A 56,614-nucleotide genomic window follows, 5' to 3' on the forward strand; every position below is an offset into this window, starting at 1 on the left:
TTGCCCGCCGCCCCCCCCCCCCCCGCGGGGGGGGGGGGCGCGGCGCTTTTCCGTGTTCGGGACGCCGACCGCCGACCGCGTGATCGGCTTCTCGATCGTCGGCATCGGGGACATCACCGGCGAACCGCCGGGACAACTTTTGGCCAAAGCATCTATGGTGTGGCGCATGTCACGCCCCCGGCGAGGGAATCGCTGGGGGCATGACACATGACGCCACACCAAGCGGGCTGTCGGACGAGGAACGGCTTGCCCAGCTCGGCTACACCCAGGTCCTCGCCCGCCGCATGTCGGCGTTCTCGAACTACGCCGTGTCGTTCACGATCATCTCGGTGCTCTCGGGCTGTCTGACCTTGTATCTCTTCGGGATGAACACCGGCGGACCCGCCGTGATCACCTGGGGCTGGGTCGCCGTCGGCCTGATGACGCTGTTCGTGGGCCTGTCCATGGCCGAGATCTGCTCGGCCTATCCGACCTCGGCCGGGCTCTACTTCTGGGCGCACCGGCTGGCTCCGCCGAGGAGCGCGGCGGCCTGGGCCTGGTTCACCGGATGGTTCAACGTCCTCGGGCAGGTCGCCGTGACCGCCGGCATCGACTTCGGCGCGGCGTCGTTCCTGGGCGCGTATCTGAATCTGCAGTTCGACTTCGAGGTGACGCCGGGGCGGACGATGCTGCTGTTCGCCGCGATCCTGCTGCTGCACGGGCTGCTCAACACCTTCGGCGTACGGATCGTCGGCATCCTCAACAACATCAGCGTGTGGTGGCACGTGGTGGGCGTCCTGGTCATCGTCGGCGCGCTCGCCTTCGTACCGGACCACCACCAGTCGGCGTCGTTCGTGTTCACCAAGTTCGTGAACAACACCGGATGGGGCAGCGGGCTGTACGTCGTCCTCCTCGGGCTGCTGATGGCGCAGTACACCTTCACCGGGTACGACGCCTCCGCGCACATGACGGAGGAGACGCACGACGCGTCCACGGCCGGGCCGAAGGGGATCGTACGGTCGATCTGGACATCGTGGGTCGCCGGGTTCGTGCTGCTGCTCGGCTTCACCTTCGCGATCCAGTCGTACGACAAGGAGCTGGCCTCGCCGACGGGCGCCCCGCCCGCCCAGATCCTGCTCGACGCGCTGGGCGCGACCGCGGGCAAGCTCCTGCTGCTCGTCGTGATCGGGGCCCAGCTGTTCTGCGGAATGGCTTCCGTCACGGCCAACAGCCGCATGATCTACGCCTTTTCGCGCGACGGCGCGCTGCCGTTCTCGCATGTGTGGCACACGGTGAGCCCGCGCACCCGGACGCCGGTGGCGGCGGTGTGGCTGGCCGTGCTGGCGGCACTGGCGCTGGGCCTGCCGTACCTGATCAACTACACGGCCTACGCGGCGGTGACCTCGATCGCCGTCATCGGGCTCTACGTCGCCTATGTGATCCCGACGCTGCTGCGGGTGTTGAAGGGGGATGCGTTCGAGCGCGGGCCCTGGCACCTGGGCCGGTGGTCGCAGGTGATCGGTGTGGTGTCGGTGGCCTGGGTAGGTGTCATCACGATCCTGTTCATGCTGCCGCAGGTCTCACCGGTGACCTGGGAGACGTTCAACTACGCTCCGGTCGCGGTCCTGGCGGTGCTGGGCTTCGCGGCGACATGGTGGCTGGCGTCGGCCCGCCACTGGTTCCTGAACCCGGCCCACGCGCGCACGCTGGCCCGGGAGGCGGCACGGTCGGGCGCGGCGGAGCCGGTGGATCCGTAGGCCCGGGAGGGGCTGGACGGACGGCGGGACCTTCCGCGTGCGGCCGGTCGGCGGTGGGTCCATCCGCAGGATCTCGGCCGTTGGTGTGGCCAGGACTCCGATACTCGATCGGAGTCCCCGCCTCCTCGGGCTATGCTCGGGGAGGCAACATCGCCTGGGCCCTTAGCTCAATTGGCAGAGCAGTGGACTTTTAATCCATTGGTTGTGGGTTCGAGTCCCACAGGGCCTACGGCTGGTAGGCGGGGGATATGGCCCCTGACCTGCTACGCAGCGTCCGAGCCGGCGTCAGTTGGCTCGGACGCTGCTTCGTTTCCGGGCTCCTGCGTGAGCGATGCGTGAGCGGGAAGAGCGGCCACCTGCGGCGGTTTTGTGTGAGACCGCCCTCAGCGGATACCCGGCGGGCGTGAGGTACGGCAGTGTGCCCCACGAGTGGGCCGTCTGCCCCGGATGTCTCCATGAGCCTCGGCAGGCGGTGCGCTCCTTACGGGCCTTACGGGTGAGCCCGTCCGGTGCTGCGGGTCGAGTCGGCCGGCGGCGTACGGTGGAGATACCGAGGGCATCACGCACTCCGGCCGTCCTGCCGGGTCGTCCTCGGCGAGAGACGAACCCCGGGCCGTCCGAGCGGCGGTGCGGAGACGGGTCGGCAATCATGCCCGCCGCGATCACAACAACTCCGCACCCTTCCCTGGTCGTTGCGTTTCCCTGCCGAAGGGCGGGGTGATGGCCGTGCAGCGCCTGGACATCCACCGGCGTGACCGGGGGGAGCGGGCCCTCGTCACGCTCGTCGGCGACATCTGGCCGGCCTCGGCGCCCCTGCTGCGGGCCGCGCTGGAGCAGTGCCTGCGCGACGGCATGACCGCCATCGACGTCGATCTCACCACGGTCGGCTCCTGTGACGCCAAGGGCCTGGACGTCTTCCTGGCGGCGTCACGGCATGCCGGCCGCGTGCACGCCTGCCTGCACCTGCACCATCCGTGCGCGCAGATCACCCGGCTCCTCGCCTTCACCGGCTCCGCGCCCCTGCTCCGCGATCTGCTGGACACGTCCGCGGCGGGTCCGTCGGCCGGCGGGACGCAGACGTCCGGCGACCGCGCCGGTGCGCCGGTCGTCAAGGACGGGATCCGCCTGCGCAGGCTGACTCGCCGGCAGGTGGAGGGGATGAGCGAGGACATCGCCGACCTGGCCGTGGCCGGCCCCTTCATGCGGGACGACTTCCTGCGGCGGCTTGCCGTCAGCGCCCGACGGCCTGGCTTCGCGCTGCTGGTGGCCGAGACGACGGTGTTGGTGGGGTGCGTCTTCGGGTTTCCGGTGAGTCCCGTCAGCCGGTCCGAACAGGGGTTGCAGGAGAGCGTCCAACGGCTCACCGGCTGTGCCCGGTTCCTGCTCCTCACTCAGGTCGTGGCGCACCAGCACCCACAGCGCCGCGACATCGGCCGCCGTCTGCAACAGCGTCTGCTGGCCGATGAGCGCACCGAGCTCGGAGTGGCCCTGCTGAATCCGGCCGACCGGGCCGGACAAGCCGCCTACGACTCGTGGGGCTGGCGGAACCACGGGGAGATGGTCGGGCTGCCCGGTCGGGGCGCTCCTTGCGTGTTGACCCTGTTCCGGGGAAGCGGACCGTCGCTTCCAGCCTCGGGCCGCCCGTCCAGGCCGGGCGTAGCCTTGAAGACACCGAGAGCATGTCGGGCGCATGATCAGGACAGCGCCGTTCCCGGCGAGTGGCGAACGAGGGCAGCTCCAGGCCGCCCGGACGGGATCGCACGATGGACTCCCCCACACCGCCCGCAGGAGACCGGCCGCCGAGTGACGCGCACACGTACAGGATGCCGCTGGCCCGGCTGAGGCTCACGCCGGAGGCCAGCCATGGCCCGCTGGACGGAGCGTGGTGGCCGCGTTGCGACGCCCTGGAACTGGAGCTGCCCGCGCTCGTGGGCTCGCTCGACCCCGGCCGTGGCACGGTCACCCGCGTCACGGTCGGCGCTGCGGCCTGGCCTGACGCGCCACTGACCGTGTCGGCGCCGGACCACGTGATCGAGGTCGTCCTGAGCGACGCCACCGCCGAGGAGCATGCCATCACCCTGGACTGCGGCACCCTGGGGCGCTGGGAGCTGCTGGTCGTCCCGCCCGACGAGCCGGCCGGAACCGCCGAACGCCTGCTGACCGCCGCCGCCGATCCGTGGAATCCGCTGTCGGCTCAGCGCACCTTGGCACATGTCGAGGACGGCTTCGGCCGGGAGGGCGCAGGGGAACAGCACGGCCCATGATGGAGTGATGGGACGGGTAGTCCTTTCGCCGGCCGACCCCGCCGCCGGTGTCCATGTGGATCACAGCGGGTGAGCGGGATGACGGCCGAACCGGGCACGGACCGCTCCGAGAGCTTCGGGGAAGCGCTTCTGGGGGCGGTTCTCGACCGGGCGCACGAGCTCCCGCCCCACCTCATCGGACCGCTGGTCGCCGACGTGGTGGAGCGGCTCGGCGGCCGCCGTCCGCAGGTGCTGCTCCAGGACTACGGCCAGTTGCTGCTCGTACCTCTGCGCGGTGAGGGCCTCACGGGCGGGGATCCGCAGGACATCGACGCTTCCGTCGCGGGCCGGTGCTTTCTCGACGCCCAGCCCGTCGAGGTGCCCGAGGCCGACGGCGTACGGGTCCACCTGCCGCTGCTGGACGGCGGCGACCAGGTGGGCGTCATGGCCGTGACGCTGGACCGGGTCGATGACGACGACCGGCGGCTGCTGGCCAGGCTCTCCGGCCTAGTTGCCGACCTGCTGGTGACCAAGCACGGCTACTCCGACCTGTTCTTCTCCACCCGCCGCGGTGAGCCGATGAGCGTCGCCGCCGAGATCCAGTGGTCCCTGCTGCCGCCTCTGGCCATGGTCATGCCGCGGGTCGCCGTGGCCGGGATCCTGGAGCCCGCCTACGACGTGGCGGGGGACAGCTTCGACTACGCGCTCAACGGTGACATCCTCCACGTGGCCATGATCGACGCGATGGGGCACGGCCTGGGCGCGGCCACCATGGCCACCGTGGCCATCGGCGCCTACCGTCACGCCCGCCGCCTCGGCACCGGCCTGTCGGAGATCTACGCCGCCATGGACGTCGCCGTGGTACACCAGTTCGGCCCGGACCACTTCGTCACCGCCCAGATGATGCGGCTGGACACGGCCACGGGGCGGATGCACTGGGTCAATGCGGGACACCCGCCACCGATACTCGTGCGCGATCACCGCGTCGCGCGTCGGCTGGTCGCCCCCACGACCCTCCCGGTCGGCCTGGGCGGGCCGGCGCCGGAGGTCAGTGAGCTGGACCTGGAGCGTGGAGACCGCGTCCTCTGCTTCACGGACGGACTGATCGAGGAACACGCCGTGGGTGAGGAGCAGTTCGGTGAGGACCAGCTGATCGACTGCGTGAACCGGCTGGAGAGGACCGGTCGCGGGGTCCGGGCGGTGGCGCGCTCCCTGTCGCACACCCTCAAGCGAGCACGGGGCGGACACACGACGGACGACGCGACGCTGCTCCTGGTGGAGTGGCGCGGCTGACCGCACCACCGGCAACGACGAAGGTCAGCCGGACGGCCTCTGCCCGCTTCCCGTGTCGATGAGGATCTGCCCCGCCTCGCTGACGTTGCCGGCCAGGGCAGCCTGTGCCATCGCAGCGCGGGCGGCCTCGGGAGGCGTGTCCGGTGGGACCACCAGCAGCGAGAAGAGGTCACCCTCGCCCCGGGTGATCAGGACCGTGTCGTCACCCACCGGGAAGGAGTCCACGTGTACCACGTGGTCGCCGACGACGATCCGGGTCGGGAGCCCCTCCCAGGCCGTGGCATCCAGCCCGACGCGGGTCAGGGGGCCCAGGTGCTCGGTGAGGGCGCTCAGCAGCGCGGGCAGCTCGGCACCGATGTCGCGCGACCGCGGCCACCACGCCCCGTCGAGGACGCCTTCGCGCGATGCCGTCGTCTCCAGCCGGAGCAGTGCACTCCCCGGCCGCACGGCATGGTGCACACCGCTCGGCAGGTGCCTGGAACCAGGGGATGTGTCGGAGCCGGTCATGGAGGACCACCTGTCCGGGATCCGGTGCGAACACGGGATCCGCCTCGCTTCTGACCACGCTACTCCCCATCACCGCGAGCATCGGCGTCGCCGGGAATCGCCGGGACGCCCGCATACAGCGAGGGGAAGCCGCATGAGGGGCTGCGCGGCGGGGCACCCGGGCGGCGGAGGCTGTGAGCGAGGCCGCAAGGCCCACTGCCTGTCGGCATCAGCAGCCTCGGATACCAGCCTGGGAGCGCCAGAGATGACGACACTCCGTGAACGCAAGACCTACCGCAAGGCCGTCCTCCGGCAACTCTACGGAGCCATGGAACGCAACCGACCTGAGGTCAGCGGGGCGGCACTGCGCGAGGCGCTCCGGCTGCCCGACGACGACCTGTCCGCAGCCTGCGCCTACCTGGCCGACGAGGGCCTGATCACCGTCGAGTGGACGTCGCACAAGACGCCCGCCACCGTCTCACTGTCCCATGAGGGCATCCGTTACATGGAGGAGGAAGAGGAGTGGGGTGATCCCAGGCCGAGTGAGTGACGCGGCTCCACGCCCGGTCGCTGCTTTTCGGGCCGGGACTTCAATCCCCGTGTGACGCCTGGGCGGATGTGCCGGTGGCCTGCGGATCGAACGCTGCCGGGGCGGACGGTTCGGCGGCTGCCGGACGGGACCGCGGGATCAGCCTCGCTGCCTTCTCAGCGATTTCGCGGTCGAGCTCCGGGAGCAGGCTCGTGTACGTGTCCGAGGTCAGCGTGATGGTGGAGTGCCGGAGGGTCTCCTTCACCGTGTGGATGTCGCCGCCGCCTCCGTGCGTGAGCGTCGCGGCCACGTGGCGCAGGTCCCGCAGGGTGATGGGGGGCAGGTCGGTCGTGGCGAGGATACGGCGGAAGGTCTCCGACACCGTCTCGGGGTGGAGCCAGGAGCCGTCCTCCTTCGTGAAGACCTTGCCCGTGTCCTGCCAGGCGCCGCCCCAGTCCGCACGCTCCTTGTCCTGGCGGGCCTTGTGGTGGCGCAGCACGGCGATGTTCATGCTGTCGAGCGCGATCGTGTTCGCGCTGCCGTCTGTCTTAGGCTCGGACTCGTAGGGTTCCCAGCCGTCGACCACGATCTCCTTGGCCGGAGTGATGAGGCCGGCGCCGAGATCGATCTCGTGCCAGTCCTGGCCGACCGCCTCGCCGCGACGGAGGCCGCGGGTGCCCATCAGGTGGAAGATCGCGTACAGCCGGTCACCCTCGGCGGCGTCCAGGAAGGCGCCGAACTGCTGCGGGGTCCAGACCATGACCGCGCCGGGGATCTCGCCCGTCTCGCGCCAGCGTCGGACCCGCTCCTCGGTCCAGAGGAGGGGCTTGGGGCGCCTGCCGGACTCCAGCTCGACGTGGGAGGCCGCGTTGAAGGTGATGAGCTGCTGGGCGATCGCGGAATTCAGCGCCGCGCGCAGGGTGCGGCGGATCGCCTGCCGGGTGGCCGGGCCGGTGATCTTTCGGAACGGCTTCATCTCCGCCAGCTTGGCCCGCTCGGCCGCGAGCAGCTTTCGCTCGGCCCCTACGGGTCGCCCGGGTTTGCTCGGCTTGCAGCGGGCGATCTGCTCGCGGCGGGCCTCGTTCTCGGCCGCGATCACCTCGTTCTCGTCGGCGATCGCGTCGAACATCTCCACCAGGTGGCCGACGTTGAGCCGGTCGAGGCGCACGTGGCCGATGCGCGGCTTCAGGTGGACGCGGATGTGGGAGGCGTAACCGTTCAGCGTGGTCTTGCGGCGCTTCTTCGCGGCGAACCACTGGTCGAGCCACTCGCCGACGGTGAGGCTGCCACGGAGGGCCAGGCCCGCACGCAGACGGCGTTGGGTCTCCTCGATGGCCGGCAGTGGGGCCTTCTCGGCCGCGACCTCCGCCAGCATGGCGGCGAGGCGCTGGAGGCTGTCGGGGTCGTCCTTGTCCGCGAGGGCCAGCAGGGAGCGGACGTGGTCGAGTTCCGACTGGGCGTCCTTGAGGGACTCGTAGCCGGCGCGGCTGAAGGAGCGACGGGTGCCGTCCTCGCGGGGCGGCAGTTCCTGGCGTATGGAGTAGTAACCGTGCTTGCGGCCCTTGCGCTTGGGGCACGAGGCGCCGAGTTCCTTGCCGGTCTTCGGGTCGCGGCAGGAGCAACGGCGGTAGGTGGAGCCCTTCAAAGGCGTTCCTCCGGGGTGGTTTCGGTATCGGGTTCGGGCGGGTCGACATCGCCCAGTGCGGGTGGCAGATCAGGTGGGGTGGCCCCCTCCTCGCGGAGGTCGCGGCGGAGGTAGCGGAGCCTGTACTTGGCCGAGACGGCCTGATCGGCGTACTTGGCCTGCTGGCGCTCGGCTTCTTCCTTCTCGGCGCGGCTGGTGGCCGTCTTGGCCGCGAACCGGGCCTGTTCTTCCTCTTCGAGCGCGGCGAGAGCGGTGCGGACGAGACTGGCGTGAAGCTCGAAGTCGGGGACCAGGCCCGCGTCGTAGCCGGGTACGTCCTCTTCCCCGGTGAAGCGCCGTAGGGCGTCCCAGGTGGGCACGAGGTGCTGGAAGGGGAGTTCCTGGGTCTTTTCGACGTAGCCGACCGGGAAGATCAGGCAGACCGGGTACGTCTCCAGGGCGGCGGCCAGGACCATGACGTCCGCGAGGGGGAGGTTGGCCCGGCGGCCGGACTCCATGTTGGCGATCACGTTGCGCGGGATGGGATGTCCGAGCTGTTCGCACCGGTCCGCCAGGTCCTGTGCGCTCCACCCCATCTCCTTCCTTCTGCGCCGGACTTCGCCGGCGACGTTGGCCTTGATCCGGTCCGCCCACTCGGGGACGTCGTCCTCGTCACTTCCATCATCGAAGCCGCGTTGTGTCATAAAGACACATTAGCTTGGCCATCCTGGTTGGTAGACGCCTGGAGCCGGACGTGATGACTGCGTTCGCCGAGGGCTGCATGGAAAGGGGCGCACTGCATGCGCGACGACGCGATGGCCGGAGACTCGAAGGGCTCGAAGGGGATGAGTCGGGAGGAGGTACTCGCCCTCCCGGTGGCGGTTGACCTGGACACGAGCAATCGAGCGCTGGGGCTCGGCCGGAGCAAGGGCTATGAGCTGGCGAAGCGAGGCGCCTACCCGTGCAAGGTGCTGCGCCTGGGCAACGCCTACCGGGTGGTGACCGCGGACTTGTGGGAACTGCTGGGTCTGGCGGCGTGAAGGGGCGGCAGCGTAGCAGACGGTTCTGCGCTGAGCTGACACAGAATCGCTGGACTGTCGCCGGGGGTGGACGTACTGTCCGTGTTCCCTCGGGGCACCGAGCGAGTGTCCCGACTCGGGACACAGAGCGTGTTCAGTCTCTGAACGCAGCGAGCCTCTGGCGCGGCAACGCCGGAGGCTCGGGAATCCCCGTCGCCCGTCTCCAACGAACGATCCGCGCCGCTGGGCCTGCATGCCCGGCGGCGCAGAAGAGGAGCCACCTGGTGCAACCTGAGAACCCTGCGCCCTATTCCACCCCCGTATCCCCTGCCACCGCATGGCCGTCGGTCGCGGTGCCGGGCAAGCCCGACCAGGGCGAACCCGAGCCCGCCGCACCGGTCGAGGCAGCCGGGACTCCGGCACCGGATCCGGAGCCGACCGTCGGCTCGGCGCTGCTGGACGAACTGCGTGAGCAGATAGCGAAGTTCGTGATCCTGCCCTCGCCGGAGGCGCTGGATGCGGTGACGCTGTGGGTGGCGGCGACGCATCTGCAGCCGGCCTGGCAGCACGCGCCGCGTCTGGCGGTGGTGGGGCCGGCGAAGCGGTGCGGCAAGTCGCGGCTGCTGGACGTACTGACCGAGACGGTCCACGAGCCGATGCTCACCATCAACACCACACCGGCTGCGGTGTTCCGGTCGATCACCGAGGAGCCGCCCACGCTCCTGGTGGACGAGGCGGACACCATCTTCGGCACGCCGAAGATGGCGGAGAAGAACGAGGAGATGCGCGGCCTGCTCAACGCCGGCCACCAACGCAACCGCTACGTCACGCGGGTGGTCGGCAACGACCACACCCCGCACCGGTTCGCCACCTTTGCCATGGCGGCCCTCGCGGGGATCGGTGACCTGCCCGACACGATCATGGACCGGGCTGTGGTGATCCGTATGCGCCGCCGGGCGGAGGGCGAGCGCGTCAAGCCCTTCCGCTCCCGACGCGACATCCCCGCTCTGCACGACCTGCGCGACCGGATCGCTGCATGGGCAAGGCCGCTGCTGGATGAGGCAGCGGACCTGGAGCCGGACATGCCGGTGGAGGACCGGGCCGCCGACACCTGGGAGCCGTTGGTCATCATCGCGGACCTGGCCGCCGGATCCTGGCCCCGTCGCGCCCGAGAAGCGTGCGCACGGATGGTCGCCGCAGAGGTCGAGGCAGAGGAGGACCGGCCCGGGGGAGCCCGAATCCTCGCCGACATCCGCAGGGTGTTCGTAGCCCAGCGCGAGCCCGACAGCCTTACCACGGACGAACTACTCCACCAGCTCCGGCAGGATGCCGAGAGCCCCTGGGCGGAGTGGGGACGCAACGGGCTGAACGCCAAGGACCTGGCAGCGATGCTCCGAGAGTTCGACATCAGGCCCGGCAACGTTCGCCTCCCCGACGGAACCCAGCGCAAGGGCTACATGCGCAACAAGTTCCTCGACGCCTGGCGGCGCTACTGCCCCACTGTCCACTCAGCGGACACCGAGCCTGCCGCCCCCAGCGCAGACTGACCCCCGCATCCCCCGGTGGGCGTCCCTGCCGTCCCTGCCGTGATTCCGCAGGTCAAACGGCATGCAGGCAAGACGGCAGCCGGCGACAAGACGGCAAAGCGATCATGGTGAATCGCTGCCGCCGGGAGGACGCCGCCCGGATCCGTCTTGCGCCGTCCCACGCGTCCTCGCCGTATCACCGCAGGTCACAGCCCCGCCGAGTGGGACGGCACAACGTGGAAGTGCCGTCCCGCCCGGCCGGGGACACGACGAGACGCCGCCGGCAGGCCGCCCGCCGTCAGGCCGCGCCGCACACGCCGGACGACGCCCGAACGCCGCCGGTACGGCACATCCACGCCCTGCCGTACCGGCCCTGACCTGCGCTTGCAACGGCCAAGACGGCAAGACGGATCACACCGCCAAACCCCAGGAGCACCCCGCTTGACCCTCCCTACCCCGACACCCAGCCCCACCTACCGGGGGCACCGTCCCGACGAAGGACGGCTGTCGATGACCAAGAAGGACATCGAGCGGTACACGCTCGGTGCAGCCGGAGTCGTCATCGTCGCCCTCACCATCAGCGGATTCTGGCTGTCGTACGCACACCTCGCCGAGGTCGCCGGCCAGCACGGGCTGCGCAGCTCCACCACCCGACGCTGGGCCTGGCCGGCGACCCTGGACGCCTTCATCGTCGCGGGCGAACTGCTCATGCTCCGCGCGGGCCTGCGCAGGGTGACCGACAGGTGGGCGATCGCCCTGACGGCCACCGGATCGGTCGGCTCCATCGCGCTCAACGTTGCCGGAGTCAACGGAACCGGCAGCGCAGGCACCGTTCCGCTGCTCGACTACGTGGTCGCCGCGGTCCCCCCGACCGCAGCGCTGCTGGCCTTCGGCGTCCTGATGCGGCAGATCCATCAGCTCGTCGACCAGCCTGCGGGCCATCCGGAACCCGCGCCGGTCCAGGCGCCGGAACCACCGGTCACCGCCCCCGCCACGCTTGCCGAGGCACCGGCCGAGCCCGCCCAGCCCGTGCCGCGGACCGCCGTGTCGTGCCAGCCGTCGAACCCACCGTCCGAGATTGCGGAGAGCAGGCCGCGCGGTGGCCGCCCGCCCGGCGCCACGCTTGAGGAACTCGTGGAGATCGGCCGGATCGCCCTCGCCGAGCACGGCACGCTCACCCGGTCACTGCTCCGGAATGCCGTCAAGGCCAAGGGCCTGACGATCAGCAGCGAGCGGCAGACCGACGTGATGACCACCCTCCGGTCCGAAATCGAAGCCGCCGCCGAGACCGGTCCGGACAGCGGCTGACCGGAATCTCCACGGGGTGACCGGAACCCTTCCGGTCACCCCGGCCAGTCGGCCACCGGTCTCACTCGCCGCCCGCTTATCCACATCTGTGGACGAGGCGGTGACTGTCCCCACTCCGCCGCCCCCTCCTGCGGAATTGCCCGCCTTGCCCACCCCTCCTGGAGCACCGCCCGTGACGCACAACCCGCACCACCCTCAAGACACCCCAGACGAGCCGATACCGCTGACGAAGTCCTCTACGCTGATGAACCGTCTGCGGCGTGCGTTCGGACGGGGTGCCCCTGGCGGAGCCAGTAGTACCCCGAGTCCGACTCAAGGCCGGTCTTCGGGGGTCTCCGCCCCGGGGGTGGCGGAGACGGCCCAGCGCCAGGGGGCGCAGGACCAAGGGCTCGGGGCCGAGGGCAGCGCCGACCCGGAGACGCTCCACACCGTCCAGCGCCAGATCCTCCACCCCGCACCCGCCACCGTGCCAGCCGCCGAGGATCGAGCCGTGCAGAGCGTCCAGCCGGCGATCCGCCGTTTCACCGGCACCAAGCGGACCGTACGCGTCGGCCCCCTGCGCTTCACCGGCGACGAGCACGTCCTGCTCCAGGAGGCTGCCACCGAGCACGGCTACAAGGGCGAGTCCGGTTTCGCCGCCGACATCGTCCTCGCATTCATCAGCGGCCGGTTCACCGCCAACCTGCCCCTGTCCGAGGACCGCCGCCGCACGCACATCTTCCGCGCCCAGGTCCTGCGCCAGCTCAACCGGATCGGCGTCAACGTCAACCAGATCGCCCGAGCCCTCAACAGCGATCAGACCCCGTCCGACATTCGCCAGCGCTTGACCGAGCTCCACGACCTGCTGGAGCTGATCGCCGAGGCCCTGCGCCAGCCCGCCGATTCGGAGACGGAGGCAGCTGCGTGATCGCCGCCATCAAACCGGCCGGGTCCAACACCCGCGGCCTGCTCGCCTACCTCTACGGCCCCGGCCGCCGCGACGAACACCTCGACCCGCACATCGTGGCCGGATTCGCCATGCTCGGCATGCCCGACCCCGGCCGTGACGAGAACGCCACGCTCACCGAACTCGGCCGCCACCTCGACGCGCCCGTACGCCTGCGCAACAACGAGTTCGGCCAGAAGGTCACCGACCACGTCTGGCACTGCCCCGTCCGCGCCGCGCCCGAGGACCGCTACCTCTCCGACGCCGAGTGGGCCGAGATAGCCCAGCGCATCGTCCAGGCCGCCGACATCGCCCCCGCCGGCGACGACCTGGCCTGCCGCTGGATCGCCGTACGCCACGCCGACGACCACATCCACATCCTCGCTACCACCGTCCGCGAAGACGGCCGCCGCCCCAAACTCCACGACAGCGGCGTGCGCGTCGGCGACGCCTGCCGCGAGATCGAGAAGGACTACGGGCTGCGCCGGCTGAAGAAGGGCGACCGCACCGGTGCCCGACGGCCCACCCAGGCCGAGATGCACAAGGCCGAACGCCTCGGCTGGGACCAGACCAGCCCCGAATGGCTCCAGGACCGCATACGCGCCGCCATCCCCCACGTGACAGGCGCCGAGGAATTCATCGCCTACCTCGAAGCCGACGGCATCGAGGTCAAAGCGCGACGCGGTCCGTCAGGAGACCTCCTCGGCTACGCCGCCGGCCGCCCCGGCGACGTCAACGTGGCCGGCGAGCAGATCTACCACCCCGGAAGCAAAATCTCCCCCGACCTCTCCCTGCCCAAGATCAAGGCCCGCCTTGAATCCGGCCGACCCGAAGAACACCCCACCGCCCGCCGCAACCACCCCAGCACCCCCTGGCAGCAGGCCACCGACGCCCTCGACACCCTCCACACCGGCCTCGCCGACGACACACACGCCCAGGCCCACATCGCAGCCCTCGGCGAGCTGCTCGAAGCCACCGCCCAGAAAGCACCCGCCAACCTGCGCGCCGAACTCCGAGCCGCCTCCAAGGCGTTCGCCCGAGCCCAGCGCTCCCAGATCCGCGCCGAAGACCGCGCCGCCCACGCGCTGCGCAGCGCGGCACGCGACATCGTCCACACCGCCACCGGTCCCGACGGCAGCGCACTCGCCGTCCTGCTCGCCGGTCTTGTCTGGGCCGCCATCGTCGCCGGACGCTGGCACGAAGCAAAGAACCACGCCCACCAAGCCGAAGCGGCCCGCCAGGCAGTCCAGCACCTCCGGACCGCCGCCGACCACGCCCTCACCCCCACGCTCACCGAACTCGCAGCCCGGCCCCCAAGGGCCCAAGCGTGTGGCGTCCTGGCCAGCGACGTACGAGCGGCAGTCCCCGACCACGCCAAGCGGATCCTCGCCGACCCGGCCTGGCCGGCACTCGCCACCGTGCTCGCCGACGCCGAAGCCCGCGGCCACCAACCCCACCAGCTCCTCAAGGAAGCCGCCGCACAGCGCGAGCTGACCACCGCCCGTCATCCTGCCCGCGTCCTGATCACCCGCATCCAGCACACCGGCCGAAACCCGGCACCCAACCGCCGAGCCGAAGCTGCCCGCCGACGCTCAACCACCGGGGCTTGGCCAGCGGGAAGCCCGATCCCGACACCGCAGCAGGCCGCCCGTGTCGCCACTCAAGGAGGGGACGCCCGTCCCCGACGTTAGCGCGACCATGACCGAGCGGGCTCCGGGCGGTCAAGGAGTCCACTCGGTCGTGCACGATCACTTAGCCATCGTCGGCTGTCCAGCTCGGCACAGAGCGGCATCACAGTCGACCAGGAAAGAACTCTGCATGAGCGCCCCGTTGCCCAGGACTACGGTGTCGGCCATGCGGGAGGTGGAGTACGAGAGCCACGGCTGTCCGTTGGAGGACTACCAGCTCACCCGCGGTGATCACCGACAGCAGGAGCAGTCGGAGAACATCGAACGTTGGGTGGAGAAGGTGCTCGCTGCGAAGGAGGCCGAAGAACGGGCAGACCCTGTGCTCGCAGCAGGTCGCCGCGCAGCCGCAGACAGGGCACTGGACATGCTGCGCAACTTCAAGACCGCTGAGCGCGAGATCATGCGGTGGCGCGTACGGCTCTATTGCGGCCACATCGTTGAGACTCGGCGGCATTGCGAGAATCGCAAGCCCACGCTGCACGGTTCGTCATCAATGCAGTGCCCGGAGTGCGGGAAGGACCCATCAGCGATCGTGGCCTTCGAACCGATCGGGCTGGCCGGAGAACCGCGGTCCCCTGTGAAGCCAGCACCTTCTTCGCGGCCGAAGAGGCTGACCCGTACGGAGCTTGAGCGGCGAGTAGCCGCATTGGAGAAGGAGATCGAGCGCCTCCGCGCGCAGGGAAGCGGAGAGTAGCTTCCCTGCGGGCGGAGGCGTCAACGGGCGTGGCGCCCGTGGGTGTACTGCAGGAGACCCGCCCTGGCCACAGGGCTCGTGCCGCGGGGGACGGCAGGCTCGTCCGTGGCCAGGGCGGGGGCTTAACCGTGGCGGAGGAACCGGCTCTGGCCGCGGTTCCTGCCAGTACGTCGGCCCGAGGTTGGTCTTGGGGCGGTGGGCTCGTACAGCCGGTCAGAGTGAGTCGGTTCATCCCTGCTGAGTAGCGACTCCCAGACGCGTGCTTGGAGCTCGCGGATGCAGGGTCCGCATGCATACATGGGCGCCTGGGCGCCGGCGACGCTCGCGGGGCCGATCCACAGGACGCGTGTCCAGCGCTGGCCGCAGTAGAGCCAGCAGAACCCGTCGACCCATTCGTTGCCGTCGTCCGTGGCCGCTGGGGCGGGTAGTCCCCCTCGGGCGAATTCTGCGATCCCGGGGATCACCCTGTGCTGTAAGGCGATTTCCGTCAGCATGGTTCGGACGCTTCCCCGATTAGGCTCCCTGGGCCGCCGAGGAAGCCTTCTCCTGCTTCTCGCCATCGGAGAACAGCAGGGTGGGCTCGGCGAGGATGTCGCGGCCGGCCTCGCTCTTGTAGATCTCGTCGACGCTGCCGAACCGGGCCTGGGAGTAGTCAAGCCCCAAGAGATCGGCGGCCTGTCGGACGGACGCTTCGTCGGGCCCTTCGATCTCCAGGAACGTGGGGAGGTCGGGCCAGGTGTCGAAGTCGAAGGCGACCTCTCCCAGACGCCACTCCTCGCGGTAGTTCTCCTGGTAGCGGACCTCGGTGAGGCCGACTCGGCGGAGGATGTCGGCCATGGCGTGCAGGTCGGCGACCTCGGTCTCGATCTCCTTGGTGCCGTCGATCGTCGTGGCATCAGTGACCTGCTTGAGCGTGAGCGTCGAGCGGGTGCCTTCGTCTCGCAGACGGAGCCACGCCCCGCCGTCGAGGGAGTCGTTCTCGAAGATCTTGCGGGTGAGGAGGGTGCGGGGGAGCGCCTGGACGGCACCGAGGGCAGACAGCTTGGCCTGCAGGTCGGCGACGTCGACGGCCAGGAACTTCGCCTCGTACTCGTGCTTCATGGATCCTTCTCTCAGAGACGGTCGGTGTGGGCGGACGAACGGGCCGCCAGGAGCAGGCCCATGCGATGGATGTGGTCGTGTGGCTGGCCGATGTGGGGCCGCTCAATGAACTCGTTCGTGCGCAGGGTGAGCAGCACGTCCCAGTCGCCGAGGAAGTGACGGTGCAGGCGTTCGGGAGAGGTGTAGTGCTCCACCATGTGGTGGCGCTGTTCCACGGGCATCATGAACTCCGCACCGAACACACCGCCCGGGCGGACCAGGCGCTGCATGCGGTCGACGAACTCGGCGAGAGGGCGGTGGTGGTTGGCACTGTAGTGCCACGAGCAGCTCGTCCAGACCGCCTCGCACGGCACGTCCAGAGGTTCCCCCGCAAGGAAGTCCTCTTCGATCACCTGCACACGGGCCCGGAGTTCCTCCAGCTTGAGCCGGTCGATCAATCCCATGGCGTGTACGTCGATGCCGCCCGGGAGGCGGACCTCACCTCCGTGCACGGCGAGCGCGTCGCGTTCGATGGCCACTACGCGGTACCCAGCCGCGGCCAGGGGCAGGACGAACTTGCCGTCGCTTGCACCGACGACCGCGACCGTGGCATCAGGAGCAACGCGTTCCTGCAGGGTCGCGAGGAACTGCGGAAAGAAGGTGAGGGTGTGCTCCCACAGGCTCTGTGTCTGCATGGGAGTGCGCTCCTTGCGTATCGGTGGCGGTGATCACGCGGAGGACTTCTTCAGGGGTGAGCCCCGTGGTGTCGATGCGTTGCATCGGGAACGAGGCGTAAGCATCCGTCACTTGGTCCGTGACGGGCTCCGTCAGCGCGTCCCATCGCGATGTCGGCTTGTTCCGTGATGCGAGGCGGCGCCGGCGTTCGTTGTCAGCGCATACGAGGTAGTAGGTGACGGGTGTCGGCAGCCAGGCCGGCAGAGTGACGCCGAGCCGGGCGCCCAGGGCCCGGTGGCTGGTGAGGCACCGGGCGAAGTAGCTCTCCACGACCACCGGAACGCCGCTTCTGAGGTGGCGCTGGATCTCTTCGGCTGCCGTGAACAGTGCCGAGAGGTAGAGGCACATCCGGGCTTCGACGTTCGTCCGCCTGTCCACCTCGCGCCGGAGGGGCTGGTAGAAGGCGGGCACGGTGGGAACGAGGACGGCTTGACGGGCAGCCGCGAGCATCGGAGCGATCGTCGACTTTCCAGTGCCCCGTAAGCCTTCCAGGCTTTCGAATCTCGGTTGGTCAGGCACGGGCGTACACCACGTCCGGTACGGGGAGCGTGAGCTCGTCGGTGGCGGAGGGCCTGTGGACGATGCGGTTCGCGGCCTTCTCGTACCAGAAGGCGTGGGAGTCCTTGCCCACCGCCTTGCAGGACATGGTGAGCGCACCGCGCGGGTCGGCCTCGATCCGGTCGATCTCGCGAGGCCCGCCGGGCGGAGCGCAGACCTCTGGTACGCCGTGCTCGGAGAGGTCCTCGTCGACGATCACCTCAAGCGGCAGCCTGGTCTGCGCGAGTTCTTCGCGGAGCCGGCCGTAGGCGGTCGTGTCTGTGACCAGCAGCTCGGGGTGGTCGGCGGCATTGCCTACCGGCCGCAGGTGGTGGAGCTTCAGTTGCCGGACTCCGAGCTGCCCGAGGATGCTGGCGAGGGGAAGGACCTCGCCGATGTTCTGAGAGGTCACGGTCATGGTCGCGCCCGTCGGGACACCGAGGTCCCGTGCCAGGCTGAGTGAGCTGAGGGCGCTCTGGTAGCTGCCGCGCTTGCGGATGCCGTCGTTGGTCGAGCCGACACCCTCAAGGGAGACCCGGAGCAGGTCCAGGTGCGGAGCGATCTCGGTCAGGCGGCGCTCGATCCGGTATCCGTTGGTGCAGATCTCGACGCGCTGGCCCAGTTCCTGCTTGGCGTGGCGGACGACCTGCGGGAGCTCCCGGTGGACGAACGGTTCCCCGCCGAGGAGGGTGACGGCCTCCGTGCCGTATTCGTCTCGCATCAGGGTGAGGAGACTGACGGCTTCCTCGGCGGTGAAGGCGTCGGCGTACTGAAGTCGCTTGCCGTGGAAGCAGTGCAGGCACGTGAAGTTGCAGCGGTAGAGCAGCTGCAGGTACAGCATCCGGATCTTCCTGATCCCGGTGACTTCCTCGATCACATGGGCTCCTTCGGCTGACTGCCTGGTGGGAACCCCGATGGTGGCGGTCTGCCAGGGGACCTCGTCACCGCGTTCGGGGACGGTCCGAGGACGTCCTGGGACGTTTTACGCGTCCGCGAAGGACTCCAGGATTCCGAGAACCCGCCTGGTGTCCGACAGGTCGGGGAGGATGTCGTAGGCGCCGGCAGCGGCCAGCTCCTCGGCACTGTGGACACCAGAGGCGACCGCAAGGATTGCGGAACCAGTGGCGAGGGCGGCTTCCACGTCGCGGGGGGTGTCTCCCACCAGGACGACGGGCACATCGGCCGCAACGCCACGGAGCTGCTGTATGCGTTCACGCGCGACCGCGACAAGTTGGGGACGGAGCTCGGCGTCTGCTCCGTAGGCGCCAGCAGACAGATCCAACAGCGAGTCGAGGCCGAAAGCGGAAAGCTTCACCTGAGCGTTGGCGGCGATGTTGCCGGTCAGGACAGAGGAGACCCAACCACTTCGTGCGGCAGCGGCCTTCAGCGCCTCGTGAACCCCTGGCAACGCCGTCCCGCGCAGGCGCAGATCATCAAGGCGGCCATGCCCAGCTTGCGCGAGGGCGGCCTCGATGACGGACCAGTCCGGTACAGGTAGCCCGTCGCGAAGGAACATGTCGCGCATGATGAGTCGATCCGTGCGCCCCTCGGTACGCGCCGGCTCCGACGGTTCGCGTCCCGCGAGTGATGAGAAGGCGGCAGCGTAGATCTCCTTGCTGACCCCCGCGTTCTCGATCAGGGTGTGGTCGATGTCCCACAGGACGATGAGCTCCATGGCGCCAGGGTAGGCAGTCCCTTCGGAGCTCTGCTTCCGTGACAACGTCCCATAACGTCCTTGCGCGATCATGCATGGGGCCGCTTCCATGGCTCCTGTGAACGACCGACTGCACTCTGTGCTCGCGCAGCGCGGCGTCTCGCCCGAATCGCTCGCGGAAGTCTGCGAGGTGGACCCCAAGACGGTGAGCCGGTGGCTGGGAGGGCGTGTTCCACACGCACGGCATCGCTTCCGCGTCGCCCGCCACCTGCGCGTGGAAGAGGCCTTCCTTTGGCCGGCGTCGCCTCGACGGCCCGGCCGAGCGCGTGACGGGTTAGGCACCGAACTGGTCGGCACTTATCAGAACCGGGCCAGTGTGCCGCGGGACGTCTGGCTCTCGCTGCTGCGCGAAGCCCAGCACGAGATCGGTGTCCTCGTCTTCTCCGGCACGTTCTTCGCGCAGTCCAATCCGCACGTAGCCAAGATGCTCTCCGAGCGCGCGGCGGAGGGGGTCCGGGTGCGCCTGTGCTTCGGTGACCCGGACGGTCAGGCCGTCGCGATCCGAGGCCGCGAAGAGGGAATCGGCGACACTCTTGCCGCCAAGATCCGAGCATCACTGACGTACTACCGACCCCTGCTGGGCGAGGCCGGGTGTGCCGTACGCCTCCACGACACCACGCTCTACACGTCCATGTTCCGCTACGACGACAACCTCCTGGTCAACCCCCACATCTGGGGGCAGCCGGCCAGCGCCAACCCCCTGCTCCACCTCAAGAGGACTGAAGGCACTGGGTGGTTCGACAGTTACGCTCAGAGCTTCGATGCCGTCTGGGCCGCCGCGCGGTCGTGGACACCCGACCACGAGAGGACCACCGCCCATGGGCAGGACTGAGTACTACAACGACCCGGCCGCCCCGAAGGCAAACACGCTTATCCCGGCCAGCAACCTGCTCGTCGTCGACGAGACCGGGGCCATCCTTCTCCAGCGCCGCCGTGACACCGGCCAGTGGGCGCTTCCCGGAGGCGCGCAGGACATCGGCGAGACCGCGGCTGAGTGCGCGGTACGCGAGTGCCTGGAAGAGACCGGCATCATCGCCGAGGTCACCGGCTTCCTCGGCGTCTACACCAACCCGAACCACATCGTCGCCTACAGCGACGGAGAGATCCGCCAGCAGTACGAGAACACGTACATCGGCCGCCCCATCGGCGGAGCTCCCACGATCAACGACGAGGCTGACGGGGTGCGCTTCGTCCAGCCGGCCGACCTCGACCAGTACGACATCCACCCGAGCATGCGCCAGCAGATCGGGGACTACCTGGCCGGCACCTATCCCTACCTCGGCTGAGCCGCCAGCGCTGCCTCGACCCTTTGCACAGAAGAGAGGATCTCAGGGGCCGCACGGCGGATGAACCGGCCGACCACACTGTCCGCGCCATACCGACTGGTGATCTCCGCGATCCGCTCCCGCGCACTGGTTGGGGCACCGTCGGGAGTCGTCGTCATGTCGCAGTACACGAGAGCGTCCACCAGCAACGGCTCCTCCAGCAATGGAAACTCCGACGCCAACTCGTCCCGCAGCCCGCGCTCCTCAGCCTCCAGCAGGGCAAAAGAGTGGTTCGCGACCAGCCGCACCAGCCGCTCGTCGGCCCCATCCTCGTCGCGAAGGAACCTGGCCCCGTCCAGCGGGTGGAACCCGGTCACGGCCAGCCGAGGTGCGTACCCGATGTCGTGCAGGGTGGCGGCAGCGACGAGAAGAGCGCTGTGCTCCCCGAGAAGCCCCCGGACTTCGGTGGCGCGCTCGGCCACTCCTTGCGTATGGGCCCACCTCCGGGGAAGCTCAGCGGCGAGCTCGGATTCGGCTACCTCCGTCGCCCACTTCGTGATCAGATCGGCCATGTCTGGCTTGATGCCCCCAAGGTCTCTCGAACACACCACGGCGCCCCCACCAAGCAGCACCAAACTAGGTCGAGTCGGCAGCGAGTGTCAGCGCTCCACGCCAGGATCCTCCTATGCACATCGACTTGGAGCGCATAGCCGCGATCCAGCGGTCGGTCATCGGAGCTGTGTTACTCGTTGCCATAGTGATGGTGACGTACCGATCGCTTGCCTGGGTCGCGCGTCGGATCCGCCGGATACAAGAGTGGTGGTCGGCCTGGAACGCGAGGGTTGCCGATCGGGACATAGCGCCGACAGCTCAGGCGCTCCAACCGCTTGGTTTGGCAGACCTGCCGATCCATGATCTCCGTGAGGCTGGCCGGAAGACCGCCGGATCCGTAAAACTCCGCTATCAACTGCTCACCTTCGCAGTCAGCATGGGGGCCTTCGACCTGTTGATCGCCGTGATCAAAACCATCGACACTCAGCGGGTGCAACCGGACCTGAGGCCACCGGCGCTGATGCTCGCTGGTGTGACGTTGCCCCTCCTGATGTGGGCCGCCCGGCGTGGCAAGGCCATCGTGGGTTACAGATTCCTGCTCTCGATCATGGCTGCCATCGAGGCGTGCGAGGCTGTGGCCAGCGCGGATACGAGCGCCAGGCATCAGGCGCTTCGGCATCTGGATGACACGTGCTCCATCGTTCGGCGGTCGCTTCTGCGGGTCCACCGGATCTCGAACAGCGTCAGGCGTGGATCTCCCCGGCAGCGCAGCACAAAGCGTCACGCCGCCCTCGTAGTGGCAAAACTGCAGCTTGCCGAGGCGCAGGTTGACACCAAGGGCATTGGTGGGCTCCGCAGTCTGGCCGCGCTGCTCGCCAAGATCGGCAACAGCTACGCTGCCGGAAACGCTGGCAGGCTTCTGCCAGAGCAGAGGCTTCGAGGCACGGTTCCGGTGGCCAACCGAGAAGGGCTTCGGCTGGTTGCCGTGGTCTCCGCTCCAGTAGCAGCGGTTTGCCTGGCCGTTCTGACGGGGCTTCCCTCAGGAGTCGAGACCGTCTTGGCGGCCGCTGTAGCTGTGGTGGCTGCTGCGGCCGCATACGGGCCGCGGGTCGCAATCGCCAAAGCGGCCGAGATCATGAGCATTTTGAAGCAGTAGTACTGCGCTCATTGGTACTGAACGCGCTGCTCAGCAGGTTCTTTTTGCGTGAGCGATGCGTGAGCGGACGATGCGGCACGAGCTGTCACGAGCCACACCGCCCGTCACGGCGCACATGCCCTGACCAGGTGGTTCCGGACCCCGAAGCACGGCCCGGAACCACCCGGCAAGCCTTGGCCAGGACTTTTAATCCATTGGTTGTGGGTTCGAGTCCCACAGGGCCTACGGCTGCGGGAGAGGGGAAACCCCCTCTGACCTGCTACGCAGCGCCCGGGTCGGCTTCGGTCGGCTCGGGCGCTGCTTCGTCTTCGGCCGCGTGCGTGAGCGGGTGTGCACCAGGGGCGCGCATTTCCACGCGCATACGGATGACACGCAGGGCGCTACTCGCTCCTCAGCGCCACCGCGGTCCTCGCCTTTGCGGCCCACCCCGCGGGCAACAGCGCTCCCGCCGTGGCGATCACCAGGCCGCCCAACACCAGCACGACGAGTATCGGCAGCGAGTACACAGTCATGTCCGCCGCCGGGATCGCCGTGCCCGCGGCGCGGCCCATCATCGGCAGCACCCACTTGTGCAGGGCCACGCCGACCGGCACACCGACCGCTGCCGCCACCACGCCGATCCCGGCCACCGAGGTGAGCACCATGGCCACGGTCTGCCGCGGCGACATACCGAGCGCCTTGAACACCCCGAAGTCGTGGACGCGTTCGCGGGTGTCCAGCACCACCGTGTTGAGGACGCCCAGCCCGGCCACTGCGACCAGCATCAGGGTGAACATGGTCACCAGTGCGTCGATGGCGATGATGGTCGGGTTGACCCTGTTCCCGGTCGGGAGCACCAGGATGCCCGGCGGCTGCAGGGCGCTGCCGAGCGAGGCCGCGTAGGCCGCGGCGTCGATGCCGGGCTTCAGGTCGATGTCGAACTGCACGAGCTCCGAAGGGATTTTGAGGTCGAGCCCGGCCAGGGAGGAGCTGTCGGTCAGCATGGTCATGCCGCCCTCGCGGACGTCCAGGTCCTCGCCGACGATCCGGACCGGCGCGCGGCGGCCGCCCGCCGTGAGGGTGACGGTGTCACCGACGTGCGTCCCGGTGGCCCGTAGGAAGCCGTAGGGGACCACCGCCTGGCCGGGGCCGTGGAACCAGGTCCCGGAGATCATCTGGTAGGCGCCCCACGAGGAATCGCCCTGATAGGCGGTCACACGGGTGGAACCGGCGAGTCCGGCCACGCCGACCTGGGCCTGCTCGGTACTGAAGTACCTACGGGTGCCGGGCTGCGCGGCGATCTTCGCGGCGATCAGCGCCGGATCGATCGTGTCGCGGGAGCCCTTCCCGGTTATGGGCGCGACGTCCTGGACCGTCACTGCGCCCGCGTCCCTGCGGCCCAGTCCGTCCTGGACGCCGTTCACCGAGATCGCCAGGCCGGTCCCGAAGGTCACCCCGACGGTGCCGAAGACGACGGCCGCCGCCACCGTCGCCGAACGGGCGGGCCGGGCGAAGGGGCCCGCCAGCCCCAGACTCAGCGCGCGCGGCAGCGGCAACCTGCCGAGCAGCCGTCGGACCGCCCGGCCACGGTGGGCCAGTGGCGTCCGGCCCACGGCGATCGCCTCGACCGTGCGCAGCCTCCCGGCCCGTAGCGCGGGGGCCAGCGCCGTCGCCCCGACCACGGCCAGTGCGCCGGCCGGGACGGCCAGATCGATCCACGGCGCGACGGTCGACGAGCCGGCGCCATAGGCGCGCTGGGCGTCGCCCAGGGCCGGGACCGCCATCAGATTGCCGAGCACGACACCGAGAGCGGTGCCGACCGAGGCGGGGATCAGCGCCTGGGCGACGTAGGCGCGGACCACCTGTGCCGGGGTGAAGCCCAGGGACTTCAGGATGCCGATGCGCCTGGTCGCGGAGCCGACCGCGCCGCTGACCACGGTGCCGATGACCAGCACCGACATGACCAGGCCGAGCACCCCGAAGGCGATCACGAAGGGGACGAAGGTCGCCTCGGTGCGGTCCGCGGACCGTTCGGTCTGCAGATAGGAGGAGGCCCCGGTCAGCGACCTGGGGGCCACAGCGGTCTCGACCGCCTTGCGGTCGGCGGCGACCTGGGCGTCGGTGGCGGCGCTGTGGAAGCGGTAGAGCATCTGCAGGCCGGGCCTGCTGCCCGGGGCGGTCAGGGCCGCGAGCTGCGCCGGGGAGACCCAGGCGTCCGCGGTCGCGGTCACCGACCGGGCCAGCCCCACGACGGTCAGCACCGGCTTGCCCGGCAGGTCGGGGAAGGACATCCGGTCGCCCACACCCAGCGGCGTGTTCTGGTCGCTGAGCACGATCTGCCCGCTGCCCGTGGCCCAGTGGCCCGCGGTGAGGGACAGGTCGTCGACCGCTCCACCGGTGTCCGCCCGGCCGACCACGCTCATCTCGGGCATGACGCCGCCCACCGGCATCCGCGACTTGTTGGCGCCGATCCGCGGGGACAGCGACCGCACCGGGTAGGGCCCCGCGGCGGCGGTCACGCCGTCGAGGTGCGCCGTCGCCGCCACCTGCGCGGGGGCCTCGGCCGGGTCGAACCAGGCCGTCAGATGCGCGCCGCGCTGCTTGGCGAAGGCGTGCTCGAACGGCGCCCGGGAGGCCACCAGCAGCCCGGTCGCCAGCACCGCCGCGGCCACCGCCATCGTCGTGGTCAGCACCATCACCAGGGTCTGTATCCGGCGTCGGCCGACCCCGGCGCGGACCACTTTGCCGAGCGCGCTCATCCGGCGACCGCCCGCAGGACGTCGCGCGCGATCCGGCCGTCGACCAGCTCGACGGTGCGGGTCGCGCAGGAAGCGGCGAGGGCGGTGTCATGGGTGACCAGCACGATCGTCTGCCCCTCCTGGTTCAGCTCGGCCAGCAGGTCCCTGACCTCCGCCGCAGAGGCGCTGTCCAGCGCACCGGTCGGCTCGTCGGCCAGCAGCAGGTGCGGACGGTTCATCAGGGCCCTTGCCACTGCGACCCGTTGACGCTCTCCGCCGGAGAGGCGGCCGGGGAAGGCGCGGGCGTGCCGGGCGATGCCCAGGCGCCCCAGCAACTCGGCCGCCCGGTGGCGGGCCAGGGCGCGCGGCCGGCCCGCGAGCTGGGCCGGCAGCAGGACGTTGTCCTCCACGGTCAGGTCGTCCAGCAGGTTGAAGAACTGGAAGACCATCCCGATCCGTTCCCTGCGGTACTTCGCCAGTGCGGCCTCGCCCAGCCGGTCCAGGCGAAGTCCGCCCACGGCCACGGTGCCCTCGGACGGCCGGTCCAGCCCGGCGATCATGTTGAGCAGGGTGGACTTGCCGCTGCCCGAGGGCCCGAGCACCGCCAGTGCCTCGCCGGCGTTCACCTCCAGGTCCACACCCGCCAGCGCCGGGCGTTCTTCGTCGTACTTCTTGCTCACGTCGCGGATCTCGATGATCGGCGCGGTCACGGGTCCTCCACGGGTCGGGGGGAAACGGCCGGGGCGCCGCTCGTGCGGCGCTCTCCTCAATGCCGTCGAAGAAGCGATGCCATCGAAGAGGCGATGCCATCGAAGAGGCGATGCCATCGAAGAGGCGATGCCGCCCAAGAGGCGATGCCGCCGAAGAAGCGATGCCACCGAAGAAGCTAGGAACAGACCGGAGTTCGCCGACACGGGGCTGAGCGGGCTCTTGGAGGTGTAGCTGGCTACATCCCGGTTTCGGGGCTCAGGACGCATGCCGGCCGATCCTGCCGCCCCGCACACTGGTCCGGACCGACAGGGGAGGAGAACGGACGTGAGCCGTAGTGCGATCACCCCGGGCAGGTGGCCCCGAGGGCGGGCCCGGACGCAGCCGCCCGCGCGGCGGGGTGCGGAGGAGCTGGAACCGGAGCCTTCGCGGGTCGGCAGCGGAGTCCTGGCGGCGGTCCGGCTGCTCGCGATCTGGGGCGTCAGCCTGCTGGGGGCCGCGGCGCTGTTGGCTGTTCCAGGGCTGATGCTGGTCAACCAGCTCACCGTGGGACAGCCGTTCGAACCGTCGATGGCCGTGATGACGAGCAGCGTCGGCAAGGACAGGTACGGACTGTGGCTGCTGACGATCCTCACCCTGGTCCCCTGCGCGGTACTGGGGGTGCGCGGGCTGGTCCGCAGCAGTGGCGCCGATCAGGACGGCAAGGCCGCCCAGGGTGCGGGCGGGGCGGCGCTGCTCGTACCCCCGGTCCTGACGCTGGCCGCTCTGGCGGTCCACAGCGGGCCGCTGCCCGGCGGTGACCACGGCGTCGTCTGGCTCAGTCTGCCGCTGCTCCCGTGCAGCGTGCTGGGCATGCGCTGGGTGGCAGGACTGCATCGGAGGATGGCGGGTTCGTGGAGCGGGGTGCCCGTCCCGGTGCCCTACCGTGCCGCGCCCGCACCCGCCACCGGGGACCGACTGCGATGGCCGGCGCGATGGGGACGAGCGTGGCTGTGGACGCGCTGGGTGTTGACCGACCCGGCGACCTGGCGTGACCTGCTGTGGACCTCCTTCACCGGAGGTGTGGGCTGTGTCCTCGCCGCACTGGCCGCCGCTCCCGTCTACGTGGCGGTGCAGCTGCTGAGCACGTTCCTCAGTTCCGCCACGGTGAATCCCGCCAACGTGCACGTGTTCCTGGTCGTGCTCACGGTGACGACGGCGCTGCTGGTGGTGCTGCCGTTCGTGCTGTGGGCCGCGCCCCGGCTGATGCTCGGGTACGGCCGGTCGGCCCGCTATCTGCTGGGCCCGAGCCGGCAGGAGGAGCTGGCGCAGCGCGTCGACCACCTGGCCCAGACCCGGTCCGACACCCTCGACGCCGGGGCTGCCGAGATGCGCCGGATCGAACGCGACCTGCACGACGGCGCGCAGGCCCGGCTGGTGGCCATGGGCATGGCCCTGGACACGGCGCAGCACCTGGTGGTCAGCAACCCCGAGGCCGCGCGGACCCTGCTGGCCGAGGTCAAGGAGTCCTCGGCAAAGGCGCTCGCCGAACTGCGCGATCTGGTCCGAGGCATCCACCCGCCGGTGCTGGCCGACCGGGGCCTGGCCGATGCGGTCCACGCGCTCGCCCTGGACCTGCCGCACCAGGTGCACTTCACTGCCGAGCTGCCGGGCCGGGTGCCGGCTCCGGTGGAGTCGGCGGCTTATTTCGCGGTGAGCGAGCTGCTGGCCAATGTGACCAAGCATGCCGAGGCCCGCCAGATCTGGATCGAGATCGGCCATGACGGCGCCCCTGGAATGGGTACGCTACGGATCACCCTCACCGACGACGGCCGGGGCGGGGCCGATCCGGCCGACGGCACCGGCCTGCGCGGTGTCGAGCGCCGCCTCGCCGCCTTCGACGGCATACTCGCCGTCAGCAGCCCGCCCGGCGGTCCGACCATCGTGAACATGGAGATCCCGTGCGCGTTGTCATCGCCGAAGACCTCTTCCTCCTGAGGGACGGCCTGACGCGCCTGCTGGAGGCACACGGATTCGAGGTGGCGGCCGCCGTCGACAACGGACCCGACCTGCTGGCCGCGGTGGCGGCCGAGAGACCGGACGCGGCGATCGTGGACGTACGGCTGCCGCCGACCTTCACCGACGAGGGCCTGCGTGCCGCGCTGGAGGCCCGACGGCTCTCCCCGGGGCTTGCGGTGTTGGTGCTCTCGCAGTATGTCGAGCAGTTGTACGCCCGCGAATTGCTTGCCGCGGGCCAAGGCGGCACCGGCTACCTGCTCAAGGACCGGGTGATGGACGGTGGCCAGTTCGTCGACGCGGTACGGCGCGTGGCGACGGGCGGTACCGCGATGGACCCCGAGGTGATCGCCCGTCTGCTGGCCCACAACTCGGCCGACGACGCGGTGGCCGCGCTCACGCCCCGCGAGCTGGAGGTGCTCTCGCTGATGGCGGAGGGGCGCTCGAACGCGGCCATCGCGCAGCAACTGGTGATCACTGAGCGGTCGGTGTCCAAACACACGGCCTCGATCTTCACGCGGCTCGGCCTGCAGCCCTCCGACGACGACAACCGGCGCGTCCTCGCGGTGCTGGCGTACCTCAACCGCTGAGCGATCCTGGGGGCGCAGCCATCACGCCGTTGTGTCCGGGCCGAACGGTGAGGGCACGAACTTGTGGCCGTCGAGCTGTCATGAGGAGGATCGCCGTACCGGGCCAGTAGGTTGGGCGGATGCCCACGCATCCGGTGATCCTGCTGCTGTCGGGGAGCTTGAGGTCCGGCTCCACCAACGAGTCCGTACTGCGCACCGCGCAGGCCGTGGCACCCTGAACTCCGCGCGGGCGGCGCTCGCGGCCTGCACGCCGTGCAGGGCCGCCACCACCTCGCCGGCCAGGATCCGCTGAGGTCGGGTCGATGCCGTACTTGACGACCAACGGCCGCCCCGCCGCCCGCGCGGTCTCGATCCGCTCGACCAGCGCCGACGCGGAGGGGATCAGGTTGACCGAGCGCCCCTCGATCAGCGTGGCCTGCTCCTGGGGAGTCGGATCGGACAGGTCCGGGGAGCGCCGGGCGGTCGTCTCGTCGAGCAGCCGGGCGACCGTACGGTCCGCGGCCAGGTCCGCTTCTCCGAGGAGGTGCAGGACACGGCTGACGGACTCGCTCAGGCGGCTCATGACGAGAGGCGCTCCCGATCGGAGGGGATCGACCGGTATGGCTGGAGGCCGCAACGTATCAGCGGCGTACGGCACTTTCACCGGAATTTGTCCGGGGCGCCACCCACACTGCCCGGCCCGGCGGGCCGGGCAGTGGTGGGTCAGCCCGCCGTCAGTTCCGTGAGGGGCAGCGTGTGCTGCGTGTGGACCACCTTCGCGCGTAGATAGCGCACGTTCTGGGCCGTGGTGAAGACACCCGTGGGGACGCGGTGGGTGACCGTGAGGCCCAGGGCGCGGAGCTGGCCCGCCTTGTCCGGGTTGTTGGAGAGCAGGTCCAGGCTGTCGATGCCGAGGGCGCGGAGCATCTGCGCGGCGGCGGTGTAGTCGCGGGCGTCCTCCGGCAGGCCGAGCGCGGCGTTCGCCTCGTAGGTGTCCAGGCCCTGGTCCTGGAGGGCGTAGGCGTCGAGCTTGTTGTAGAGGCCGATGCCGCGGCCCTCCTGGCGGAGGTAGAGCAGGATGCCGCCCTGGTCGGCGATGCGCTCCACCGCCTCGCGCAGCTGGGGGCCGCAGTCGCAGCGGGCCGAGCCGAAGACGTCGCCGGTCAGGCACTCGGAGTGCAGGCGAACCAGTGGCGGGCGGTCGGTGGCGGGCTCGCCGAGGATCACGGCCACGTGCTCCTGGCCGTCGGCCAGGCCGTGGAAGGTGACCAGGTCGGCGGTGACCGTGTAGCCGTCGCCGAAGCGGAGCGGGACCGTCACGCGGGTGCGGACCGTGGCGGTGGGGAGGTCGGTCGTCTGGCTGCTGTCACTGCCGGCAGTGGATGCCGTGGCGTTGCGTGGGTCGCGCATGTCTGTCGTCTTTCTCCGATCCGGCGGGTTGCGGGTGCGGAGGGTGCGCCCCATGCTTCAGATTTGAAGCACAACCTCGGTCGGAGACTCTAACCCTGCTTTAATGTTCAAGCAACCTCATTTGGTGGTTACGCCGAGGACGAACGCCGGCGCCACGGCAGCTCGCCGCACGTGGGCCGCTCCTCGTCTCCCTGGAGCGCCTCGGTGATCCGGTCGGAGATCGCCTCCAGCTGGGCCACCTGTTCCGGCGTGAGGTGGTCGAAGACGGCTGCGCGGACCGTCTCGACATGGCCCGGCGCCGTACGCTCCAGAAGTGCCATGCCCGCGTCCGTGAGGACCGCGATGCTGCCGCGCTTGTCGGTCGGGCACCCCTCCCGGCGGACGATGCCGTCCTTCTCCAGGCGGGTGACGACGTAGGTCAGCCGGCTGCGCGTGATCTTCGTCGCCTCGGCGAGGTCGGTCATCCGCAACTGGTGGCCGGGCGCGTCGGAGAGATGGGCCAGGACGGAGTAGTACAGGTGCGGCATGCCGGCCTCCTGCTGGAGCTGCCGGTCGATCGTGTCCTCCAGGAGCCACGACGCGGCGAGGTAGGAGCGCCAGGCGCGCTCCTCCTCCGGGGTGAGCCAGCGGGTCGTCATACTGGCAGTGTAGTTACTGTTTAAAAGTTGAACCAAGCTGGCCGAGTCGAACCAAGCTGAGCGAGTCGAAGCAAGCTGAGCGAGTCGAAGCAAGCCGGCCGAGTCGAAGCAAGCTGAGCGAGTCGAACTAAGCAGGCCCGAGCACAGGAGCGCCCCCATGGCCCACCCCTACGTCCTGTTGTCCGCCGCCGTCTCCCTCGACGGCTTCCTGGACGACACCGGGCCCGAGCGGCTCCTGCTGTCCGGACCCGAGGACTTCGACCGGGTCGACGAGGTGCGGGCGGACAGCGACGCGATCCTGGTCGGCGCGGGGACGCTGCGCACCGACAATCCGCGGTTGCTGGTCAACTCGGCCGAACGGCGGGCGGCCCGGGTGGCCGCCGGGCTGCCGGAGTACCCGCTGAAGGTCACGGTCAGCGCGTCGGGGGACCTCGATCCCGATGCCCGTTTCTGGCACACAGGCGGCGCGAAGACCGTCTATACGACGGACAAGGGCGCGGAGCGGCTGCACGGGCTGCTGCCGGCGGGCGTGGAGGTGGTCGCGCTCGGCCCGGACGTGGAGTGGCGGGCCGTGCTCGGCCATCTGGGCGAGGTCAAGGGCGTGCGGCGGCTGATGGTCGAGGGCGGCGGGCGCGTCCACACGCAGCTGCTGCAGCAGGGGCTCGCGGACGAGCTGCAGCTCGTGGTCGCCCCGCTGTTCGTGGGGGAGGCGGAGGCGCCGCGGATGTTCGGGCCGGGGGCGTACCCGCCCGGGCGTATGCGGCTGGTGGAGACGCGGCCGGTCGGGGACGTCGTGCTGATGCGCTACGTGCCCACGGCGCCCGGCACCGGGCAGCGCGCCTCCGCCGCGGACCGGCGGTGGCTGGAGACGGCCTGCGAGCTGGCCGCGCAGTGCCCGCCGTCCGAGACGGCCTTCAGCGTGGGGGCGGTGATCGTCGCGGCCGACGGTACGGAGCTGGCGCGGGGGCACTCCCGGGAGGGCGGCGACCCCGTGGTCCATGCGGAGGAGGCGGCGCTGGCGAAGCTCGGCCCGGCGGATCCGCGGCTGGCCGGCGCAACGGTGTACAGCAGCCTGGAACCGTGCGCCCGCCGCGCCTCCCGGCCCGCACCGTGCGCCCGGCTGATCCTGGACGCCGGGGTACGACGGGTGGTCACGGCCTGGCGTGAACCGGACACGTTCGTGCAGTCGGCCGACGGCAACGCGCTGCTGGCGGCTGCGGGGGTGGACGTGCTGCTCCTTCCGGAGTACGAGGCCTGTGCGATGGCCCCGAACGCCCATCTGCTGCCCCCGGCGACCCGCTCCTGACGGCACCGTGGGGGCACCGTGAGTGCATGACCCCGTGGCCGTGAAAGGGTCGGTGGAGGCCGGAAAACGCTGGTGAGGGGCCATGGGCGTAAAACCGGTGTGCTCCGTGTCGCGCGCATGGCGTACACTGGTTTCACCGACGCGGGGTGGAGCAGCTCGGTAGCTCGCTGGGCTCATAACCCAGAGGTCGCAGGTTCAAATCCTGTCCCCGCTACTGATGGCCGAGGGCCGGAATCCGAAAGGGTTCCGGCCCTCGGTTTTTCCTTGCCCCCCGGTACCCCGCGCCCCGGCATCCCTGGTTCCCGGCGTTCAACCGCCCGTTCGTGTCACCGTTGCATACGCCGATCGGCCCTCAGCGGTCGCCTCCCGCCGTCCCCGCGGGAAAGCCTGGACGGGTGGTGCAGCAAGCAGGCGCGTGGCGGTCGCAGGAGCCGTACGACCAGGAGGACGACGGCCGTGACCGGTCCGGCGGCCGACTGCCCGGCGACCCGGTGGCCGACCTCGGTGTGGGAGACGCCACACCGCCGATGCCCGTCGGGTCCGAGACCCGCCGGATCTCGTACGCGCGCGCGTTCCTGCGTGCCCTGCCCGCGCTGCTCGTCGTCGCGGGCGCCTGCCACGACTACTTCACCCCGTCCGACTTCAGGGCGGGTCCCCTCTTCACCGCCGCCCCCCTGGTGGCCGCACCGCTCTACTCGCTGCCCGGCACCGTTCTCACCGGCGTGGCCGCCGTCGTCGCCGTCCTCGCGGTCCACCTCGGGCTCGGCATCCTCGGGCAGGCCGACGCGGTCACCGAGGTGATCACCATCGTCACCGTCGCCGTGCTGGCCGTCCTGGTCAACGTGCTCGTCCGCCGCAACGACGAACGCCTCGCCTCCGCCCATGAGATCGCCGAGGCTGCCCAGCGCGCCGTGCTGCCCGAACCCGCCGGACGGATCGGCGGGTTCGACATCGCCGCCCGGTACGAGGCGGCACAGGCGGGCGCCTTCATCGGCGGCGACCTGTACGCCGTGCAGGACTCCCCGCACGGCGTCCGGCTCGTCGTCGGGGACGTGCGCGGGAAGGGAATGGGGGCGGTGGCCGCCGTCGCCGTCGTCATCGGCGCCTTCCGGGAGGCCGCGGAACAGGAGTCCACGCTGGAGGCCGTCGCCCAGCGCCTGGAGCGGGCGTTGTTGCGCGAGGGCACCCGGCGCGACCGGATCGACGCGTTCGAGGGGTTCACCACCGCGGTGCTCGCCGAGATCCCGCACGGCGGCGGACGCGTCCGCATCGTCAGCCGAGGCCACCCCGCACCGCTGCTGCTGCACCCGGACGGCACCCTGAGCGAGCTGGCGCCCCCCGAGCCCGCGCTGCCGCTGGGTATGGGCGACCTCGGCATATGGCCCGACCGGGCGAAGGAGTGGGACTTCCCGCCCGGGGCGACGCTGCTCTTCTTCACCGACGGCGTCTCGGAGGCACGCGATGCGCACGGCGAGTTCTACGACCCCGCAGGCCGCCTCGTCGGCCGCGTCTTCCCCGGGCCCGCCGCACTCCTGGCCGCCGTCACCGAGGAGGTCGCCCGCCACACCGGCGGCCGTGCCACGGACGACATGGCCGTGCTGGCCGTACGCCGCCCCGAGCACCCGTCGCCGTCGTCACGCCAGGTGATCATCTGACGCCCCTCCGCTCAACAACTGACATACTGTCAATATCTGTGAGACTCCTGAGGTGGGAGCAACTCGCCCGTTTTCTGCCGTTCATGGCGTGAAAGTCCTGGCCAGGGGCGTTAATGATCTAGGTCGAACGGCTTGGAATCCGGCCCCCGCGTCTATTAACGTTCGATAACGCAGCGCGGTCGTCCCAGCCGTCACAAGAGGCGGCTCCGTGCGCGTGTGCCGAATCCCGCAAGGGAGCCGGGGAACCACCACCTTGGGGTGAATCGAGCGGATGCCGCCGTGGAAGCACGGCAGGTATACGCGCGTAGGAGACCTTCCTGCTCCGAACCCGTCAGCTAACCCGGTAGGCGAGAAGGAAGGAAAGGAGTGCGCCCACGTGGCGTCCAACCCGCCTGCCCAGAGCACCTCGTTCGCCCCGAACGGAACTCAGACGTTCGGTTTCGCACCTGGCACCGACGAGGGCCCCTGGGAGGAGTGGAACCCCACCGAGGAGTCGCTCCGCCCCGTCCGCGGCCGGCACCGCGTCACCAAGCAGCGCGGAGGCGGACTCGCGCGCAGCTCCACCGTTCTGGGCGTCGGCGTGATGGCCGCCGTCGGCGCGGGCGGCATGGCCACCGCGCAGTCGGGCAAGCCTCCGGTGTCCATATCCCTGCCGGACCTCTCCTCGCTCACGCACTCGGCCAAGGCGCTCATCGGCGAGGACGCCGGCGCCCCCAAGGGCTCCGCCACCCCGCTCAGCGCCGCGGGCGTGACCACCGCCGACGCCGCCGCGGGCAACTCCGGCGCGGGCGAGGCGCTGCGCGCCCGCATCATCGAGCAGGCCGCCTCCCAGCAGGACCGGATCGACAAGGCCGCCGCGCAGGCCGCTGAGGACGCCGCCGCGAAGAAGGCCGCCGAGGCCGCGGCCAAGGCGCAGGAGGACGCGAAGGCCAAGGCCGCCGCCGACAAGAAGCAGGCGGAGGAGGAGGCCAAGCAGAAGGCCGAGGCGGCACGGCTGGCCGAGCTGGCCAAGCAGTACACGCTGCCGACGTCCTCGTACACGCTGACCTCCCGCTTCGGTGACGCCGGTGCCATGTGGTCCTCCGGCTACCACACCGGTCTCGACTTCGCCGCGCCCACGGGCACGCTCATCAAGGCGATCCACAGCGGCACCATCACGCAGGCGGGCTGGGCCGGCTCGTACGGCTACCGCACGGTCCTCACCCTCGACGACGGCACCGAGCTGTGGTTCTGCCACCAGTCGTCGATCAGCGTCAGCGTGGGGCAGAAGGTGTCCACGGGCGACGTCATCGGCCGCGTGGGCGCGACCGGCAACGTGACCGGGCCGCATCTGCACCTGGAGGTCCACCCGAACGGCGGCGCCGCCATCGACCCGATGGCGTGGCTGCAGGGCAAGGGCCTCAACCCCTGACACCTCTTCTCATCCGAACCCCGGCGGCCCTGGCGCACACCCCCCGACGCCAGGGCTGTCGGCTTGGCGCCCTGAACCGGAATTCTGGAATCTGCTTGTTTACGGGGACTTTGCGGCTGTTCCGGAAGATATCGATCCGGCCCGGGCGTTGAAGAAGAGCATGACTTCCCTTCGCAAGCTCGGCTCCTCCGACCTCGAGGTCTTCCCGCTCTCCCTCGGCGGCAACGTCTTCGGCTGGACCGCCGACGAGGCGCAGTCCTTCGCCGTGCTCGACGCCTACGTGGCGGCGGGCGGCAACTTCGTCGACACGGCCGACTCGTACTCGGCCTGGATTCCCGGCAACAAGGGCGGCGAGTCCGAGACCCTCATTGGCAAGTGGGCCAAGGCCCGCGGCAACCGCTCCGACGTGGTCATCGCGACCAAGGTCAGTCAGCACCCCGACTACAAGGGCCTGACCGCCGCGAACATCAAGGCCGCGGCCGACGCGTCCCTGCGCCGCCTGGACACCGACCACATCGACCTCTACTACACGCACTTCGATCAGCCGGAGGTGCCCGTCGAGGAGATCATCGGCGCGCTCGACGAGCTGGTGAAGGCGGGCAAGGTGCGCGCCATCGGCGCCTCCAACATCTCCGCCGAGCGCCTCCAGGAGTCCCTCGACTTCTCCGACCGCGAGGACCTGGCGCGGTACGTGGCGCTGCAGCCGCACTACAACCTGGTCTCGCGCGACACCTACGAGGGCGCGCTGCGGGACGTCGTCTCCCGTGCGGGCCTCGCGGCCGTTCCGTACTTCTCCCTCGCGGCCGGCTTCCTGACGGGCAAGTACCGGCCGGGTACGACGGTGGACTCGGCGCGGGCCGCCGGTGCGGGCAAGCATCTGGAGACGGAGCGCGGCCGGCGCGTCCTGGCAGCCCTCGACGAGGTCGCGCAGGCGCGGGACGCGGAGCTCGCCACGGTGGCCCTGGCCTGGCTGGCGGCCCAGCCGACGATCGCGGCCCCGATCGCCTCGGCCCGCACGGTGGAACAGCTGCCGGCACTGCTGGCGGTGGCGGATGTGACGCTGACGGAGGAGGAGCTGAAGCGCCTCACCGAGGCGTCCGCGTAGCGAGCCCTTTCAGCCTCCTGCTTCAACGCCTTACTTCAACCCCTTGCTTCAACCCCCTTACTTCAACCCGTTATGAGCGGTACGGGTTGTACCCGGGATACGGCACCGCCGTCGTACCGTGCGCCGACGCCCAGTACGGCGGCGGCGCACCGTACACCGGCGCGTATCCGTACCCCGGCCAGGCCGCCGGAGCCGTTGCCGGCGGAGCCACCGGCGTCATGGCCCTCGCGGCGTGCTCCAGCGCCGGCCGTGCCACCCCCCGCCGTGCCCACAGCGCGGAGAGCAACTCCTGTTCCCGTGCGACGAAGTCGGCTCCCGCCCGCCCCCGGCGCCCCCGGTGGCGCAGGAACGCCAGCGACGTCGCATACGCCTCGTACTCCGCGACCGAGCGCGCCGCCGCTCGGCCGGCGTGGTGCCCCGCGTACTCCCGGGCCAGCCGGCGCGCCCGCATGGAGCCGAGGACGAACGGCTCCACCGGCCCCAGCCAGCCGGCCACCGCGTACGCCGGCAACTCCTCCCGCACGGTCCGCAGCTCCCGCTGCCGCGTCCAGACGACCAGCCAGGTCAGCAGCCCGAACGCGGGCGCCATGAAGGACGCGTAGACCGCGAAGAACCCGTACTGGCCGAACGACGACGACCCGTTCCACATGGCGTGCATGCCCATCGCGAGCAGCAGCCCGCCCAGCGGCATCAGTACCCGGCGCACGTGCTGGCGCTCCGCCGACAGCGCGGCGATGCCGAAGCCGATACCGGTGAGCACGGTGAACAGCGGGTGCGCGAAGGGCGACATCACCACCCGTACGAAGAAGGTCGCAGCCGTCACGGACGCCAGCCCGCGTTCGCCGTTCAGCTGGTCCGTGCCGAAGGCCGTGCCCAGGTAGAGGATGTTCTCCGTGAAGGCGAAGCCGGTCGCGGTGACCCCGGCTATCACCACCCCGTCGACGATCCCGGTGAAGTCCCGTCTGCGGAAGAGGAAGACCAGCAGCACGGCCGCCGCCTTCGCGGACTCCTCGACGATGGGCGCTATGACGGTGGCGCCGAGCGTGTCGGCGCTGTTCGGGTCGGCGGTCGCGGTCGCGATCCATCTGGTGGCGAAACTGTTCGCGACGATGGCTATGAGCGCGGCCGCGCATGCTCCCCAGGCGAAGGCGAAGAGCAGGTTCCGCCAGGGCCCGGGCTCGACCCGGTCCAGCCAGCGGAACGCGGCGATGAGCAGCGGCACGGGCAGGACCGCGAGGCCCAGCCCGACCAGGAAGCCCTCGGTACCGGTCTGCTGTCGTACGAGGGCGAGGATGACGAGGCCGGACAGGGCGAGAAGTGTGATCAGCGCCCCGTAGCGCACCCAGCGCCTCTGCCACCAGTGCGCGTGCCCGAGCATGCGTCCTCCGGCATTGCCGTCGGGGTGCGTCGGATACGAGGAAAAGGTGGCCACGGCATCGACCCTAACGAGACGGGGGCGCCGCCCGCGACAGTGCCGGGCGGGGCTCGCGGAGGCGCTCAGTCGTCGGCGGAGGGCTGGTTCCGGTGCGGTACGCGCCGGAACAGCAGGTCGTTCACGACATGACCCTTGTCCAGTCCCTGGCCCTCGAAACGGGTCAGCGGGCGGAAGCCGGGGCGGGGCGCGTAACCGCCGTCCGGCTGTGTGTTCTCGAAATCCGGGTGCGCGGTCAGCACTTCGAGCATCTGCTCGGCGTACGGCTCCCAGTCCGTCGCGCAGTGCACCAGCGCGCCCGGCTTGAGGCGGGTGGCGGCGAGCGTGAGGAACTCGGGCTGGATGAGCCGCCGCTTGTGGTGGCGCTTCTTGGGCCAGGGGTCGGGGAAGTAGACGCGCAGACCGTCGAGGGAGTCGGGCCCGAGCATCTCGCGGAGCAGGATGATCGCGTCGCCGTTGCCGACACGGACGTTGGTCAGTCCGTTCCGGTCGGCGATGCTCAGCAGATTGCCCTGGCCGGGAGTGTGCACATCGACGGCGAGGATGTTGGTGTCCGGGTCGGCGGTGGCCATCTGCGCGGTGGCCTCGCCCATGCCGAACCCGATCTCCAGCACGACGGGGTGCGTGTTCCCGAACAACTCGGCGGGCTCGAGGGTCCGCTGTCCGTCGATGTCCAGCCCCCACTTGGGCCACAGCCGCTGCAGCGCGTCCGCCTGCCCGGCCGTCACACGGCTCCGCCGCGGCTGAAAACTCCGGATCCGCCGCTCGAAGTGCGACCCGGCGGGATCGGCCTTGGGCCCGTCGGGGAACCGGGGCACACCCTTGGCCCGGGTGTGGCGAATGGACATACCGGGGGCACCGCCGGACGGACCGCCCGGGGCGGCCCGGTGGTCGTCGGGAGCGAAGTCGAGGGAGTCAGACACAGTGGGACCAATTTTACGGGGAGGCCGACCTGAACCAGCCCAGCCGAATCCAGCCCGTCGTGGGGGCCCCTGCTCGAGCGAAGCCGAGAGCTTGGGGGAGCTTGAGGACGAGGCCGGTAAGGCCGAGGCGGGGGTCCGGGGGCGCAGCCCCCAGGCAGGGTCCGGGGACGCAGTCCCCGGCTCAGCCCCGGCCCAGCGCAGCCAGCGCCCGACGCGCCACCTCCCGCCCGATCGGCAGCGAAGCGGTGGCCGCGGGCGACGGCGCGTTCAGCACATGCACCACCCGCGCTGCCTCCCGGATCAGAAAGTCGTCCACGAGTGTCCCGTCCCGCAGCACGGCCTGCGCCCGCACCCCCGCCGCCGCCGGGACCAGATCGTCCGGTCCGACCACGGGCAACAGCCTGCGCACCGCCTCCGTGAACGCCCCCTTCGACACCGACCGCCGCAGCTCCCCCGCCCCGTACCGCCAGTGCCGCCGCGCTATCCGCCACGACCCCGGCCACGCGACCGTCGCGCCCAGCTCCCGCGGTCGTACGACCCCCCAGCCGTACCCCTCGCGGGCCAGCGCCGGCACCGCGTTCGGCCCGATGTGCACCTCTCCGTCGGTACCCCGGGTCAGATGCACCCCGAGGAACGGGAACGCCGGATCCGGCACCGGATACACCAGCCCCCGCACCAGCTCGGGTCGCGCCAGTGCGTAGTACTCACCCCGGAACGGCACGATCCGCATCCCCGGGTCGTCCCCGGTCAGCCGGGCCACCTCGTCACAGTGCAGCCCGGCGCAGTTGACCAGCACACGCGCGCGCAGGACCGTCCCGTCCGCCGTTTGCACGGCGACCCCCAGCGACGGGCGCCGGTCGATCCGTACGACCTCCGCCCCGTACCGGATCTCCGCCCCGGAGGCCTCCCCGAGCTGCCGGGCGACCGCCACGAAGTCACAGATCCCCGTGGTCCCGACGTGTATGGCCGCGAGTCCCCGCACCTCCGGCTCGTACTCCGTGATCTGGGCCGGGCCCAGCTCCCGCACCGGAATGCCGTTCTCCCGGCCGCGCTGGACGAGTGCGTGCAGACGTGGCAGCTCCTCGCGCTCCGTGGCGACGATCAGCTTGCCGGTGACGGCGTGGGCGATGCCGTACTCCGCGCAGAACTTGACCATCTCGGCGGCGCCCCGCACCGCGTACTGCGCCTTCAGTGAACCGGGGCGGTAGTAGATCCCGCTGTGGATGACCCCGCTGTTGCGCCCCGTCTGGTGGCGGGCCGGGCCCGCCTCCTTCTCCAGGACCGTCACCCGCGTGCCCGGAGCGGCACGCGTGATCGCATACGCCGTCGACAGACCGACGATTCCGCCACCGATCACCAGCACGTCGCAGTCGTAAGCGATCTCCCGCACCTGATCCACCTCCCGGTTTCGATAGTGCACTGCGCCACTGACAATGCCCTCAAACCCGGGAGGCGCGTCACCGGCGAAGCGCCTACGCCGGAGCCATCAGCAGAGGCCGTGCCCGCTCCCGCAGCTCCACCACGCGCGGTTCGTCGCCGTACGGCTCCAGCCGGTGCAGAAGATCCCTCACGTACTCCGTGGTGCGTGCCGACGATATGCGCCCGGCGACCTCCACCGCCCGCACGCCCTGCTCGCACGCCGCGTCCAGGTTGCCCGACTCCAGCTCGGCGACCGCCGACACGACCAGGCGCAGCCCGTGGGAACGCACGAACTCCTCCGTGGGCCGGGACAGGGCCTGCTCGGTGAAGCGGCGGACCTGGCGGGGGGCCTTGAGGTCGCGGTAGCACTCGGCGGCGTCGGCCGCGAAGCGGTCGTACGAGTAGAAGCCGAGCCAGGACGGGTCGTTGTCGCCTTCGCGGGCCCGCTCCAGCCAGCCCTCGGCGGCCTTCAGGGCCGCGCCGGCCGCCTGGGCGTCACCCGCGCGCGCGTGCGCGCGCGCCTCGACGAGACGGAAGAAGCTCATGGTGCGGGCCGTGGCCAGACCGCGGTTGCGCTCCAGGGCGGCCTGGGCGAGGTCGACGCCCTCGTCGCCGAAACCGCGGTAGGTCGCCTGGAGCGACATGGAGGCCAGGACATAGCCCCCGAGCGGCACGTCGGCGGCCGCGCGCGCGAGGCGCAGCGCCTGGATGTAGTAGCGCTGGGCGGCCTCCTGCTGGCCGGTGTCGAAGGCCATCCAGCCGGCGAGGCGCGTCAGTTCGGCGCTCGCACCGAACAGCGCCCGGCCCACTTCGTCCGAGTACGAGCCGAGCAGCAGCGGTGCCGCCTCCACTCGTAAGCACTCGGGCACCATCGAGGAACGCCAGTCGCCGCCCCCGTACTTGGAATCCCAGCGCCTGGCGTCCTCCGCGGCCTCGCGCAGCTTCTGCACATCGCTGTGGCCGACCTTCAGCGGTGCTCCGGACCCCTCGCCGGGGCCCGGATCGCGCGCCACCGAACTGTCGGCCGGGGTTATCAGCCAGCGGGAAGCAGGGGTCGCGTAAGCGCTCACTGCGAACGATCCGGCCAGCGACTGCCAGATGCCGCCGCTGCCGGCCCGGCGCCCGGCGAGGTCGAGGCGGTACAGCTCCGTCGCCGACTTCACCGCCTGTCCTACGTCCCGGGGGAAGGCGAGGCCCACTTCCGGTGCGGGATCCGCGTCCGCCAGACCGATCTCGTGGAGCGGTACGGGGCGGCCGAGCTTCTGGCCGATGGCCGCGGCGATGAGGTGCGGCGCGGCGCCCTGAGGCACCATGCCCTTCGACACCCAGCGCGCCACCGAGGTCTTGTCGTAGCGAAGAGTCAACCCGCGTTGAGCGCCAAGATCGTTGACGCGTCGCGCGAGTCCTGCGTTGCTGATTCCCGCGAGGGCGAGAACGGCGCCGAGTTTTTCGTTCGGCCCGCGTTGCTCCCTGGACATGCGCCACCCCTCGACACAGACGGCTGCCGCGGCGGTGGCATAACCGCGCGGCATTCGTAAACCCAGCGTAGTTCGCCGCATCCCATGCGTTAAGGGGCGTAAATCCGGTTGGCGGGATTGTGGTCCGCACCTCTGTACGGAGTGTTGCCGCGTGCTCCCGGTGTGTGGCCGTGCGCCCGTCCGTGCGCTCTTCTCCGGCCACCGGGGGAGCGATTCCATGGGCCGTGCGTGGGTCGGCCCGCTGTACTGGATCCAGTGGGCTGGGGGACACCGCCGCCTCCATCCCCGCGGGCGGCGGACCGGTCCGGGAGGCGAACTCCGCCTCCCGGACTGTGCGTTGCGCAGGGCCTGTACGGAGCGTGCCCAACCCTGCCTGTCCCCGGCCGATTTGGCCGAAAATCGACGGTGGATTTCGGAGGCGATCAAGGCTCCGACCACGACTCTTGAGGGCGCGAAGGGGGTTTTCGGGGAGCGTTTCGGGGGCGCATTTACTTCGCTGTCGGCCTCCCTGCTGCCTGCTTGCTGCCTTTCTGCCGTCTCCTCGCTTCTCCCCTGCTTCCTCTGTGTTTCCCTCCGGCCTACGTGCGCGCGGCGGGAGTTCACCGGCTCACGGACGTCTCCACAAGGGCGCGTTCCGGGGCGCACAAGCCGTGGCGGGGGCCCTCCAGGGTGCATTCTTCGTGGCAGCATGGGAGCCGTTCGTACGGTGCACTGGTTGTCCACAGCCTGTGGAGGCGTCGATGCGGTGGTTGGTGGGATGGAGCAGCACCGCCGCTGGAGCCGCCCAGCCAGGAACGGGCGGGGCCACCGGATACGACGGAGCGACCGTGCACCCCGTGGGCTCCCAACTCCTGTGGGGCGACCCCGATCCGCTGTGGGCGGTCGGCGACTGGCGCCCCGACGAGGTGCGCGTGGTGAAGGCCGATCCGCAGACCCGGATCGCGGTCCTGGGCACGTGCGGAGCCTCCGACGAGGAACTGCGCGTCGGCCTGTTCGCCGCCCGGGGAGGGGCACTTCGCCATCTGACCGCCTGGCCCGGCAGTTACACCGCCGTCGTCCAGGTGGGGCGCAGGATCACGGTGTGCGGCGATCTCGCGGGCGCGCGGCCGGTGTTCTACACCCCCTGGGCGGGCGGCACGGCCTATGCGACCGCCGCGCTCCCGCTCGCCGACCTCATCGAGGCCAACCTGGACTTCGGACACCTCGCGGCGCTCCTCGCCGCCCCCGACGTACCGGCCGCAGTGCACGACTCCACCCCGTACGACGGCGTACGGCGCATTCCGCCGGGGCACGCGCTCATCCTGCGTGCGGGGGCGCGCGAGATCGCCGGGTACGAGCCGGTCGCCTCCCTCGCGGTCGCGGCGCCCCCGGCGGACCCGGCCGCCGCGGTGGACGGAGTGCGCGACGCCCTGATCGACGCCGTACGCGCGCGTCTGGCCGCGCCCCGGCACGTCCCGGGCACCGACATCGACCCGGGGCCCGTCCCCGGGATGGGACCGGCGGAGCGGCGCGCCGCGCGCGGGATGCCCGTCCCCGGGATCGGCGCCGACCTCTCCGGAGGGCCGGCCTCGGGCACGCTGGCCCTGCTCGCGGCAGGGCTCCCTGGGATGCCCGGAACGGTCCTCGGGCACGGCACCGGAGCCGGTGAACGCCTGCTGGCCGTCACCTTCAACGACCTGGCCGTCCAGGGGCGGGAGGCCGAGCTGGAGCGGGCCGGCACGCTGGCGGCCAATCCCCGTCTGCACCACGTTGTGGTGACCGGCGGCGAAGAAGTGCTCCCCTATGCCGACCTGGACGGTCCGCTGACGGACGAGCCGGGCCCCTCCCTGGTGACGGCCGCCAGACACCGCGCGCGGCTGGCCTCGGGCAGCGCCGACCACTTCACGGGCTACGGCGCGCGCCAGGTCCTCGACGCGCACCCGGCCCGCCTCGCGGACCTGCTGATGGACCGCAAGAGACGCCATCTCGTGCGCCCGGTGGCCGCGTTGGCGAAGGCGGACGGCTCGGTGATGGTCCCCGCGCGCGTGTACGGCGCGGCGCGGAAGCTGGCGCGCACGCCGTACCGGGCCGGGGTCGACTCACTCGCCGACCGGCTGATGCAGCGGCGGTTCGATGAGCCCGGAGGTGCCGTCGGAGCGTCGCTCGCCGCGCTCACCTGGGCAAGACCGGGGCCCGCGGCGCGCTGGCTGACCGGTGAGGCCCTCGCTGAAGTATCGGTTCGCCTCCAAGGAGCCGCAGGCCGGCCGGGGGTCGGTCCGTGGCAGCGCCCGGGCGACTTCCGCGCGCGTACGGCGCTCGCTCGCCATGCCGCGGATCTCCGTGTCCTGGAGCAGGCCGCCGAGATCCGCTCCCAGCGGCTGCACGCACCGTTCCTGGACAACCAGGTCGTCCGTGCGTGCCGGGAGCTTCCCGAGGCGCTGCGGGTGCAGCCGGGAGCGCGGGCGGAGATCCTGCGGACGGTCCTGGAGGGCGCGGGCGTCGGCGGCCTGCCGCCCGGCTGGGGCGCTCCCTCGCATGCCTCCTCGGCGGTCGCGGCCCGCACGGGCCTGCGGGTGGCCGCGGACTCCCTGGTCGCCCTGTTCGACACACCTCTGCTGGCGCAGGCGGGTCTGGTGGAGGCCCGCGTGGTCCGCAAGGCGGTGCGGGCCGTGGCGGCCGGCGCCCCGCTCCCCCTGGACGGTCTGGCGGACCTGGTCTCCCTGGAACTGTGGCTGCGCCGCCTGCTGGCCCGCCGGGGCACGTGCTGGACGGGCACCCCCGCGCGGGCGCGCGCGGTACCGGCGGGGATCGTGGCCCGGGGGCGGGCGCTGGGGGCGGGGGCGTAGGGCTCCGCTGGGCGCAGGTGCGCTGCTTGGGCGGTGCTCACCCCGGCAGCGTTGGCGCCGCAGCGGCACCTCGCAAGGCCGGGCTGCCGGACCTCCTCCCCCCGGGCAACCGCGCCACCGGGCACCGGGCACGGGACGGCGCCGTACGGCTTGCCGCATAAATCCGTGCCCTGTGCAGCCGCCTCCGGCCAGAATGGCCAAGTGCGGTACAAGATTCTGGGCGTCGCCCAAGCAGAGGACGACCGAGGAACACCCGTACCCGTCGTCGGCCCCCGCCTCCGTACGCTCCTCACCGCGCTCGCCCTGCGCCCCGGCCGCACCGCCACCCCGCAGACCCTGATCGACGAGGTCTGGGCCGACGACCCGCCACTCGACGCCCCGGCCGCCCTCCAGGCACTCGTCGGCCGCCTCCGCCGGGCCGTCGGCCGCGACGCGATAGCCTCCGGGCCCGGCGGCTACCGACTCGTCGCCGCCCGCGAGGCCGTGGACCTCTTCGTCTTCGAGGACCTCGTCCAGCGCGGCACCTCGTCCCTCACGCACGGCGACGCGCACACCGCCGCCCGCGATCTGCGCGAGGCCCTCGCCCTGTGGCACGGCCCCGCCCTCGCCGACCTCCCCGACCGCGGCGCCGCCGCCCGCCCCGAGGCCCTTCGCCTGGCGGCGACCCGCGCCCGCATCGAGGCCGACCTGCGCCTGGGCCGCGCCCCCGATGTCGTACCTGAGCTGACGGAGCTGACCGCGGTCCATCCGTACGACGAGCCCCTCCACGCCCTCCTCGTCCGCGCCCTGCGCGACACGGGCCGCGGTGCCGACGCCCTCGCCGCGTACGAGGCCGTACGCCGTGCGCTGGCGGACGGACTGGGCGCCGATCCCGGCCCGGAACTGCAGGCGCTGCACGCCGAGCTGTTGTCCCCGCAGCCACCCGCGCCCGCGGCCACGCCTGTTTCGACGCCCGCGCCCGCGTCCACAGCGTCCCGCACCCCCGCTCCCACGGCCTCCCGCGCCGAGCGCACCGGAAATCTGCGGCCCCGTCTGAACTCGTTCGTCGGGCGGGAACTCGAACTCGACGCCATCCGTTCGGACTTGCACAGGGCCCGCCTGGTCACCCTCACCGGACCGGGCGGCTCAGGGAAGACCCGCCTCGCCGAGGAAGCCGCCGCCGGGCTGCCGCAGGCGTGGCTGGCCGAGCTGGCCCCGCTCGACCGGCCGGAGGCGGTGCCGGCCGCGGTGGTCAGTGCGCTCGGCCTGCGCGAGACCGTGCTGATCACCAACGAGATGGTCACGCCGCAGGACGACCCGGTCGCCCTGCTGATCGAGTACTGCGCCCCGCGCAGCGAACTCCTGATCCTTGACAACTGTGAACATGTGATCGACGCCGCGGCCGGGCTCGCGGAGACCCTCCTGACGCACTGCCCCGGGCTCACGATTCTCGCCACCAGCCGTGAACCCCTGGGTGTGCCCGGCGAGTCGGTCCGCCCGGTCGAGCCCCTGCCGCCCGATCCCGCGAACCGCCTCTTCATGGAGCGCGCGGCGGCCGTGCGCCCCGACGCCCACGCCGTCCACGATCCGGCGGCCGTCGACGAGATCTGCCGCCGCCTCGACGGCCTGCCCCTGGCCATCGAACTGGCCGCCGCCCGCCTGCGGCTGCTGACCCCCCGCCAGATCGCGGACCGCCTCGACAACCGTTTCCGGCTCCTCACCTCCGGGAGCCGTACGGTGCTGCCCCGCCAGCAGACCCTGCGCGCGGTCGTCGACTGGTCCTGGGACCTGCTCGACGAGCGTGAGCGCACGGTACTGCGCGAGGTCTCCGTCTTCGCCGGCGGCTGGGACCTCGCCGCGGCCGAGGCCGTGTGCACCGGGCCCGCCGCCGATCTCATCGGGGCGCTCGTCGACAAATCCCTGATCGTCGCGACCCCGTACGAGGGGGACGGCGGCGGCATGCGCTACCGCATGCTGGAGACGATCCACGAGTACGCCACCGAGCGCGCCGCCGAGGTCCCCGAGCTGCGTGCCGCGGCGGAGCGCCGCCACCGCGCGTGGGTGCGGGCGGTCGTCGAGGAGGCCGATCCGAAGCTGCGCTCCGCCGAGCAACTTCCGTGGATCCGGCGTCTGGAGACGGAGCTCGACAACATCCGGACCGGGCTGTACCGCGCGATCGCCGCAGGTGCCGAGGAGGAGGCCGGTGCCATCGCCCTCGCGACGGGCTGGTTCTGGTGGCTGCGCAACTTCCGGCGCGAGGGCACGGAATGGGTGGATCGCCTTCTGTGCCTGGGAGCAGCCCGGGACGCCCGCGGCACGCACCACCGGGCTGACGGCCAGGCGGACGGCCGAGCGACGCCCCCGCCGTCGGCAGCCATGGACGTCCTCGAAGAGCTCGCCACGTTCGATCACATGGCTGTGTTCCTCGCGCACGCCGACGCCGAGGAGCACCACCCCCTCCACCGGCAGCGGATGAAGCTGCGGATGCTGCGCATGTTTCTGGTGTCGGAATCGCGGCCGGCGGACTCGATGCAGGACGAACGGTCGCAGCGGTACGTCGCCCGGGTGCGTGCGGCCTTCGAGGATTCCGGCCCGGACGGGGCCCGGCTGCCCGGCATCGTCTGGCCGCTCACCGTGTCCCACCTCGGCGAGTCGGACGACATGCGGCACGCGGTGGACAAGGCCGTCGCCAACTGCCGCGAACACGGCGGTGACTGGGAGGTCGGCGTCACCCTCATGCTCCGTACGCACATGCTCGTCGACTCTGCCGGCGGACTGCAGGACGTGGACGACGACCTCGCCGAGCTGCGCACGATCAGCCGCCGTGTCGGCGACCGCTGGATGCGCGCCCAGGTGTGCGGCGCGGCCGGCGAGGCGGCGATGGCGCGGGGTGCCTTCGAGGAGGCGAAGGGCGAGTACGAGGAGGCGCTACGGCTCGCCCAGGAGGTCGGGGCGTATGCGGAGATGCCGTTCCTGTTGGCACGGCTCGCCGAGATCGCCCACCGCGCGGGGAAGCGGACGGACGCCCAGACCGCGCTGGACGAGGCGAGAGACGCCGCCGACCTGTACGGCGTGCAGGACGCCCGCGCGTACATCAGCCTGCTGCGCGCGCAGCAGGCGCTGGACGAGGGGGAGACGGTCCGGGCGCGCGCATGGTGGGAGCAGAGCCGGGCGGAGACGTTCCGGGGCACGCCGCCCCCGCAGTTCATCGCCGCGCTCAACGGCATCGACGCGCTCGTCACGATCGCCGAGTCCGGCCCCGAGGCGGGACTGCCGAAGCTCGCCGAGACCCTGCGTCAGGCGGTGGCGAGCGGATGCGCGGAGTCGGTGACGGCGGGGCTGGCGGACGTCGCGGCGAACAAAGCCCTGGCACCCCTGGGCGAGTACGCGCGCGCGGTGCGGCTGCTGGCTGCCGCGGACCGCTGGCGCGGGCGCTCCGTGCGCCCCGAACCGGAGTGCACACATACCGCGTGGACGGAGGCCGCCGCACTGGAGGCCCTGGGCCGTGCCCGTTTCGACGCCGAGCGCGCTCGGGGCTGGGCCTTCACCCCGGACGACGTCCTGGGGGAGCTGGCGCAGGCGTTCGCCGATCACCCCGCGGAGTGAGCCCGGGTCCGGCCGAGTGAGCCCGTCCCATGACCTACTGGCAGGTGAACCGCGCCTCCGCCCAGTCCGCGAGCGCCACCTTGTCGTGCGGGGCGTCGGGTTCGACGACCATCCGCACCGTCCTGCGCCCGGTGAGCGCGACATGGACCGGCACCGGCTGGTCGCCGCTCGTGATCAGCGGTGACTGCCACACCCGCACCCCGTCGGCAAACACCGAGAACCGCACCTGGCGGGCGCGTCCCTTCGTCAGATCGTCGACTCCGACCAGTGCGTCGTACGCCGAGCACTGACGGTTGAGGTCGATCGTCACGGACGACGAGCCGTGGACGCTCACACCGTGCGTGTACCACAGGCCGGCGATCGACACCCCCCACCGCTGCCACACCCAGCCGCTCTCACGGATCCGCATCTCGGGCTCGGTGCCGTCGCCGGTGACGTCGTACCCCAGCTCGTTCCACTGGTAGACCACAAGGGCGGGCTCGGTGGGACTCGGTTTCGGTGTCGGCGTGGGAGTGGGGGTGGGGGTGGATGCCGGCGGGGGCTTCGGCGTCGGGGTGGGGGCAGGCGTCGGTGAAGCCTTCTCACCCGTCGGGGCCGGCGTCGGGGTGGGACTCGGCGCGGGTGTGGCCGTGGGCGTGGGGGGCATGGCCGGTGCGGGGCTCGCTGCCGGCGCCGGGGACTGGTCCACCACCGGCTGCTGCGCGGCCGGTTGCCCCTTCTGGTCCCGCGGTGAGGGGGCCGATGTGGGCACCTGTGACTCCGCCGCCTGGGTGGCGGGCAGCCTGGCCTCGGGCTTCCCGGGCGCTCCGTGGTGGGTGCCCAGTGCGAGCACGACCGCCGTGGTCGTCACCGCGACGACACCCGCCGCGATTCCGGCCTTCATCGCCGCGCCGAGCCCTTCCGAGGCCGCCGCGCCACTGCTCGCGCCGGCACTGCTCGCGCCGGCGCCGCCCGCGGTGGCACCGCCTGCGCCTGCACCGCCTGCGCCTGCACCGCCCGCGCCGCCCGTCATGGCCGCGCCCGCCGCACCCGCTCCCGCGCCCCCGGCGATGATCCCGAGCGCCTTGGCGTAGCCGGCGGCGCCGAACCAGCCGATGACCGCGACGGGTACGACGGCGGGGATGCCGTGCGCCAGTTCCTCGATCTGCCCGGCGGCCAGCCGGCACTTGGCGCACTCCTCCAGATGTTTGCGCAGTCCCCGCTCGGCCCGGGTGCGCAGTCTGCGGCGGGCGTACGTGCCGAGCTGGTCGGCGTAGCGCGCGCACTCCTCGTCGGAGGCGAGCGCGGCGCTCACATGCGCCTGGAGGTAGGCCTGCTTGAGGCCTTCGCGGGCCCGGCTGGCGAGAACGCGTGTGCCGTTGGCGTCCAGCCCGAAGAGCGTGGCGACCTCGCTCGGGGACTCGTCCTCGACCTCGGTGTGCCACAGCACCGCCTGCCAGCGTTCGGGCAGCGAGCGGAAGGCCTGCCTGGCCAGGGACTGTTCGGCCTCGTGCAGCGCACGCACATCCGCGCCCAGGTCCACACCGGTTCCGAAGGAGCCCAGGGACGCGGCGTCGTCGGACGCCTCGGACGGGCGCGCGGCCTGTGCGGCGAACACCGCGAAGTCATCGACCAGTTGCTCCCGCTTCGCGGACTTCGTCCAGGTCGCGGCGACACGGCGGACCGTCGTGAGCAGATACGCGCGGACGGCGTGCTCGGGCCCGGAACCGGCGCGCACGGCCTGGAGCATGCGGGCGAAGACCTCGGCGGTGAGGTCGTCCGCGGTGTGTGCATCGCGGCAACAGGTGCGGGCGTAGCGGCGCAGAGCTCCGGCATGGCGCCGGTACAGCTCCTCGTACGCCGTGTCGTCGCCGCCGCGCATCCGCTCGATCAGCTCGGAGTCCGAGGGCGGCAGCGCACTGCCGTCGCGCTGCGACGGCACGCTCTGTCCGGGCACCCTGCCGGGGCCGGGCCCACCCGTGGCACGCCGCGGCGGCCCGCCTTGGCTCGGCACCTGCGGCGTCTTCTGCGCGCCGCCACCACCAAGTGACTCGTCCCGTCCGTCAACGCTCATCCCGGAAGCCCCCGCCTGCCCAACCAGTACCGAAAACAGCCCCGAACACCGGTCAGAGTGCCATATAGGACTTTGGTCGGGAGAACGCCCTACCGACCCCGGCCCGATTCACGGGCGGACGCGCAGGGCCGACACCGGCGGTCCCGGCCGGGCACGGCCAATCGGACCACCCTGTGCGGGAGATCACCGAAACGGGCGATGCGAGGTCCTCGAGACGGCCGACATGCGAACGTGAGCCCTGGTCAACGCCCGGTCCCATACGCGGGCGGCGCAGCGCCCGCGCTCAGGAGACCCGTCGCCCGGGAAGAAGGACCCGGGTACCCGAAGCCCGCCCGCCTCACGCCGGACGGGACCGCAGGCCCTCCAGGAGGATGTCGAGCAGCCGGGCCGAGGCCGCCGCCTGCTGGGCGGCATCGGGCAGCGAGGGTGCCGCCGTCGCGATGACCAGCAGCACGTCCGACACGGTCACGTCCGCCCGCAGCTCACCCGCCGCGCGCGCCCGGTCGACGAGCTGTCCGACGACCTCCAGCAGCGTCGCCGCACCCGCGTCGTCCGGGTCCGGCGTGGACCGCTGCTCGACGAGCCGCAACTCGGTGGCCGACCGGTCCCGCTGCTGCGGCACCCGCGCCTCGTCCACCAGCACCGCGTCGGATCCCTCGGCGCCTTCCTCGACGACGCCCACCTTCAGTACCTGCGGCGGCAGCAGCCGCCCCGCGCCCGACGCCACCGACGTCCGCAGGAAGCGCGAGAGCGCTGACCACGGTTCGTCCTCCTGGCCGAGCGCCGCCCTGGCCTGCTCGGTCAGCCGGGAGGTCTCCTCCTCGGCTATCCGCCGCACCAGGACGTCCTTGCTCGGGAAGCGCCGGTACACCGTGCCGACGCCGACCCGTGCGCGCCGCGCCACGTCTTCCATCGGCGCGCCGTACCCCAGCTCGCCGAAGACCTCGCGCGCCGCGCGCAGTACGTGTTCCAGGTTGCGCTGTGCGTCCACACGCAGCGGCGCCGTCCGCGAACTGTCCCCGCGTCCGTTGCCCGCCGCCGCGCTCAACGCGCCGGCCGGTGCGACGGCCGACGCGGATGACCAATGAGAGTCCTGAATGTGCATGAGTGTTCCCCCGGTAATGACGTCTCCCCCCGGAGACTCTCCCCGCCATTGGAAGCCGGAGCGTACGGAACAAGCGTCGTACGTAACCGGGCCCGCCCGTCGCGGACCCACCGAGCGCATCCCCCTACACCCCGTCGACACACGAACATAGTTGAGCGGGAGTCAATTCAGAAGGGGCAGGTTCCGCACGGAGCGCCCCCCGATCGGAGCAGGGGCCCGTTACATCCCGATTGCGCCCCCTGATGCCACCCCGCTCACACCTGCTGACCTGCAGTCCTGCCCCGCACGCCGGTAATTCGGCCAACCCTTCTCGATACCTTCGTTCGGTCACACAATTTGCCGGGGCTGTGGACAAACTCAAGCGTCGGGTGCGTCATGGGATGGTGACGGCTGCGATCCATCGGGCGACGAACCCCGAACCCCCGAAGTGTGTGCGCGTCCTCATCGTCGGTGGCGGGTACGTCGGTCTGTACACCGCCCTGCGCCTGCAACGGAAGCTGAAGGCGGAGATCGGGCGGGGCGAGGTCGAGATCGTGGTGGTATCACCCGATCCTTATATGACGTACCAGCCGTTCCTGCCCGAGGCGGCCGCCGGCGCCATCTCGCCGCGCCATGTGGTCGTTCCACTGCGCCGGGTCCTCGAGGGCTGCCATGTGGTCATCGGCGAGGCCACGGCCATCGACCATGCCAAGCGCACCGCCACCATCGCCACGCTCGCCACCGAGGAGACCGGGCAGACCGAACAGATCTCGTACGACGAACTCGTCCTCGCCCCCGGCTCCATCTCGCGCACCCTCCCGATCCCCGGTCTCGCCGATCACGGCATCGGCTTCAAGACCGTCGAGGAGGCCATCGGACTGCGCAACCACGTCATCGAGCAGATGGACATCGCCTCCTCCACCCGTGACCCCGCGATCCGCGATGCGGCCCTCACCTTCGTCTTCGTAGGGGGTGGATTCGCGGGCGTGGAGGCGCTCGGCGAACTGGAGGACATGGCGCGCTACGCCGCGCGCTACTACCACAACGTGAAACCCGAGGACATGAAGTGGATCCTCGTCGAGGCCTCCGACCGCATCCTTCCCGAGGTCGGCGAGGAGATGGGCCGCTACACGGTCACCGAGCTGCGCCGCCGCAACATCGACGTACGTCTCGAAACCCGCCTTGAGTCGTGCGCCGACCGGGTCGCCGTCCTGTCCGACGGCGCGCGCTTCCCGACGCGTACGGTCGTGTGGACCGCCGGTGTGAAGCCGCATCCGATCCTCGAGGCCACCGACCTGCCGCTGAACGGGCGAGGCCGCCTCAAGTGCACCCCCGAACTGACCGTGGAGGGCGTCACGCACGCGTGGGCCGCGGGAGACGCGGCCGCCGTCCCCGATGTCACCGCCGAGGAGCCCGGCAAGGAGACCGCCCCCAACGCCCAGCACGCGCTGCGCCAGGCCAGGGTCCTCGCCGACAACATCGTCCGCTCGCTGCGCGATGAGGCCCTGGAGACGTACGCGCACAAATACGTCGGTTCGGTCGCCTCCCTGGGGCTGCACAAGGGTGTCGCGCATGTCTACGGGCGCAAGCTGAAGGGCTACCCTGCCTGGTTCATGCACCGCACGTACCACCTCAGCAGGGTGCCCACGTTCAACCGCAAGGCCCGGGTGCTGGCCGAATGGACCCTGGCGGGGCTCTTCAAGAGGGAGATCGTCTCTCTTGGTTCACTCGAACATCCCCGCGCGGAGTTCGAACTGGCGGCCGGTGGAAAGGCTTCAGAAGACCCGAAGGGGTCGTCCTGACCGGACCCAGGAACTCCGCCGGAAGGACAGGCGTCTGACGGATGTTGGTCCGGTCGGCCAGACTGGTCCATGACCCTGGGCGGGCCGACCCCCGCCCTGACGAATCCACCAGGCTTTCCCCACTGTGCCGTATCCCCCGGGGGCAGGCCCCCGGACTTCCGACCGGATCCGGAGCCGGCCGGAGAAGACAACGACGAGGCAAGGAACTCGGTGAACTTCACGCGCTGGAGCGCCCGGCTCCCCGGAACGCAGCGCCGCGCGGCAGCGCGGACCGAGCACGCGGTCTCCCCGGACCGGCGGGGGGACGGCTCCGTACCCGCGGCCCGCGCCGAGCGGCTCACCGACGACCCGCTGGGCGTGCCCGCCGTCGACGAGCTGCCGGTGCGGGACGTCCTCGACCGCATCCCGGCCCTCGTCGCCCTGGTGCACGGCCCCGACCACCGCGTCGCGTACGTCAACGAGGCCTATGTGGCGGCCTTCGGCGACCGACCGGTCGGCGAACCTGCCCGCGAGGTACTGCCCGAGCTGGACGAACTGGGGCTCCTCCAACTCCTGGACCAGGTGCTGCGCAGCTCCAAGCCGCGCACGATCAAGTCCCGCAAGGCGCCGAGCGGCCGTTCGTACACGATCACGTGCACCCCGGTGGACGTGTCGGACGACAAGGCCAGGGGTGTACTGATCTTCGCCGCCGACGTCACCGACCATGCCGAGGCCGCCGAACGGCTGCGGGCCAGCGAGCGGGAGCAGCGCGAGACCGCGGTGACCCTCCAGCGTTCCCTGCTGCCCCAGGAGCTGGAACAGCCCGACGACCTCCGCATCGCCGCCACCTACCAGCCCGGCGGCACGGAGGCCGCGGTCGGCGGCGACTGGTACGACGTGATCACGCTCGGCGGCGGCCGCACGGCGCTGGTGATCGGCGACGTGATGGGCAGGGGCGTGCGCGCGGCGGCGGTGATGGGCCAGCTGCGCACGGCGGTCCGCGCCTATGCCCGCCTCGACCTGCCGCCGCACGAGGTGCTCCAGCTCCTCGACGGCCTCGCCGCGGAGATCGACGCCAACCAGATCGCGACGTGCGTGTACGCCGTCCACGACCCGAACGAGGGCCGGCTGGTGTACGCGTCCGCGGGCCATCTCCCGATCCTGGTCCGCGACGAGAGCGGAGTGGTCCTCCGTGCCGACGAACCGACCGGCCCGCCGCTCGGCACCGGCGGCTGGATGCATGCGTCGGGCTCGGTACCGCTGGGGCCCGGCTCCACGGCCGTCCTCTACACGGACGGGCTGGTCGAGCGCCGGGACGCCGACCTGGACGAGGGCATCGAGGCCCTGGAGCGCGCGCTCGCGGGCGCCACGGGCACACCACAGGTGATCTGCGACCGCCTCGTCCGCTCGGCGGGCGTCACGGCGGACCATGACGACGACGTGGCGGTCCTGGTCCTCCAGCATCCGGCGCGTATGGGCCCGGACGGCGACCTCTTCCGTAACGCCGCCCTGGAGCTGCTCGGCGGAGTGGAGGCGGCTCCACGCGCGCGTGCGTTCGCCTCCGGCGTACTGACCAGTTGGCGGTTCCCTACGGATCTGCACGACCTGGGGGTTCTGGCGACGAGTGAACTGGTCGCGAACTCGCTGCAGCACGGCACCCCGCCGATGAGGCTGCGACTCCGGCGCACGGACCGCCGTCTGATCATCGAGGTGACGGACGGCGACGACCACCTCCCCCGCCGCCGCCGCGCGGAACCGGCGGACGAGGCGGGGAGGGGCATCGCGATCGTGGCGACCATCGCCTCCAGCTGGGGCTCGCGCCGGACACCGGGGGGCGGGAAGGCGGTGTGGTGCGAGTTCGCGTTGCCGAGGGGTGGGGGCTGATTGTCCTCAGCCCGTTCGGGAACCCTCAGGCGCGCGCCGACGCGGGTTCCGCCGACGCGCCCCCCTGCGCCACCACCCGGCTCCTCCCCAGCGACGGCTGGTTCTGCGCCGGAGTGAGCCGACGCCCCAGCCCGAGCGCCAGGAACGTGATGCCCAGCGAGCACATCAGGAACGTCACGATGTACGGCGCGGGCAGCGATGCGCCCAAGGGACCGCCCACCACCGGCCCCACCGCGAGGGCGAGCTGCTTCACCAGGGCGAAAGCGGAGTTGTACTGGCCCGCCATCCCCGACGGCGCAAGGTCCGCCACCAGGGGCGCGACCGTCGGCGACAGCATCGCCTCACCGAGACCGAAGAGCGCGTACGTCGAGACGAACGCGGCCGTCGCCATGTCCCGGCTGCCGTGCCCCAGCCCCGCATACCCCGCCATGACCCAGGCGAGGGCCCAGATGAGCCCCACGGCAGCGATCACCCGCGACCGCTTCCGCCGCTCCACGAACCTCAGCACCGCGAACTGCGCGACCACGATCATCCCGGTGTTCGCCGCCAGCGCCGTACCCAGCGCGGAGGTGGAGATCCCGGCCGCCTCGACGCCGTACGCGCTCAGGCCCGACTCGAACTGCCCGTAGCAGGCGAAGAACAGCACGAAGCCCAGCACACACAGCTGCACCATGGCCCGGTTGCCGAGCAGCTGCCTCCAGCCGGCCCGCCGGCCCTGCGGCGCCGCGGCGTCAATCTTCGGCGCGTGCGGCACCCGAACGGTAGACATGATCACGACGAGCACCAGAAATATCGCGGCCTCGATCGAGAACAGCAGCGTGAAGGACGCAGCACGCGAGGCGTCGACGAGATGGCCACCGATCAGCCCGCCGACGCCGAGGCCCAGGTTCTGCAGGAAGAACTGCATGGCGAACGCGCGCGACCGGGTCTCCGCCGTCGAGCAGTCCGCGATCATCGTGGCCAGCGCGGGCTGCATCACGGCCTGCCCTGCGCCCAGCAGGGCCGCCGACAGCAGTACGGTCATCGCGCTTGCCGCAAGCCCCAGGCTCAGCGAACCCATCGCGGCGACCACCAGGGCGGCGAGCAGCACCGGAAGCGGGCCACGCCGGACGATGGCCCGTCCGGCGAACGGAAGCACGACGAGTGCGGCCACGGCGAAGACGGCGAGTACGAGACCTGCCGTCGTAGCACCGAGATCCCGTACCTGCGCCACATAGACGTACAGATACGGGACGGTGAAGCCGAGGCCGAACGCGCTGAGTGCGTTGCCCACATGGATCCGGCGCATCGCTGCGCCCCTTGCCCTGGTCACGTTCACCTGCCTTAGGAAGAGGGCCCGCAGAGGACTGACCAAGCAGGTCTTACCTCCGAAACAGTTAGCCCTGAATACTTCGAAGCTAAAGTTAGACACTAAACAGTACATCTTGAAGGACTTTGACGCCAAGCGAGGCGTGCCATACTGCGGCCATGGGCGACACCCCCGGCGCCGGCGAGCCGACCCTCGACGAACAGATCGCCGCCTACCAGCGCGAGTTCCAGGACCTGGACCCCCAGGTCGAGAAGATCGTCTCGGCGCTGTCCCGCCTCAACCGCAGGATGAACGTCGCCTACGGCCGCCAGACCGCCGCACTCGGCATCAGCAACGCGGAGTGGGAGGTCCTCAAGGCCCTCGTCCTCTCCGGTGCCCCCTATCGAATGAACCCGGGAGACCTGGCCAAGCGGCTCGGCCTGACGCCCGCTGCGATGACCCATCGCATCGACCGCATGGTGAGCGAGGGTCTGGTCACCCGGGAGCGCGACGAGGCCAACCGGGTCCGCGTGATCGTCGAACTGACCGCCGAGGGCCGCGAGAAGTGGCTGGAGGCGATGCGCCTGGCCTCCGGCTTCGAGGAGGACCTCCTCCAGGACCTCTCCCCCGAGGACCGCACCGTTCTGGGTGAGGTACTGACACGTCTGCTGCGCCGTGTGGAGCACGCACAGCCGGACGCCGGCGGCCGCCTCAACGACCTGGACTGACGCCGTCGGAGGTTTGGCGGCCCGTCGTCCAGGGGAGGCTTGACAGCCCACCCCCTGATCCGTAAAGTCCTCCGGGTTGCCACGGGGCCGTAACGGTTCTTCGGCAGCAGCTCCCGCCGCGATAGCGGCAACCAAACCACTCAGCACGATCACCCAACAGGGTTGAATTCGGCGTGCCCGAATTCAATTTGATTTGGGTACGGCGACTCCGATCCACTCGATTGGGAATCGCCGGAGAGATCCGCTAAGGTTTGAGGCGTCGGAACGGCCCAACGGCCGCGATGACAAACCCGGTTGACGGGGAGTCGGAGCCCGAAGGGAACTGAGGGATCTGATAGAGTCAACACCGCCGGAAGGCCGAAAGGCCGGAAAGCACCGAGGAAATCGGATCGGGAAAAGATCTGATAGAGTCGGAAACACCGAAGGGAAGCGCCCGGAGGAAAGCCGCGAGAGTGAGTCTCTCGGGTGAGTACAAAGGAAGCGTCCGTTCCTTGAGAACTCAACAGCGTG

Annotated in this window: 45 protein-coding genes, 3 tRNA genes and 1 riboswitch; of the genes, 28 read left to right on the plus strand and 20 right to left on the minus strand. The window is 70.9% G+C overall.

Annotated features, from left to right (window positions below; genetic code table 11):
• The first annotated feature begins 200 nt into the window (after nucleotides 1–200).
• The 5 genes from ABT186_RS33870 to ABT186_RS33890 all read left to right on the plus strand — a co-directional run bounded on the left by ABT186_RS33870 (nucleotide 201) and on the right by ABT186_RS33890 (nucleotide 5,272).
• Nucleotides 201–1,736 (plus strand): amino acid permease, encoded by a 1,536-nt coding sequence (locus tag ABT186_RS33870; RefSeq protein ID WP_351229216.1) that lies wholly within the window; start codon nucleotides 201–203, stop codon nucleotides 1,734–1,736.
• 156 nt (nucleotides 1,737–1,892) lie between these two features.
• A tRNA-Lys gene (locus tag ABT186_RS33875) sits at nucleotides 1,893–1,965 on the plus strand.
• A 491-nt stretch (nucleotides 1,966–2,456) separates the two neighbouring features.
• On the plus strand, nucleotides 2,457–3,578 hold the full coding sequence (locus tag ABT186_RS33880; protein WP_351928339.1) for an STAS domain-containing protein: 1,122 nt from the start codon (nucleotides 2,457–2,459) through the stop codon (nucleotides 3,576–3,578).
• On the plus strand, nucleotides 3,560–4,000 hold the full coding sequence (locus tag ABT186_RS33885; protein ID WP_351928341.1) for a DUF5994 family protein: 441 nt from the start codon (nucleotides 3,560–3,562) through the stop codon (nucleotides 3,998–4,000). Before ABT186_RS33880 ends, ABT186_RS33885 begins: the two co-directional genes overlap by 19 nt.
• A gap of 78 nt (nucleotides 4,001–4,078) precedes the next feature.
• The gene (locus ABT186_RS33890; protein ID WP_351928343.1) at nucleotides 4,079–5,272 is read left to right on the plus strand and encodes a PP2C family protein-serine/threonine phosphatase; all 1,194 of its coding nucleotides are present in this window, start codon (nucleotides 4,079–4,081) and stop codon (nucleotides 5,270–5,272) included.
• 24 nt (nucleotides 5,273–5,296) lie between these two features.
• On the opposite strand, the gene ABT186_RS33895 is transcribed toward ABT186_RS33890, so the two are convergent.
• Nucleotides 5,297–5,779, minus strand: a complete 483-nt coding sequence (locus ABT186_RS33895; RefSeq protein ID WP_263230766.1) for a DUF5994 family protein — start codon at nucleotides 5,777–5,779, stop codon at nucleotides 5,297–5,299.
• 244 nt (nucleotides 5,780–6,023) lie between these two features.
• Here ABT186_RS33895 and ABT186_RS33900 point away from each other — a divergent pair, with 244 nt between their 5' ends.
• Entirely contained in the window at nucleotides 6,024–6,308 is a 285-nt protein-coding gene (locus tag ABT186_RS33900; protein WP_158922448.1) for a hypothetical protein, read from the plus strand.
• Between the two features lie 40 nt (nucleotides 6,309–6,348).
• Here the strand turns inward: ABT186_RS33900 and ABT186_RS33905 are convergent, their stop codons facing one another.
• Together ABT186_RS33905 and ABT186_RS33910 are read right to left on the minus strand one after the other, a co-directional pair.
• Nucleotides 6,349–7,932 carry a site-specific integrase gene (locus tag ABT186_RS33905; protein ID WP_351928346.1) on the minus strand — a complete coding sequence of 528 codons (1,584 nt, stop codon included), beginning with the start codon at nucleotides 7,930–7,932 and terminating at the stop codon, nucleotides 6,349–6,351.
• Entirely contained in the window at nucleotides 7,929–8,615 is a 687-nt protein-coding gene (locus ABT186_RS33910) for a helix-turn-helix domain-containing protein (RefSeq protein WP_225099820.1), read from the minus strand. The genes ABT186_RS33905 and ABT186_RS33910 overlap by 4 nt, the downstream gene beginning before the upstream one ends.
• Before the next feature lie 96 nt (nucleotides 8,616–8,711).
• Here ABT186_RS33910 and ABT186_RS33915 point away from each other — a divergent pair, with 96 nt between their 5' ends.
• The 6 genes from ABT186_RS33915 to ABT186_RS33940 all read left to right on the plus strand — a co-directional run bounded on the left by ABT186_RS33915 (nucleotide 8,712) and on the right by ABT186_RS33940 (nucleotide 15,071).
• Nucleotides 8,712–8,951, plus strand: a complete 240-nt coding sequence (locus tag ABT186_RS33915) for a hypothetical protein (RefSeq protein WP_225099819.1) — start codon at nucleotides 8,712–8,714, stop codon at nucleotides 8,949–8,951.
• A 263-nt stretch (nucleotides 8,952–9,214) separates the two neighbouring features.
• Nucleotides 9,215–10,477 carry a DUF3631 domain-containing protein gene (locus ABT186_RS33920; RefSeq protein WP_351928348.1) on the plus strand — a complete coding sequence of 421 codons (1,263 nt, stop codon included), beginning with the start codon at nucleotides 9,215–9,217 and terminating at the stop codon, nucleotides 10,475–10,477.
• Between the two features lie 489 nt (nucleotides 10,478–10,966).
• Complete coding sequence (locus ABT186_RS33925; protein WP_351928350.1) at nucleotides 10,967–11,764, plus strand: DUF2637 domain-containing protein; 798 nt, start codon at nucleotides 10,967–10,969, stop codon at nucleotides 11,762–11,764.
• 346 nt (nucleotides 11,765–12,110) lie between these two features.
• Nucleotides 12,111–12,671, plus strand: coding sequence for a MobC family plasmid mobilization relaxosome protein (locus tag ABT186_RS33930; protein WP_351928352.1), 561 nt, complete (start codon nucleotides 12,111–12,113; stop codon nucleotides 12,669–12,671).
• Entirely contained in the window at nucleotides 12,668–14,380 is a 1,713-nt protein-coding gene (locus tag ABT186_RS33935) for a relaxase/mobilization nuclease domain-containing protein (protein WP_263230760.1), read from the plus strand. Before ABT186_RS33930 ends, ABT186_RS33935 begins: the two co-directional genes overlap by 4 nt.
• 163 nt (nucleotides 14,381–14,543) lie before the next feature.
• Nucleotides 14,544–15,071 carry a hypothetical protein gene (locus ABT186_RS33940; RefSeq protein WP_263230759.1) on the plus strand — a complete coding sequence of 176 codons (528 nt, stop codon included), beginning with the start codon at nucleotides 14,544–14,546 and terminating at the stop codon, nucleotides 15,069–15,071.
• A 513-nt stretch (nucleotides 15,072–15,584) separates the two neighbouring features.
• On the opposite strand, the gene ABT186_RS33945 is transcribed toward ABT186_RS33940, so the two are convergent.
• From ABT186_RS33945 to ABT186_RS33960, 4 genes are all read right to left on the minus strand, one after another.
• A complete protein-coding gene (locus ABT186_RS33945; RefSeq protein ID WP_263230758.1) occupies nucleotides 15,585–16,172 on the minus strand; it encodes a class IV adenylate cyclase in 588 nt (195 codons plus the stop codon).
• Between the two features lie 11 nt (nucleotides 16,173–16,183).
• Complete coding sequence (locus ABT186_RS33950; RefSeq protein WP_263230757.1) at nucleotides 16,184–16,846, minus strand: class I SAM-dependent methyltransferase; 663 nt, start codon at nucleotides 16,844–16,846, stop codon at nucleotides 16,184–16,186.
• A 551-nt stretch (nucleotides 16,847–17,397) separates the two neighbouring features.
• Nucleotides 17,398–18,300 carry a radical SAM protein gene (locus tag ABT186_RS33955; RefSeq protein WP_351928355.1) on the minus strand — a complete coding sequence of 301 codons (903 nt, stop codon included), beginning with the start codon at nucleotides 18,298–18,300 and terminating at the stop codon, nucleotides 17,398–17,400.
• A 105-nt stretch (nucleotides 18,301–18,405) separates the two neighbouring features.
• Nucleotides 18,406–19,098 carry an HAD family hydrolase gene (locus ABT186_RS33960; RefSeq protein ID WP_351928357.1) on the minus strand — a complete coding sequence of 231 codons (693 nt, stop codon included), beginning with the start codon at nucleotides 19,096–19,098 and terminating at the stop codon, nucleotides 18,406–18,408.
• A gap of 97 nt (nucleotides 19,099–19,195) precedes the next feature.
• On the opposite strand from ABT186_RS33960, the gene ABT186_RS33965 reads away from it, so the two are divergent.
• Nucleotides 19,196–19,969, plus strand: a complete 774-nt coding sequence (locus ABT186_RS33965) for a helix-turn-helix transcriptional regulator (protein ID WP_351928377.1) — start codon at nucleotides 19,196–19,198, stop codon at nucleotides 19,967–19,969.
• Complete coding sequence (locus ABT186_RS33970; protein WP_351928359.1) at nucleotides 19,956–20,423, plus strand: NUDIX hydrolase; 468 nt, start codon at nucleotides 19,956–19,958, stop codon at nucleotides 20,421–20,423. Before ABT186_RS33965 ends, ABT186_RS33970 begins: the two co-directional genes overlap by 14 nt.
• Here ABT186_RS33970 and ABT186_RS33975 read toward each other — a convergent pair.
• A complete protein-coding gene (locus ABT186_RS33975) occupies nucleotides 20,411–20,974 on the minus strand; it encodes an HD domain-containing protein (RefSeq protein ID WP_351928361.1) in 564 nt (187 codons plus the stop codon). The genes ABT186_RS33970 and ABT186_RS33975 overlap by 13 nt on opposite strands.
• 113 nt (nucleotides 20,975–21,087) lie before the next feature.
• On the opposite strand from ABT186_RS33975, the gene ABT186_RS33980 reads away from it, so the two are divergent.
• Together ABT186_RS33980 and ABT186_RS33985 are read left to right on the plus strand one after the other, a co-directional pair.
• Nucleotides 21,088–22,110 (plus strand): hypothetical protein, encoded by a 1,023-nt coding sequence (locus ABT186_RS33980; RefSeq protein ID WP_263230752.1) that lies wholly within the window; start codon nucleotides 21,088–21,090, stop codon nucleotides 22,108–22,110.
• A gap of 150 nt (nucleotides 22,111–22,260) precedes the next feature.
• Nucleotides 22,261–22,334, plus strand: a tRNA-Lys gene (locus tag ABT186_RS33985).
• Nucleotides 22,335–22,490: 156 nt separating this feature from the next.
• Here ABT186_RS33985 and ABT186_RS33990 read toward each other — a convergent pair.
• Entirely contained in the window at nucleotides 22,491–24,848 is a 2,358-nt protein-coding gene (locus tag ABT186_RS33990) for an ABC transporter permease (RefSeq protein WP_351928363.1), read from the minus strand.
• Nucleotides 24,845–25,537: an ABC transporter ATP-binding protein gene (locus ABT186_RS33995; protein WP_351229212.1), complete on the minus strand. Its 693-nt coding sequence runs from the start codon at nucleotides 25,535–25,537 to the stop codon at nucleotides 24,845–24,847. Before ABT186_RS33995 ends, ABT186_RS33990 begins: the two co-directional genes overlap by 4 nt.
• A 325-nt stretch (nucleotides 25,538–25,862) precedes the next feature.
• Between ABT186_RS33995 and ABT186_RS34000 the strand changes: the two genes are divergently transcribed.
• Nucleotides 25,863–27,512: a sensor histidine kinase gene (locus ABT186_RS34000; protein WP_351928365.1), complete on the plus strand. Its 1,650-nt coding sequence runs from the start codon at nucleotides 25,863–25,865 to the stop codon at nucleotides 27,510–27,512.
• The gene (locus tag ABT186_RS34005; RefSeq protein WP_351229208.1) at nucleotides 27,476–28,120 is read left to right on the plus strand and encodes a response regulator transcription factor; all 645 of its coding nucleotides are present in this window, start codon (nucleotides 27,476–27,478) and stop codon (nucleotides 28,118–28,120) included. The genes ABT186_RS34000 and ABT186_RS34005 overlap by 37 nt, the downstream gene beginning before the upstream one ends.
• Here ABT186_RS34005 and ABT186_RS34010 read toward each other — a convergent pair.
• From ABT186_RS34010 to ABT186_RS34020, 3 genes are all read right to left on the minus strand, one after another.
• Entirely contained in the window at nucleotides 28,110–28,682 is a 573-nt protein-coding gene (locus ABT186_RS34010; RefSeq protein WP_351928367.1) for a hypothetical protein, read from the minus strand. The two genes, ABT186_RS34005 and ABT186_RS34010, sit on opposite strands and share 11 nt — an antisense overlap.
• Before the next feature lie 140 nt (nucleotides 28,683–28,822).
• Nucleotides 28,823–29,509, minus strand: coding sequence for a GTP cyclohydrolase II (locus ABT186_RS34015; RefSeq protein ID WP_351229204.1), 687 nt, complete (start codon nucleotides 29,507–29,509; stop codon nucleotides 28,823–28,825).
• 128 nt (nucleotides 29,510–29,637) lie between these two features.
• Nucleotides 29,638–30,147 (minus strand): MarR family winged helix-turn-helix transcriptional regulator, encoded by a 510-nt coding sequence (locus tag ABT186_RS34020; protein ID WP_351229202.1) that lies wholly within the window; start codon nucleotides 30,145–30,147, stop codon nucleotides 29,638–29,640.
• A 157-nt stretch (nucleotides 30,148–30,304) separates the two neighbouring features.
• Here ABT186_RS34020 and ABT186_RS34025 point away from each other — a divergent pair, with 157 nt between their 5' ends.
• The 5 genes from ABT186_RS34025 to ABT186_RS34045 all read left to right on the plus strand — a co-directional run bounded on the left by ABT186_RS34025 (nucleotide 30,305) and on the right by ABT186_RS34045 (nucleotide 35,624).
• Entirely contained in the window at nucleotides 30,305–31,453 is a 1,149-nt protein-coding gene (locus ABT186_RS34025) for a dihydrofolate reductase family protein (RefSeq protein ID WP_351928369.1), read from the plus strand.
• Nucleotides 31,454–31,593: 140 nt separating this feature from the next.
• Nucleotides 31,594–31,667: transfer RNA gene (locus ABT186_RS34030), tRNA-Met, on the plus strand.
• A 313-nt stretch (nucleotides 31,668–31,980) separates the two neighbouring features.
• Nucleotides 31,981–33,108, plus strand: coding sequence for a PP2C family protein-serine/threonine phosphatase (locus ABT186_RS34035; RefSeq protein WP_351229224.1), 1,128 nt, complete (start codon nucleotides 31,981–31,983; stop codon nucleotides 33,106–33,108).
• Nucleotides 33,109–33,315: 207 nt separating this feature from the next.
• Nucleotides 33,316–33,473, plus strand: a riboswitch (cyclic di-AMP (ydaO/yuaA leader).
• 11 nt (nucleotides 33,474–33,484) lie between these two features.
• Nucleotides 33,485–34,519 carry a M23 family metallopeptidase gene (locus ABT186_RS34040; RefSeq protein WP_351229198.1) on the plus strand — a complete coding sequence of 345 codons (1,035 nt, stop codon included), beginning with the start codon at nucleotides 33,485–33,487 and terminating at the stop codon, nucleotides 34,517–34,519.
• Between the two features lie 160 nt (nucleotides 34,520–34,679).
• Entirely contained in the window at nucleotides 34,680–35,624 is a 945-nt protein-coding gene (locus ABT186_RS34045; protein WP_351229196.1) for an aldo/keto reductase, read from the plus strand.
• Nucleotides 35,625–35,694: 70 nt separating this feature from the next.
• On the opposite strand, the gene ABT186_RS34050 is transcribed toward ABT186_RS34045, so the two are convergent.
• From ABT186_RS34050 to ABT186_RS34065, 4 genes are all read right to left on the minus strand, one after another.
• On the minus strand, nucleotides 35,695–37,056 hold the full coding sequence (locus ABT186_RS34050) for a PrsW family intramembrane metalloprotease (RefSeq protein ID WP_502973402.1): 1,362 nt from the start codon (nucleotides 37,054–37,056) through the stop codon (nucleotides 35,695–35,697).
• Nucleotides 37,057–37,121: 65 nt separating this feature from the next.
• Nucleotides 37,122–37,979: a tRNA (guanosine(46)-N7)-methyltransferase TrmB gene (gene trmB, locus ABT186_RS34055; RefSeq protein ID WP_502973404.1), complete on the minus strand. Its 858-nt coding sequence runs from the start codon at nucleotides 37,977–37,979 to the stop codon at nucleotides 37,122–37,124.
• Between the two features lie 181 nt (nucleotides 37,980–38,160).
• A complete protein-coding gene (lhgD, locus tag ABT186_RS34060) occupies nucleotides 38,161–39,378 on the minus strand; it encodes an L-2-hydroxyglutarate dehydrogenase (RefSeq protein ID WP_351229220.1) in 1,218 nt (405 codons plus the stop codon).
• 73 nt (nucleotides 39,379–39,451) lie between these two features.
• Nucleotides 39,452–40,876, minus strand: a complete 1,425-nt coding sequence (locus ABT186_RS34065; RefSeq protein ID WP_351229192.1) for an NsdA family TPR-like regulatory protein — start codon at nucleotides 40,874–40,876, stop codon at nucleotides 39,452–39,454.
• 740 nt (nucleotides 40,877–41,616) lie between these two features.
• Between ABT186_RS34065 and ABT186_RS34070 the strand changes: the two genes are divergently transcribed.
• Together ABT186_RS34070 and ABT186_RS34075 are read left to right on the plus strand one after the other, a co-directional pair.
• Nucleotides 41,617–43,701, plus strand: a complete 2,085-nt coding sequence (locus ABT186_RS34070; protein ID WP_351229190.1) for an asparagine synthase-related protein — start codon at nucleotides 41,617–41,619, stop codon at nucleotides 43,699–43,701.
• A 201-nt stretch (nucleotides 43,702–43,902) separates the two neighbouring features.
• Nucleotides 43,903–47,286: an ATP-binding protein gene (locus tag ABT186_RS34075; RefSeq protein ID WP_351928371.1), complete on the plus strand. Its 3,384-nt coding sequence runs from the start codon at nucleotides 43,903–43,905 to the stop codon at nucleotides 47,284–47,286.
• Between the two features lie 34 nt (nucleotides 47,287–47,320).
• Here the strand turns inward: ABT186_RS34075 and ABT186_RS34080 are convergent, their stop codons facing one another.
• Complete coding sequence (locus tag ABT186_RS34080; protein WP_351928373.1) at nucleotides 47,321–49,339, minus strand: sigma-70 family RNA polymerase sigma factor; 2,019 nt, start codon at nucleotides 49,337–49,339, stop codon at nucleotides 47,321–47,323.
• A gap of 337 nt (nucleotides 49,340–49,676) precedes the next feature.
• Nucleotides 49,677–50,444 (minus strand): TetR/AcrR family transcriptional regulator, encoded by a 768-nt coding sequence (locus ABT186_RS34085; protein ID WP_351229184.1) that lies wholly within the window; start codon nucleotides 50,442–50,444, stop codon nucleotides 49,677–49,679.
• A gap of 380 nt (nucleotides 50,445–50,824) precedes the next feature.
• Here ABT186_RS34085 and ABT186_RS34090 point away from each other — a divergent pair, with 380 nt between their 5' ends.
• Both ABT186_RS34090 and ABT186_RS34095 read left to right on the plus strand, forming a co-directional pair.
• Nucleotides 50,825–52,225 carry an NAD(P)/FAD-dependent oxidoreductase gene (locus ABT186_RS34090; RefSeq protein WP_351229182.1) on the plus strand — a complete coding sequence of 467 codons (1,401 nt, stop codon included), beginning with the start codon at nucleotides 50,825–50,827 and terminating at the stop codon, nucleotides 52,223–52,225.
• 210 nt (nucleotides 52,226–52,435) lie between these two features.
• Nucleotides 52,436–54,088 carry an ATP-binding SpoIIE family protein phosphatase gene (locus ABT186_RS34095; RefSeq protein WP_351229180.1) on the plus strand — a complete coding sequence of 551 codons (1,653 nt, stop codon included), beginning with the start codon at nucleotides 52,436–52,438 and terminating at the stop codon, nucleotides 54,086–54,088.
• Between the two features lie 25 nt (nucleotides 54,089–54,113).
• Here the strand turns inward: ABT186_RS34095 and ABT186_RS34100 are convergent, their stop codons facing one another.
• Nucleotides 54,114–55,376, minus strand: coding sequence for an MFS transporter (locus ABT186_RS34100; protein ID WP_351928375.1), 1,263 nt, complete (start codon nucleotides 55,374–55,376; stop codon nucleotides 54,114–54,116).
• A gap of 179 nt (nucleotides 55,377–55,555) precedes the next feature.
• On the opposite strand from ABT186_RS34100, the gene ABT186_RS34105 reads away from it, so the two are divergent.
• Entirely contained in the window at nucleotides 55,556–56,104 is a 549-nt protein-coding gene (locus ABT186_RS34105) for a MarR family winged helix-turn-helix transcriptional regulator (RefSeq protein WP_351229176.1), read from the plus strand.
• Nucleotides 56,105–56,614: the final 510 nt, after the last annotated feature.

The sequence above is a fragment of the Streptomyces sp. NPDC001634 genome (genome assembly GCF_040298185.1).
Classification (GTDB): domain Bacteria; phylum Actinomycetota; class Actinomycetes; order Streptomycetales; family Streptomycetaceae; genus Streptomyces.

Bases quoted from the DNA above. Each gene is read 5' to 3' on its own strand.
- ABT186_RS33870 (WP_351229216.1), top strand. From the start codon at position 201: ATGACACATGACGCCACACCAAGCGGGCTGTCGGACGAGGAACGGCTT.
- ABT186_RS33880 (WP_351928339.1), top strand. From the start codon at position 2,457: ATGGCCGTGCAGCGCCTGGACATCCACCGGCGTGACCGGGGGGAGCGG.
- ABT186_RS33885 (WP_351928341.1), top strand. From the start codon at position 3,560: ATGCCGCTGGCCCGGCTGAGGCTCACGCCGGAGGCCAGCCATGGCCCG.
- ABT186_RS33890 (WP_351928343.1), top strand. From the start codon at position 4,079: ATGACGGCCGAACCGGGCACGGACCGCTCCGAGAGCTTCGGGGAAGCG.
- ABT186_RS33895 (WP_263230766.1), bottom strand. From the start codon at position 5,779: ATGACCGGCTCCGACACATCCCCTGGTTCCAGGCACCTGCCGAGCGGT.
- ABT186_RS33900 (WP_158922448.1), top strand. From the start codon at position 6,024: ATGACGACACTCCGTGAACGCAAGACCTACCGCAAGGCCGTCCTCCGG.
- ABT186_RS33910 (WP_225099820.1), bottom strand. From the start codon at position 8,615: ATGACACAACGCGGCTTCGATGATGGAAGTGACGAGGACGACGTCCCC.
- ABT186_RS33915 (WP_225099819.1), top strand. From the start codon at position 8,712: ATGCGCGACGACGCGATGGCCGGAGACTCGAAGGGCTCGAAGGGGATG.
- ABT186_RS33925 (WP_351928350.1), top strand. From the start codon at position 10,967: ATGACCAAGAAGGACATCGAGCGGTACACGCTCGGTGCAGCCGGAGTC.
- ABT186_RS33940 (WP_263230759.1), top strand. From the start codon at position 14,544: ATGCGGGAGGTGGAGTACGAGAGCCACGGCTGTCCGTTGGAGGACTAC.
- ABT186_RS33945 (WP_263230758.1), bottom strand. From the start codon at position 16,172: ATGAAGCACGAGTACGAGGCGAAGTTCCTGGCCGTCGACGTCGCCGAC.
- ABT186_RS33950 (WP_263230757.1), bottom strand. From the start codon at position 16,846: ATGCAGACACAGAGCCTGTGGGAGCACACCCTCACCTTCTTTCCGCAG.
- ABT186_RS33960 (WP_351928357.1), bottom strand. From the start codon at position 19,098: ATGGAGCTCATCGTCCTGTGGGACATCGACCACACCCTGATCGAGAAC.
- ABT186_RS33970 (WP_351928359.1), top strand. From the start codon at position 19,956: ATGGGCAGGACTGAGTACTACAACGACCCGGCCGCCCCGAAGGCAAAC.
- ABT186_RS33975 (WP_351928361.1), bottom strand. From the start codon at position 20,974: ATGGCCGATCTGATCACGAAGTGGGCGACGGAGGTAGCCGAATCCGAG.
- ABT186_RS33980 (WP_263230752.1), top strand. From the start codon at position 21,088: ATGCACATCGACTTGGAGCGCATAGCCGCGATCCAGCGGTCGGTCATC.
- ABT186_RS33990 (WP_351928363.1), bottom strand. From the start codon at position 24,848: ATGAGCGCGCTCGGCAAAGTGGTCCGCGCCGGGGTCGGCCGACGCCGG.
- ABT186_RS34010 (WP_351928367.1), bottom strand. From the start codon at position 28,682: ATGAGCCGCCTGAGCGAGTCCGTCAGCCGTGTCCTGCACCTCCTCGGA.
- ABT186_RS34015 (WP_351229204.1), bottom strand. From the start codon at position 29,509: ATGCGCGACCCACGCAACGCCACGGCATCCACTGCCGGCAGTGACAGC.
- ABT186_RS34020 (WP_351229202.1), bottom strand. From the start codon at position 30,147: ATGACGACCCGCTGGCTCACCCCGGAGGAGGAGCGCGCCTGGCGCTCC.
- ABT186_RS34025 (WP_351928369.1), top strand. From the start codon at position 30,305: ATGGCCCACCCCTACGTCCTGTTGTCCGCCGCCGTCTCCCTCGACGGC.
- ABT186_RS34035 (WP_351229224.1), top strand. From the start codon at position 31,981: ATGCCCGTCGGGTCCGAGACCCGCCGGATCTCGTACGCGCGCGCGTTC.
- ABT186_RS34045 (WP_351229196.1), top strand. From the start codon at position 34,680: ATGACTTCCCTTCGCAAGCTCGGCTCCTCCGACCTCGAGGTCTTCCCG.
- ABT186_RS34065 (WP_351229192.1), bottom strand. From the start codon at position 40,876: ATGTCCAGGGAGCAACGCGGGCCGAACGAAAAACTCGGCGCCGTTCTC.
- ABT186_RS34070 (WP_351229190.1), top strand. From the start codon at position 41,617: ATGCGGTGGTTGGTGGGATGGAGCAGCACCGCCGCTGGAGCCGCCCAG.
- ABT186_RS34080 (WP_351928373.1), bottom strand. From the start codon at position 49,339: ATGAGCGTTGACGGACGGGACGAGTCACTTGGTGGTGGCGGCGCGCAG.
- ABT186_RS34085 (WP_351229184.1), bottom strand. From the start codon at position 50,444: ATGCACATTCAGGACTCTCATTGGTCATCCGCGTCGGCCGTCGCACCG.
- ABT186_RS34090 (WP_351229182.1), top strand. From the start codon at position 50,825: ATGGTGACGGCTGCGATCCATCGGGCGACGAACCCCGAACCCCCGAAG.
- ABT186_RS34100 (WP_351928375.1), bottom strand. From the start codon at position 55,376: ATGCGCCGGATCCATGTGGGCAACGCACTCAGCGCGTTCGGCCTCGGC.
- ABT186_RS34105 (WP_351229176.1), top strand. From the start codon at position 55,556: ATGGGCGACACCCCCGGCGCCGGCGAGCCGACCCTCGACGAACAGATC.